This window comes from Nocardiopsis coralliicola (genome assembly GCF_054779695.1).
The window spans coordinates 112,309-167,412 of record NZ_BAAGXT010000008.1 but is presented as its reverse complement, the minus strand read 5'-3'; the positions used below and the strand labels follow the sequence as shown (position 1 = coordinate 167,412).

Here is a 55,104-nt window from a genome sequence, read left to right as displayed (position 1 = left end):
TGCCCGGCCACGTGCGCGAGCGCGTCCTGCGGCTCTGCGCGCAGTTCGTCGCGGGCGAGGAGGCGGTCACCGAGGACATCCAGCCGTTCATCCGCGCGATGGCCGCCGAGGGCCGGCTGGGCGACGAGATGTACCTGACCCAGTTCGCCTTCGAGGAGGCCAAGCACGTCCAGGTGTTCCGGATCTGGCTGGACGCCCTGGGCATCGACAGCGACCTGCACGAATACGTCGACCAGAACGAGGGCTACCGCAGGCTCTTCTACACGGAGCTGCCGGACTCGCTCAACTCCCTCTACGACGACCCGAGCCCGCGCAACCAGGTGCGCGCCTCGGTCACCTACAACCACGTCATCGAGGGCGCCCTCGCCCTCACCGGCTACTACTCCTGGAACCACCTGTGCACCGTGCGCGACATCTTCCCCGGCATGCGGGAGATCATCCGCCGCATCGGCGACGACGAGCGCCGCCACATGGCGTGGGGCACGTTCACCTGCCGGCGGCACGTCGCCGCGGACGACGCCAACTGGGGCGTGGTGACCCAGCGGCTGGAGGAGCTCATGCCGCACCTGCAGGCCACCGTCACTCTGGCCGACCAGGAGGTCCCGGAGAGCGAACAGCAGTACGAGATGGCGCCGGGGACCCTGGTCGACTACGCCTCCGACCGGGCCATGCGCCGGCTCGGGGCGATCGAGACGGCGCGCGGCGTTCCGCTGTCCAAGATCGACGTCGACGCCTCGCCCGAGGAGCTGGAGGAGCGGTTCGGCGCCGAGGACCGCGCGGCGATGTCCCGCTCGAGCGGCTGACGCGGCGCCCTCGCTCGGCGGAGTGCCCCGGCAGGATGCCGGCGGCCGCGCCGCCACCGGAGGCCCGGTGGCGGCGCGGCCGCGCCAGCTGGGCTGCTACTCCCCCGCGCCCGCGAGCGAGCCCGTGACCGGGCCGTTGGGGTCGTAGATGACGCAGGCGATCTCCCGCTCGTAGCCGTCAAACGCCTCCTGGGTGGGCGTGTAGAAGCTGTAGTCGTACTTGGAGTTCATGTACGGAGCGGCGACGAACGTTTCGAACTCCTGGTAGCAGAAGTCGTCGGCCTCGGTCTCCATCTCACCGTCGCCGGGGTAGCTCTCGTACTCCGAGATGGTGGTCGCGTACACCTCGGAGTCGTGCGGCTCAGCGCAGTCCACCTTGGGCACGGACTGCACCTCGCCCTCGACGGTCTGGTCGTTGAGGCAGTCCCCCAGGGCGATGTCGAAGGCGTCGACATCCTCCTCGGTGCCGCCGGGGCCGGTCTCGGCCGGCTCCGAGGGCACCTCCTCCTCGGAGGGGACCTCCGGGCTGGGGGCGTCCTGTCCCTGCTGGGCGATGGCGCTGATGAGGGTGCCGCACCCGCTCAGCATGGTGAGGCTCGCGGCGATCATCGCGGCTGCCAGGGCCTTGCCTGCGGCGCGCGGCAGGGCAGCGGACGAGAAGGGGAGGGACATCCGGGGTACTCCGTATTCCTGTGTATGCGGGCCCCGCGGAGCGGGCGCAGGGCACCGCGGGGGTGGTACAGCGCCGTCAACGCGCGGTCGGCCGCCGGGGACACGGGGCGGCGGGCCGGGGCGCGGACGGGCGCTACTTGCCTTCGGCGATCACCAGGTCGACGGTGATCCCAGAGGCCAGGACGAGGGTGCGCAGCGGTTCCGGCAGGTTCGGGTAGCGCCGCCACAGCACGTAGCTGTCAGCGGAGGAGAACAGCTCTCCGAGGTCGGGCACTGACCGGTCCACCTTCGCCACTTCGTGGCCGCCGGCGTCCTCGAGGCGGAACTGGAAGCCCCAGAAGTCGCCGGCGATGGTGCCGACCGGCTGCTTCCACGCGTCCAGCAGCCGGAAGCCGGCCTTGAACAGCCGGAAGTCCTGGTCGATGTAGCCGACCGGGCGGCCGTCCGGCAGCGCGATGGTGGTGGACGCCGTGAACAGCGACCACTGCTTGTCGATGACCAGGCGGGGACGCCGCCAGGCGTCCTCGACCACCAGCCGGCGGGCGAACCCGCTGGTGTTCTTGGCCATGATGCGCAGCGCCTGCATGCCGCCGCTCAGCCCGATCTCGCGGACATGGGCGACGTGCCGGCCCCGGCCGTTGAAGCAGTGGTATTCGGACTCATCGATGAAGAATCGCTTGGGCTGCTTCACGATGATCGGGACCGTGTCGAAAAGGTCCGATTCGCCGGCCTGCATCCCTGTTCCCCTCCACCGAAACCGCGCCCGTACTCAGCGCCCTCACAAGCACTACCGCCACCGGGGCAGCGGCACTCCGACTCATCACAGCCAAAGGCGCAGAACCGCTTGGGCTGCTTCGCGATGGTCGGACCGTGTCGGAACGATCCTCCACGAACGCTTCCGACGCCCCGGCCTGCGCACCGGTTCCTTAAGTCATCCACATCTGCACTGGTTTCTCCTCCTCCGCCGGGCTCGTGCCGCCCGATCGCCGCCGAATCGCACGCAATACCCCTGTGAGCTGGGAAAACACGGACCGGAACGCGAAGGGGCCACCCCACGGCCTGCAGGCCGTGGCCGACTGCGGCCAGCCGCCGCCTGCGAATCGCGGCCGCGGCGGGAACCGGGCAGACGATCCGGCAGGGGCCGCCGGAGGCGGAGCGGAGGGCTGGGGGGGTGCCGGGTGGGCGGCGTTGCCGCGAGCGGTGTCCTGGGGCACCCGCCGCACGGCCGGCGAAGGGGTCGGGGCGGGTCCTCCCTGTCGAGAAGAGGAGAACGCAGCGGGGGGCGTGCCAGGGACGCGCAGCAGGGCAGCTGCCCCCCGGGACGCCCTAGGAGCCTTCGGGCACCAGGCGGTCGACGATCAGGGCGATCATCTCCTCGGTCGGCGGCTCGTCCGCGAGCACGCCGGGCAGGGTGAGGCGCTCCATCACCAGCCAGTTGATGGCCAGGTACAGCAGCACCACCTCGGTACGGCCGCCGGGCATGGCCGACGCCTCCTGGCCCGCCATGTTCATGGCGAGGTCCTCGCGGGTGCGCTCGGTGAGCGCGGCACGCAGCGCGGGCCGGCGGGTGGCTTCCAGCCGGAGCTCCAGCAGGGCGAGGTAGCCGGTGGAGTCCGCGGCCATGCGGCCGGCCGTCCAGCTCATCAGCCGCGCAAGGTCGGCCTTTGTCGAGGCGCCCTCGACCCGGGCGTCGATGGCCCCCTCGTCCGGTGTGAGCCGCACGTAGATGTGCCGGCCGGCCTGGGTGAGCAGGTCGTCCCGGTCGGCGAAGTAGTTGGACGCGGTGCCGGCCGGAACACCGGCATCGGCGTCGACCGCGCGGAAGGTGAGCCCGCGCGCGCCCTGCGCGGCGAGGACCGACAGTGCTGCGTCGAGCAGCGCCCGGCGCCGCTCGGGATTTCTGACCACGGTTTCTCTCCTCTGCTCACGCACTCCGATCTGCGGCGGAGCGCCTCCGGGGCGGGCACTGCGGCCCCCTTACTCAACCACTACACTTGCACCACTACGCCCGAAGTACTATAAACAAAGTACTTCAACCGGAGCGGTTGAGGGAACACCTCGAGGCGGTCGGCACCGGGCGCCTCCGGAGAGAGCCGAGGCCCCCATGCGTGAACTGACCTACTTCGTCGCCGTGACGCTCGACGGCCGCGTCTGCGCACCCGACGGCGACTTCTCCGCCTTCCCGAACGGCGCGGGCGACGACGAAGGCACCGCGTTCCACTTCGAGGAGTACCCGGAGCTGGTGCCCGCGGCGATCCGCACCCACCTGGGGCTGGACCTCGGCCCCAACCGGCACTTCGACACCCTGGTCCAGGGGCGCGGCTCCTACGAGGTGGCGCTCGACGAGGGGGTCACCCGCCCCTACGCCCATATGCGGGAAGTGGTCCTGTCCAGCACGCTCGGCCCGGACACCGAGCCCGAGGTCGAGTTCGTCGCCTCCGACCCGCTGCAGCGCATCCGGGAACTGAAGGCGGAGGACAGCCCGCTGGGCATCTGCCTGGTCGGCGGGCCCAAGGCTGCGGCGGAGCTGCTGCCGGAGATCGACAACTTCCTGGTCAAGCGGTATCCGGTGATCTTCGGAGCGGGTCTCCCGCTCTTCGACGGATCGCCCTACGCCCCCGCGGCGGTCGAGCGGGTCTGGACGCGCACCTTGGACACCGGCGCCGACTACTCGCTCTACCGCCGAGCCTGAGCGAGCCTGTCCCGGGCGGGTCCCCGCCGGGGCCGGAAGGCGGCCCCCGGACAGCACGAAGGGCGGCCCCCCGGTTGGGGAGCCGCCCTCACTGTCGCGGGACGTGCCGCGGACCCGGTGGACCGGGAGGCGGACTAGAAGTCCATGCCGCCCATGCCGCCGGTCGGGTCGGCAGCCGGGGCCGCCTTCTCCGGCTTGTCCGCGATGACCGCCTCGGTGGTCAGGAACAGGCCGGCGATGGAGGCCGCGTTCTGCAGCGCGGAGCGGGTGACCTTGGTCGGGTCGATGACGCCGTCCTTGAACAGGTCGGTGTACTCGCCGGTGGCGGCGTTGAGGCCGATGCCGGCCTCCAGGTTCTTCACCTTCTCCGCCACGACGCCGCCCTCGAGGCCGGCGTTGACCGCGATCTGCTTGAGCGGCTCCTCGATGGCGCGGCGCACGATGTCCGAACCGATGGCCTCGTCGCCGGCGAGCTCCAGCTTCTCGAAGGCCGGGACGCCCGCCTGCAGCAGCGCGACGCCACCGCCGGGCAGGATGCCCTCCTCGACGGCCGCCTTCGCGTTGCGGACGGCGTCCTCGATGCGGTGCTTGCGCTCCTTGAGCTCCACCTCGGTGGCGGCACCGGCCTTGATGACCGCGACGCCGCCGGCCAGGCGCGCCAGGCGCTCCTGCAGCTTCTCGCGGTCGTAGTCGGAGTCGGTGCGCTCGATCTCGTTGCGGATCTCGGTGACGCGGCCCTGGATGGCGGTCGCGTCCCCGGAGCCGTCGACGATGGTGGTCTCGTCCTTGGTGACCACGATCTTGCGGGCGCGGCCGAGCATGTCGAGCTCGGTGTTCTCCAGCTTGAGGCCCACCTCTTCGGTGATGACCTGGCCGCCGGTGAGCACCGCGATGTCGCTCAGCTGCGCCTTGCGGCGGTCGCCGAAGCCCGGGGCCTTGACGGCGACGGACTTGAAGTTGCCGCGGATCTTGTTGACGACCAGGGTCTGCAGTGCGCCCTGCTCGACGTCCTCGGCGATGACCATCAGCGGACGGCCGGCCTGCAGGACCTTCTCCACAACGGGGAGGAACTCGTTGTTGTTGGAGATCTTCTGGTTCGCGATGAGGATGTAGGGGTCCTCGAGGACCGCCTCCATGCGCTCCAGGTCGGTCGCGAAGTAGGGCGAGATGTAGCCCTTGTCGAAGCGCATGCCCTCGGCGAGCTCCAGCTCGAGCCCGAAGGTCTGCCCCTCCTCGACCGTGATGACGCCTTCCTTGCCGACCTTGTCCATCGCCTCGGCGATGGCCTCGCCGATCTGCGAGTCGCCGGCGGAGATGGAGGCGGTGGAGGCGATCTGCTCCTTGGTCTCGATCTCCTTGGAGAGGTTGGCCAGCTCCTCGCTGATGCGGGAGACGGCGGCCTCGATGCCGCGCTTCAGACCGACCGGGTTGGCGCCGGCGGCCACGTTGCGCAGGCCCTCGCGGACCAGCGCCTGGGCCAGGACGGTCGCGGTGGTGGTGCCGTCACCCGCGACGTCGTCGGTCTTCTTCGCGACCTCCTTGACGAGCTCGGCGCCGATCTTCTCGTACGGCTCCTCGAGCTCGATCTCCTTGGCGATCGAGACACCGTCGTTGGTGATCGTGGGGGCGCCCCACTTCTTCTCCAGCACGACGTTGCGGCCCTTCGGGCCGAGCGTCACCTTGACGGCGTCAGCAAGAGTGTTCATGCCGCGCTCGAGGCCGCGCCGGGCCTCTTCGTCGAACGCGATGAGTTTGGCTGCCATAGACTTCGTGTCCTCCCGGGACGGGCTGATACGCGAAGGAACGAGCCGACGCCCGCGACGGACGGCCGAGTCCGTCCGGCGGTCCGGATGCCGGCGGGCGCGGCCTCATCGCCTCGATCCTGGGATTAGCACTCACACTCTCGGAGTGCTAACGATCCCCTTTTTAGCACTCCCCCCCGGCGAGTGCAAACGTCTCGCGTGCACCCGGCGGACCGCTGCATCGCCGCCCGCGCCCAGGTCAGCAGCGCCTGAGGCGGCGCCGTCACCGGCTTGTCCACAGGCAGCGGCCGGCTGTTCCGGCGCACGCACCCGGCACAGCCGCACCGACCCGCTCCCCCGCACGGCAAAAGCCGCCGCGTCCGGCCGGAACCGGACGCGGCGGCCTGCGGTGCCGCGGAACGGGGCGGAGGCTCAGCAGCCGCCGGCCACCGCGGGGATGATCGACACCTCGGTGCCGGCCTTGACCGGGGTGGCGAGGCCCTCGGCGAAGCGGACGTCCTCGTCGCCGACGTAGACGTTGACGAAGCGGCGCAGCGTGCCGCCGTCGTCCAGGATCCGGGCGCGGATACCCGGGTAGTTGGCGTCCAGGTCGGCCAGCACCTCCTGGAGCGTGCCGCCCTCGGCGCTGACCTGCGAGGCGTCCTTGGTGTAGGTGCGGAGGATGGTGGGGACTCGAACGGTGACGCTCATGCTCGTCTCTCCTGTATCTGCTGCTGGTACGGCACGCACCGGAGGCGTGCGGGTGCTGGAGTAGGCCGCGGCCGGGTCCCCGGCCGCGGCAGGAGGGGTGCGGGCGGGCTGCTTCCCGGAGCGGCTCAGAGCAGGCCGGCGCCCTTGAACGCGTCGAGCGAGGGCGCGATGGTGGCGGTCACCCCGGCCTGCACGGCGTTCAGCGTCTTGAGCCCGTCACCGGTGTTGAGGACGACGGTCTCCGCCTCGGGGTCGAGCGCGCCCTCGGCGAGCAGCTTGCGCAGCACGCCGGTGGTCACGCCGCCGGCGGTCTCGGCGAAGATGCCCTCGGTGCGGGCGAGCAGGCCGATCGCGTCGACCACGGCGTCGTCGCCCACGTGCGCCACCGCCCCGCCGGTGCGCCGGCAGACGTCGAGTACGTAGGGGCCGTCGGCCGGGTTGCCGATGGCGAGGGACTTGGCGATGGTGTCCGGCTTCACCGGCTGCACCACGTCCTGGCCCTGCTCGTACGCCTGCGCCACCGGCGAGCAGCCGGTGGCCTGGGCGCCGAAGACCTTGTAGGGGCGGTCCTCGACCAGGCCGGCCGCGATCAGCTCGCGGAAGCCCTTGTCGATCTTGGTGAGCTGGGACCCGGAGGCGATCGGGATGACGATCTGCTCGGGCAGCCGCCAGCCGAGCTGCTCGGCGATCTCGTAGGCCAGCGTCTTGGAGCCCTCGGCGTAGTAGGGCCGCAGGTTGACGTTGACGAAGCCCCAGTCCTCGCCGGCGGGGTCGCCGATGAGCTCCGAGCAGAACCGGTTGACGTCGTCGTAGGTGCCGTCGATGGCGACCAGCCGGCCGCCGTAGACCGCGGCCATCACGACCTTGCCCTCTTCCAGGCCGGCCGGGATGAACACGCACGACTCGAAGCCGGCCCGCGCGGCGGCGGCGCCGACCGCGCCGGCCAGGTTGCCGGTGGAGGAGCAGGACAGCGTGCGGAAGCCGAAGGTGCGGGCCGCCTCGACGGCGATCGCGACCACGCGGTCCTTGAAGGAGTGGGTGGGGTTGCCCGAGTCGTCCTTGACGTGCAGGGACCGCAGGCCGAGCTCGGCGGCGAGGCGGTCGGCGCGGACCAGCGGGGTGAGGCCGGGCTTCATGTTGGGCAGCGCGTCCACGTCGTCCGGGACGGGCAGCAGGCCGGCGTAGCGCCAGATGTTGAGCGGGCCCGCCTCGATGCTCTCGCGGGTGACGCCGGCCAGGTCGTAGGCCACCTCGAGGGGGCCGAAACAGAACTCGCAGGCGAACTTGGGGGCGAGGTCGTAGCGCTCGCCGCATTCGCGGCAGGACAGGGCGGTGGCGGGGCCGAACGGCCGGGCGGAGGTGCCGGCGCCGGACAGGCCGGTGCGGGTGCTTTCTGCGGCGGTGGTCGCCATGAGCGAGGCGTCTCCCCTCATCTTCCCTGGCGACCGATCTGGCCCCAGGCCGGAGTTGGCACCTGTCGCTGACGCCCCGCAGTTGCGCGGACATGACGCCAGTGATGGTTGCCGGGGCTTCGCAGGGCCGGTCCCTCCACCCCTCTGGATGAGCAATATGCAGTTGTGGTCGTGCGCCCTGGCGGGCCGTGGCGGCTGCGCTGCCGCGGATGTCCGGGGCGGAGCGGGAGGCGCTCGGCAGCCCCGGGCAGTCCGTTTTGTCCACGGAACCGCTCGGAAGGGCGATCGCTACTGTAACGGACGGCACCGCCGCCGGGCCAGACCGGGTGGCGCGCATTACAGTCGGCCGCCACCCGCGGGACGTTTGCGGCCCCCTGTCCCCGGCGAGACCTTTTATCACCCCCCGCACGGGGCATCCCTGTGCACAGAGCGACCCCGAGAGGCGGACGAACAGGTGGACGTGGAGCAGGTGGACAAAGCGCAGATCCTCGTCGCTTCCAACCGGGGGCCCGTCTCCTTCTCGGTCGGCGCCGGGGGCGCGCTCGAACACCGGCGCGGCGGCGGCGGGCTCGTGTCGGGCCTCAGCTCGGTCGCCGGGGACACCGGAACGCTGTGGGTCTGCGCCGCGCTGTCCGACGCCGACCGCAAGGCCGCGGCCTCCGTGCCGAACGGGCGCATCGACCGCGCCGCCGACCTGGGCGGCATGCAGGTCGCGATGCTCGACATCCCGCCGGAGGTGTTCGAGAACGCCTATACCGGCATCGCCAACTCGACCCTGTGGTTCGTGCAGCACCTGCTGTACGACATCCCCAGCGCGCCGTCCTTCGACGCGGCGTTCACCGCGCGCTGGGACGACTACCGCGCCTACAACGCCGCGTTCGCCGAGGCGGTGCTCACCGGAGCCGCGGAGAGCGCACGGGTCGCCGTGCAGGACTACCACCTGGCGCTGCTCCCGCGGATGCTCCGCGGCCGCCGCCCCGACCTGCGCATCGCGCACTTCTCGCACACGCCGTGGGCCCCGCCGGAGTACTTCCGGCTGCTGCCGGACGCGGTCCGCCGTGAACTGCTGGAGGGCATGCTCGGCGCCGACCACCTGGGCTTCCTCAGCCCGCGCTGGGCCGACGCCTTCCTGCGCTGCTGCGCGGAGTTCCTGCGCACCGAGGTCGACTTCACCCGGCGCACCGTCGAGTACGGCGGGCGCATGATCGGGGTGGCCGTGCACGCACTGGGCGCCGACGCGGAAGGGCTCCGCGAGCGGGCCGCGGCCGGCGACGTCGCCGAGCGCAGGGCGGCGCTGCAGGAGCGGGTCGGGGACCGCCGCCTCATCGTGCGGGTCGACCGGGCCGAGCTGTCCAAGAACATCGTCCGCGGCCTGGAGGCCTACCGGGAGCTGCTGCGCACCCGGCCGGAGTGGCGGGGGCGCGTGGTCCACCTGGCGTCGGCCTACCCGAGCCGCACCGACGTGCCCGCCTACACGGCCTACACCGAGGAGGTGCGCCGGGTCGCGGCCGAGATCGACGAGGAGTTCGCCACGCCGGACTGGTCGCCGCTGGTCCTGGAGGTGGAGGACGACTTCGCGCGGTCGCTCGCCGCCTACCGGATCGCCGACGTGCTGCTGGTCAACCCGGTGCGGGACGGCATGAACCTGGTCGCCAAGGAGGGGCCGGTGCTGTCCGAGGACGGCTGCGCGCTGGTGCTGTCCACCGAGGCGGGCGCGGCCGACGAGCTCGGCGGGGACGCCCTTCTGGTCAACCCGTTCGACGTGTCCGGCACCGCCGAGGCCCTGCACCGGGCGCTCACCATGCCGGCCGAGGAGCGCGCCGCCCGCTGCGCCCGGCTGGTGGAGGCCGCTACCGCCGTGACGCCCCAGCGCTGGTTCACCGAGCAGCTGCGCGCGCTGCGCTGACCCCGGATCCGGGGACCGCAGCGGCGCAGGGACGCACCGGGGACGCCGACGGGAGCGCCGCTTGCGAGCGGCGCCCCCGCTTCCACCGGGCCGGCGGTGCTCTGCCGCGCCGCCGGCCGTGTCAGCTCCGCGGCGCAGCCTCGGCAGCGGCCCCGCCGCCGGCGCCGTCCGCCCCGTCCCCGCCCGGCTCCGCCTTCCCGGGCACGAGCTTGAGCCCGACCACGGCGGCGATGATGCCGCTCATGAAGACGATCTTGCCCGCGGAGACCGACTCCGCGCCGGTCGCCATCGCGTAGACGACGGTGAGCACGGCGCCGATGCCGACCCAGACCGCGTAGGCGGTCCCGATCGGGATGTGCTTCGCCGCCTTGCCCAGGCCCGCCATGCTCACCGCGAGCGCGGCGAAGAAGACGGCGGCGGGCAGCGGCGCGCTGAGCCCGTCGGACATGCCGAGCGCGGTGGCCCAGACGGCTTCGAACACGGCGCTGATGACCAGGATGACCCACGGCATGTCAGCTCACCGCCTTCAGGCCGGCGATGGAGCCGACCAGCAGGACGAGCAGCAGCCCCTTGCTCCAGGTCGCGCGGTCCTGCCCGGTGGCGAAGCCCCACAACACGGTGAGCGTCGCGCCGATGCCGACCCAGACCGCGTAGGCGGTTCCGGTCGGCAGTGAGGCCATGGCCCAGGCGAGGCCGGCCATGCTCAGCGTGAGCGTGACCGCGAACAGGGCGGCGGGCCGCCAGCGGGTGAAGCCGTGCGATGCCGACAGGGCTCCTGCCCAGACGGCCTCCAGCACACCGGATACGACCAAGACGAACCACGCCATCGACGGCACCCTCTCCCGGCCGTCTTGTCGTGGTGCGGGTACGGCTCCCTCGTCCGCGGGCCTTCGTCCGGCCCCCACACCGAGAATGCCGGTGCGCGGCGGGATATTCCAGTGCACAGGGGGTCTGGTGGCCAAAACCACCCTGCGGTGCGGCCCCGGCCGGGCCGTCCCAACGCCGGTCCGCGCGGATCGGCCGCACCGCGGACCGGAGGCACCCGCTCCGCAACCGGGCACCCGGCAGCAGGCGCTCCAGAGCCGTCCGGCCGCAGCCGGCTGCCCGGGCGCGGGGGCGGAGGCAGCCCGGCCCACTCCGCCGGCCCGCCGGGAACCCGCCGCTCCCTGTCCGGCCCGTGCGGATGAGCTCCGCGGCCTGGCGGGACGGGCGCCCGCGCCCAGCGGTTCAGCCCGCCGGAGGGGGCGGGCGGCGCCGAAGGGCCGCCGCGGCCCCGCCTGCGGTCCCGCCCTCCGGCCCGGGCGGACCGGCGCTACCCTGGCGCGCCGTGCGCTCCGCCTCCGGGATCGCCGGCGGCGTCCCCGGTGCCGGCTGCCCGGTCGAGGATCTCCTCGACCACGGCGGATTTGGCGTCGGCGTAGGCCTGCACCGCCGGCCAGGAGCGCTCGGACAGGGACCGCTTCGCCTGCTCGTAGCGGTCCCGGTCGGCCGGGTGGGTGCGCAGGTGGTCGCGGAAGAGGCGCATCCGGTCCGGCTCCGGACCTTCGGCGAACACGTGCAGGTTCACCTGCGGAGCGGCAGCGGTGAACAGCCGGTGCTGGTGCCAGTCGGGCTCGGCGAGGTGGAAGCGGTAGCCGGCCGCCTCCAGCGCCGGGCGGTACGCGGGCTCGTCGGCGGGATCGGCGACGATGAGCAGCACGTCGAGGCAGTCCTTCGCGGACAGCCCGGGAACCGACGTCGATCCGACGTGCTCCACGGCGCGGGCGGCCGCTCCCAGGGCGGCGCGGATGCGCCGCTCCTGCACGCGGTAGAGCTCCGGCCAGGCCGCGTCCGGCGCGGACAGCCTGATGCGGCCGGCCGCAGCGTCGAAGTAGTCCGGTCCTGCGGGGTCATCGGCTTGCATTGATGCGCTCCTCTCCGGGGCGCCGCTGGAGACCGGGAACGGCCGCGGTCCGCGCTGCCCGGCCGGCCTGCGCGGCGCCGCCGCAGGCGCCGCAGGCGCCGTGGCGCAGGCTACTTCCGCCGACGGCCGGCGCCCTTGCGGCGGCGGCCGATGGCGCGGTCGGGCTCGGGCGCGGCCCCGCCCTGGCCCGGTCCGGAGGGGGCGGCGTCCTCCGGCGCGTCGCCGGACTCCTTGAGGCGGCGCTCTTCGCGCACGTCGTAGGGGTCGCGCAGCGCGCGGCGCAGCACGAGCACGCCGGCGGCGATCAGGCCGACCGCGAGGATCGCGCCACCCGTCCACAGCACCCAGCCGGGCACCGGGAGGCCGTCGTCCTCCTGCACGAGCTCCTCGTCGTAGAGCGGCGTGTCCTCGGCGGCCGAGTCGCCCACGCCGACCGAGCCCGGCGCGCTGAGCACGCCGTCCTCGGCTCCGTCGACCAGCGCCGCGGCGGCCTGGGCCGGCAGCAGCTGCGGGTGCTCGGCGCGCACCAGCGCGCCCACCCCGCCGGCCAGCGCGGCGGCCGGCCCGTCGCCGTCGACCTGCTCGTAGCCGCCGCCGGGGGCAATGGCCTCGATACCGGTGCCCGGAGCGAGCAGGTCGGCGGCGCCCGCTCCGGCACCCGAGCCGCCCTGCGGTCCGCTGGCGGCGACGGCCACCACACCGTCGGTGCCGCCGGCGGCCTCCGCGACCGGGTCGGAGGCGGGGAGCATGACCAGGGCGCCGGTCCGCACCGCGTGGCCGACCGCGTCGGCCACGCCGGACAGCTCCTGGCCGGCGCCCGCGCCCTCGTCGACGACGACGACCTGGGCGCCCTCGTCGGCGGCGTAGCGGATGCCGCGCTCCAGGGCGTCGGGCTCGCTGGCGCGGCCGCCCTCGGGGGCGACGCGCACGGACAGCACCGCGGCGTCCGGCGCCGCACCGAGCACTCCGCCCACGTGCTCCTGCCCGTGCCCGGACGCGGCGGCGATGCCGGCCAGCGCGGTGGAGGAACCGTCGGCGCCGTCCCCGGAGGCGCCGGAGAAGTCGGTACCGGCCTGCGCGTCACCGCGCAGGTCGGGATGCTCGGGGTCGACACCGGTGCCGACGACGGCGACCGTGGTGCCGGCTCCGCGGCCGGGCCCGGTGCCGGGTTCGTCGCTGCCGCCGGCATCCCAGGCGTCAGCGGCGCCGATCGCCTCCAGGGCCCACTGGTCGCGCTGCAGACCGCCCCCGCCGCCGTCCGCGGCGGCCGACGCGGCAGCGGGCGCCGGCACCGCGAACTGCACCGCCGCGGCAGCGGCCAGCAGCGCGGCTGCGGCGCTCCCGGTACGCATGGATGATTCCCCCCGTGGATCGCGCGCCGGCATCGTCGCGGGCGCGGGGCAATTCTGCCAGCTTTGCTGATATGGACGTGCGCGCCACCTGACCCTACGGTGCGCGCCACCCCGGTCTTACCCCGGCGCGCGTTCCCGGCCGCGTGCCGGGTGCGGTGCGATGCGACTCGCTACGATGATTCGCGCCGATCCCGACTGGAGACGTGCGATGCCAGAATCCGACCCATCCGAGCCGAACGAACCCGACCCCGCTCTGGCGCTGGCCGAACGCGAGCGCCGCATCCTTGCCTTCGAGAGCCAGTGGTGGAAGCTGGAGGGCTCCAAAGAGCAGGCCATCCGCGACGAGTTCGGCTTTTCGCCGACCCGCTACTACCAGCTGCTGAACGGTCTGGTCGACCGCCCCGAAGCCCAGGCGTTCGACCCCCTGACGGTGAAGCGCGTCCGCCGGCTCCGCGCTGACCGGCGCCGCCAGCGCACAGCGCGAGACCTGGGCATCCGGCTCTGATCCGGCCGTGACGCCCCGCCGGGCGCATGCCCCGGCAGCGGCGCCCCATCCCGGCGCCCGCACTCACCGGGTCCGCACGAGGACCCTCCGGCACAGCACAGGAGCGCTTCCGCTATGCCCTTGCCCCGCCCGACCACCGACGCGGGCCGCACCGCCCTCTCCGCGATCCTTGCGGCGCCCGGCAGCGCGCTGGTCGCCGCCGACTACGACGGCACGCTGGCGCCGATCGTGGCCGACCCGGCGCAGGCCGCGCCCTTTCCGGGCGCGGTGGAGGCGCTGGCCGCGGTGGCGCGGCGCGTCGGTACGGCCGCCGTGCTGACCGGGCGGCCGGCGGCCACCGCCGTCGCGCTGGGCGGACTGGACGCCGTGCCCGGCCTGATCGTTCTCGGCCACTACGGACTAGAGCGCTGGGAGGGCGGCCGGGTGGCCGCGCCGCCGCCGCACCCCGGGCTCGACCTGGTGCGCAAGCGGCTGCCCGAACTGCTGGCTGCGGCAGCCGGGCGGACAGCGGAGGTGCGGGGCACCGCGGTGGAGGACAAGGGCCGCGCAGTCGCCGTGCACACGCGCCGCGCGGCGGGCCCGCAGGCCGCGCTGGACGCCCTGGCGGAGCCGCTCGCCGCGCTGGCCGCCGCGGCCGGCCTCGCCGTTGAACCGGGCCGATTCGTCGTGGAGTTGCGCCCGTCCGGAATGGACAAGGGCGCGGCCCTCGCGGCGCTGGTGCGGGAGCGCGGCGCCCGGTCGCTGCTGTATGCCGGCGACGACCTGGGCGACCTCGCCGCGTTCAGCGCCGTTGCGCGGCTGCGCGATGCGGCCGGCAGCAGTGGAGCTGCCGCCGGCGGCGCCGGCGGCGCGCCCGTTCCCGGGCTGGCCGTGTGCAGCGGATCGTCCGAGGTGGCGGAACTGGCGGCGCGGGCCGACCTCGTCGTGGACGGCCCGGCCGGGATGACTGCCCTGCTGAGCAGCCTCGCCGAGGCGGTCGGCCCGGCGCCTCCGCGCCGTTGAGCCCGCCTCCGCGCCGCCCCGCCGCCGGGGCGGCGGAGCAGCAGCGGGTTAGAGGTTCACGACAGAGAAGACGGCGCCGACCACGGCGCCGACGGCGATGAACAGGGCTGCGCCCAGGATCTGGGAGCGCGCCTCGATGATCTCGGCGCGGTGGGGACGGCGCGGGTCGTAGGCGACGGTCACCCGCTGCCCTTCGCGCATGAGGTTGGTCGAGACGTAGATGCGCTGCCGCGCTGTCACGCGCTGCCCCTCGGTGGTGCGGAACGTGAAGCGGGCACTGGCCAGCGTCGTGGCACCGTTGCCCGGCCGCACGTTGCGCCCACCCACCACCCCCGGCACCCGGATCCCCGTCCGCCGCACCCGGAGGACGTCGTAGAGGAGCGCCGCCCCGAGCGCTGCGAAGAGGACAGGGAACCCGACGAGGAACGCCGTTTCGACCAGGGTTGCCGCCATAGAACCTCCCTGGCAATGATCTAGGCCTGCCCCTTCTGACGCGGCCGGCGCCGCCGCGGTTCGCGGTTCGCGGCGCGCGGCGGGCGCACCGTGTCCAGGCCCCGGCGCGAGCGGCCCGCCGGGGGAAACCGGCCGGGAGCCCGCGTCCGCACCGGCCCCGCCGATGGCGGTGAACGTACCCGCGCCGCCGTCCGGGGACCGCGCCTTCGGCACTCTGGTGCGGTGTCCCCCTGCATCCGGCTCCCGCCGGCCCTTCCCCATCCGGTAGCCGCGTGACGCGAGCACCCTCTGGGACGTACGGGGCGGGTCGGCGGCACGCTCCCACCCGCACCATGCGGCACGAATGGGCCACCGCCCCCGCCGCAAGCAGAATCCACTGGCGCACCGGCGGCCTCACGAGCGCGGACCTACCGCCGCACCCGCGCCGGCGCGACCGCACCGAGGACGGAGGAATGCGATGGAGAACTCCCATGGCGAGCCGGACCGGGACTGGCAGCAGGACCGGGTCGGCGCCGCCCGCGCCGGCCGCCACCCCCTCGCCGTCGGCCGGATGCAGACCGGATGGGCGGTGCTCGGCGACACCCAGCACCTGCCCGGCTACTGCGTCCTGCTCTTCGACGGGCGCGCCGACCAGCTGACCGAACTGCCGCGGCGGGTGCGGGCGGCATTCCTGCTCGACCTGGCCCTGCTCGGCGAGGCGGTTCAGCAGGTCTGCGCCGCGCGCGACGCGGAGTTCTCCCGCATCAACTACGAGGTGCTCGGCAACTCCTGGCCGCACCTGCACGGCCACGTCCACGCCCGCTACCGGTGGGAGCCGGCGGAGTTCCGCGCGGGTCGGTCTGGCGCTACCCCGCAGCAGAGCGCGGTGCCGGCCGCCACCGCGCCGGAGCGCACCACGATCCGCTCCGGGCGGAGCTGACCGCGGCGCTCGCGTCGGTGCAGCGGCAGCCGGACAGCGCCTGAGCTGCTGCACCGGCGCGGCGGAGGCCCCGGGGGTGGTGGGGGGCGGTCTCGTGCCGGGGGCGTACCGCCCCGGACCGGGCGCGGCGCCAGGCGGGGATCCGGCGGCAGCCACCGGTCGGAGCCCGTGCCGTCCGCCGGGGGCCGCAGACTCCTCCCCGCGCACGGGCCGGTGCTCGCGCCGCCGGCCGGGTCGAGGGCGCGGCCGTCCACCCGGCAGTCCGCCGTGCGGGGACCGGTCACCGCCGGCGCCCGACGCGGCTCCTGCCCGCCGGTCAGTCCGAGAAGCAGGCGCGGACGGCGGCCCGGAGGTCGCTGAGCCCGGTGCGGCGGCGGCCGTAGTGGACCGCGTTGGTCAGCAGGCCGACGTAGCGCCCGGACTCGGGCTGCAGGAAGAGGCTGGTGCCGGTGTAGCCGTGGTGGAAGACGACCCCGTCTGCGCCGACCAGCCAGCCCAGCCCGCGGGCCAGGCCGTTCTCCACGTGCACCGACGGCCGCCAGCTCTCCCGCACATAGCCCGGATCGAGCAGGGGTTCGCCGTCGTACTCCGCCGAGCCGAGCAGCGCCCGCGCGAACGCGCCCAGGTCGATGGCGGTGCTGAACACGCCCGCGTGCCCGGCGACACCGCCCAGCAGCGCGGCCGCCTCGTCGTGCACCACGCCCCAGATGGGCGCCGCGCCCGGGATGCGGCGCTCGGTCGGGGCGACGGCGGGCGAGCGCGGCACCGGGCCGTAGCCGGTGGACGCCATGCCCGCGTCGGCCCAGACGTCGGCCACCGCCAGGTCGAGCGGAACGCCGAGCAGCCGCTCCAGCAGCAGGCCGAGCAGGATGAAGCCGCGGTCGATGTAGCGGTAGCCCTCGTCATCGAGCGGCTCCTCCAGCAGCGCGGCGAGGAGGTCCCGGTCGGTGCCGACGTAGGTCTCCAGCCAGGAGACCGGGTTGAGGCGGGAGGTGTGGGTGAGGATGCTGCGCGCGGTGACCTCGCCCCCCGCGTACGGCCCGCCGCCGACGTAGCGGCCGACGGGCACGTCGAGCCCGAGGACGCCGTCCTCGACAGCACGGCCCAGCAGCGGCCAGGCGGCCATCACCTTGGTCAGGCTGGCCACGTCGTAGAGGACGTCCGGCGCGGCGGGCATGTCGGCCTCGTCGGCGACCGCGCCGATGGCCACGAACTCCCACATGCTGCCGGTCCCCACCACCGCCGTGCCACCGGGGAGCCAGCCCGCGTCGATCATCACTTTCAGGACACCGCGGATGTCCGTGGCCGTCTCCGCGACCCAGTCGCCGTCGTGCACGCGCCCTCCCCGTCACCCCACTCCCGGTGAGGCGATACCCCCGTACCGACCTGCGTCACCACCGCACACGGCGCCCCTGCGGCGTTCGGCCGCACGGCGCCGTCCGAAACCCGCGATGGATCGTCGCCCTTGCCCCCTACGCCCCGAACCGCGCCCGTCCCCCGTCGGGCAGCTCGGGCGCCGCCCACTCGGGACAGCACCTGATGATTCTCACAAACCACCCGTACCCCATCAATGACCCCAGACCCCGGCGCGCCGCGCCCAGGTCAGGCCCCTCCCTCGCTCGGCCCGGCGCCCTTCGCCGAGGCCCGGCACCGGGGCGGCCCGCTTCCGGCGTCGCGGCCGTGTGCGGCCACCGGGCTGGCCGACCGGAGACAGCGCCCTAGGCTCCCGGAAATGAGATCCCCCGAACCGCCTGAACCTCCCGAAGCCGCGCCGCCCCCCGAGCCGCCCGGGCACGTCGCCCCCGCACCTTCCAGCACCCCCGCGGCACCGCCGTGGCGCCGCGCACTCGGGCTGGCGGGCGCCGCGGCGCTGGCGGGCGGAGTCGCCTCCTCCGCCGCCGGCGCGGCGCTGATGGGCGACTGGGGAGCGGAGCTCCGCTCGCCGCGCCTGCTCTGGCTGCTCTGGGGCACCGCGCCGCTGCTCCTACTCACCTGGGCATCCCCCCTTCCCCGCTGGAAGCCGTCCGCGGACACGGCGCCGTGGTTCGCGTTCGCCGCAACGGTGCTGGCCGCGTTCGCGGGTGCACAGCTGCCCTGGCGCCTGGACATCCCGGGGCTGCCGCTCTCCGCCTCGGTGACTCTGTACGGCGGAGGTGCCTACCTCGTCGCGGGCGGGGTGGCGGCCTGCGCCCTGGGCGGGGCACTCCTGGCGGTCGCGGGACGGCGCCCCCTGCCGGAGCGGCGCCGGCGGCGGACGGCAGTGCTCCTGCCCGCCGGCGCGGCCAGCGCGATCGCGGCAGTCGCCGCGGGTGCGCTCCTGGCCGACGTGCTCCTCCCGGTGGAGCACACGCCGGGTCCGGCCGCCGCGGGACCGGGCATCCCCGCGTCGGTCTCGAAGGCCGCGTGGGTCTGGGAGGAGACCGCGCAGGGCAGTACGGACATGGCCGCGCGCCCTCGACCCCGCCCGCTCGCCGCGCCGGACGGGCCCGTGGTGCAGGTCCACGGCGGAGCTGTCGGGCTCGATCCCGCCACCGGCGCCGAGCGCTGGAGCTACCGCGACGACCGGGAGAGCCGGGTCCACCCGGTGGCGGGCGGGGCCGGCCTGCGGATCCAGCGCGAGGTCGATGACCGCGGGCAGACCGCCGGCACCGTCCTGTCCACCGCCACCGGTCAGCCGTGGCCTGCCGGGGAGAACGCCGCCGCCGGGGCCGTGGGGGTGGCCACGGACGAGATGCCGCCTTCTGCCGCGGCCCAACTCCCCAGCGATTGCGCCGAGCCGGGCCACTTCGGCGCCGTGCACGCCCAGAACACCGTCGTCTACCAGCTCGAATGCGGGGAGGACGGCGGCGCGCTGGTCGGCATCGATCCGGAGTCGGGCGCCCAGATCTGGCGGCACGACCACGGCTTGGCGCCCCTCGGGGGCCCGTCCGACGAGCAGGTGCACGTCTCCGCGGACGGCGCGGTCGCCCTGGTCGAGGGCGAACCGGAGTCCGGCGACTATGCCGCAACCGCCGTGGACACCGACGACGGCCGCGTCCTCGCTGAGGGTCTCAGCGCCGCCGACGCCGAGATGGCGTCCCGGCAGGGGGCCGCCACCCGGGACTCCTATGTCCGCATGCTGCGGGACTCCCCGGATGACGGATACCGCTTCGAGCGGGTCGCCTGGTCGGGCGAGGTCGAAGCCGCCACCGCCCCGGTCGGCGCGGCCTCCGCACCCCGGATCGCACTCGACGACGGCGTCCTGATCGCCCCTTCCGGGGTGCAGCCCGGCACCGGCACGGCCTCCTTCGCTCCGTTCGGCGGCGGGGCGGTGCAGCGGATCGACTTCGGCGGCGCCGTCCCCCGCGGGGGCTCAGCGGTATCGCTCACTGCCGTCCCCGGCGCCGTCCTGCTCACGGTCGAATCCAGCGACTGGAGCACGCCCTCGTTCGTGGTTGCGCTCCGCTGATCCCGAGGGCGGGCGCTGCTCAGCCGACCGCGGCCAGTGACCGCAGGGCGCGCGTGGCGCCGCCCCAGGCGGCCGGCTGGTCGGGGCCGGTGCCGAGGTTCCGCTCGGCCGTGTCGAGGGCGTCCTCGATCAGGGCGTCGTGCAGCGGCCGGTAGAACAGCGGCCAGGTGACGCGGGCCGGGCCGACCGCGCGCATGACCAGATGGTGGGAGAGCATCGTGACCCCGGCCTCCATCGGGTCGGCGACGAACCAGTGGTGGCCCAGGAAGCCCTCGGGTGCAGAGAAGCGGAACCGGACGCGGCGGCCCGGTTCATAGGCGACGACGGTGTAGCGCACGGGGCCGTGTCCGCCCGCGGCTCCGGCGGCCAGCGGGCCGTCGAGCTCCAGGGCGGGCCACTGCTCACGGGGCCACAGCCGGTCGTCGGCGCTGCCCAGGGTGTCGAGGAGTCGGCCCACGTCAGACGGGTCGGCATCGAGGACGCGGCGGTGGACGACGTTGACCATGACCACTCCTAGAGATTCGTCTCTAATTCGTTATGGGGTCTACTGTCGATGCCATGCCGCGACCGGTCAAGCACTCCCGAGACGCCATTCTCGACGCCGCCGCCGACCTGATCCTGGACGCGGGTGCCGCGTCCGCCTCGGCCTCCGCCGTAGCCGCGGCGGTGGGTGCGCCCAGCGGCTCGGTCTACCACCGCTTTCCGCGCCGCGACGACCTCGTGGCGGCGGCCTGGCTGCGCGCGCAGGACCGCTTTCTCGGCCCCTACCTGGAAGCCCTCGGCGGCTCCGGGCCGCAGGCCGGCCCCGATGCGGCGTGCACGGTGCTGACGTGGTGTGCCGAGCACCGGCGGGACGCGGCGCTGCTGCTCCGCTACGGCATCCGCGACCTGCTGCGCGGCGATGCCGCGGAGGCCGAGCGCAGGGCGGGCGACAACCGCGGCCGCCTCACCGACGCGATCGAGTCCTACGCCGCCCGCTGGGGCCGGCCCCGCGCCGACGTGGTGCTCGCCGTGGCCGACCTGCCCTACGCCACGGTCCGCCGGCTGCTGCGCGCGCAGGCGCCGGCCACCGCGGACGACGTCGCCGCGCTCCGGCGCACCGCCGAAGCCGTCCTCTGGCCGGGAGGCCGCGTCCCCGAGGCCGGCTCCCCGCGCGACCCCCGCCGCGTCCGCGAAACCCGCCCGACGCGCAGGGCGCGCACCTAGGGCGTGCTGGGCGGGCACCTGTCCTGCTGCGCGGCGACCAGGCACGCCCCTCGCAGCGCCCTCCGCAGCAGTCCGGAGAACCCGCCCCGACTCCCTCGCCGGCCGTGCGACCCGTGCAGCTCCCGCCCCGGTCCGGGCAGTGCGGAACGCGCCGGCCCGGTCCGGCCTCCGCCACTCGGTCGGGATCTGCGCACCTGGCCCGGACCGGACCGTGCCGCGGGCGGAGCCGCGCAGGGCGGTGCCCACGACGGCGATCGCCGCACGCGCGGGAGCCGCCGCGCGTTCAGACCAGGCGGAGCTGGCGCGGCGCCGGCGGGACCGGCTCCGGGGCGGGGGCGGCGTTCGACTGGCGGTGGCCGCCGGAGGGTTCGGAGGGGCCGGGAGGACCGGGGATGCCGTGCCGGCGGGCGGCCTGGCGGACCTGGGCGGAGACGAGGCGGCGGTAGTGCTCGGGCGCGTAGGCGCCGCGGCCGTAGAGCTCCCGGTAGAGCGGGACGAGCCGCGGATACTCGCGCTCCAGCCACGCGCGGTACCACTCGCGGGCGCCGGGGCGCAGGTGGAGCACGATCGGCGTAACGGCCGCGGCACCCGCATCGGCGATCGCGGCGACGGTGGCGTCGATCTGCTCGGCGGAGTCGGTGAGGCCGGGCAGGACCGGTGCCATCAGCACCGTGCAGGCCAGGCCGCGGTCGGTGAGGCGGCGGACGACATCGAGCCGGCTCCGGGGCCGGGGCGCGCCCGGTTCGACGGTGCGCCAGACGTCCTCGTCCACCATTCCGATGGAGACGGCGAGCCGGACGTCGGTCACCTGCGCGGCCTCGGCGAGCAGGTCGATGTCGCGCAGGATGAGCCGGCCCTTGGTGAGGATGGAGAACGGGTTCGCGGCCTCGGTGAGCGCCCGGATGATCTGCGGCATCAGCCGGTAGCGGCCCTCGGCGCGCTGGTAGGGGTCGGTGTTGGTGCCCATCGCGATGGGTTCGCCCGCCCAGGCGGGCCGCGCGAGTTCGGCGCGGAGCAGCTCGCCGGCGTTGACCTTCACCATGATCTTGGTGTCGAAGTCCCGCCCCGCGTCCAGGTCGAGATAGGTGTGCGTGCGGCGCGCGAAGCAGTACACGCACGCGTGGCTGCACCCCCGGTAGGGGTTGAGGGTCCAGCGGAACATGGGGTCGTCTCCGCCGACCCGGTTGATGATGGACCGCGCGCGGATCTCGACGGCGACCGGCTCGCCGTCGCTCGCCACCGGCCCCTCGGCCGCCCCGAGCCCGGCCCGCCCGGTTCCCCGGTCCGGCTCCCCGGCCACCTCGGCCCGGCCGAACAGCCCTTCGGTCCCGTGATCGTCTCTCAGCTCTTCCCAGCGCACGGCCGATATTCGAACACACATTCGAACACCTGTCCACTCTCCCGCAACCGCAGGCGATCCCGGCCGCAACCGGACACCCGGCGGCGGCCCGCCGCCAAGGCCGCGCCGGAGGAGTAGCCTCCCGATGTTCCGCGCCGGCAGGAGCCTCCCCCGGGCACCGCGCGGTCCCCAGGAGGCGCCGCCATGCCCGCACGCTCGATCGCCGCCAACGTCGCCCTCTTCGTCGCGGTGACGGCCGCCGCCTCGCTGCTCCTCGGCGCGGCCCAACCGGCGCTCGGCGTCCCCGACGTCGTCATCCAGATCGTGCAGTTCTCCCCGGCGCTCGGCGCCGCGGCCGTGTGGCTGCTCCGCTGGCGCAGCCCGGACCTCCGCCGCTCCGCCCGGTTCTCGCTCCGGCTCTCCCGGGCGGCCGCACTCCGGCTGGCCGGCGTGACCGCCCTGTTCGCCGCCGTGTTCGCGGCCGCGCTCGGCCTGTACACCGGAGTGTTCGGCGGCGCTCTCGAACCGGGCCGGGCCGGCGGCTCCGGGTTCCCGATCGCGCTGATCCTCGCCGCCCAGCTGATCGGCGCGTGCGGCGAGGAGGCCGGATGGCGGTGCTACCTGCAGACCGAACTGCAGCAGCGCTGGGGGCCGGTGGCGACCGGCATCGCGGTCGGCCTGCTCTGGGGCGCCTGGCACATCCACGTCTTCGCCCAGGAGCCGTGGGCCATCACCGGCTTCTTCCTGATGACCGTCTCGGTGTCGGTCATCCTCTCCGTGCTGCTCCTGCACGACAGCACCGGCAACCTCCTCATCGCCGGCGTCCTGCACGCCCTGATCAACCTCGGCCTGCTGTTCTTTCTCCCCGACGCGATCGAGCACGGCACCCAGATCATGTCCCTCGCCCTCCCCTTCGCCGCCGCCGCAACCGCCGTCGCCCTCATCCCGTCGCTGCACGGCACGCCCCGGGAGCCGGCCCCGACGCGTGCCTGACCCTCCGTCCGCTCGGCCGCGGAGGACTGCGCGGATTGGCAGCCGGCACGGGAAGCGGCGGAGCCGCCGCCTCTTCGGATGGGTCTGCGGTGGCAGGCCAGTGTGCACGCGATGCCGGTGCGGGCCGGGCGGTGTCCTCTGGAGGGAAGGCAACAGGGTCAGCCATCATGGTGGACATGCCGCCGACTTCGGCCATGCCACCGCGCAGCACAGTGGAGAACGCCAGTTGGACCGGCGGCCATTACCGGTTGGACATGGATCTTGCGGACGGGCGGGACGCAACGGTGCACCCCGTGCTCTCGGCGCTGTGGGATCGGTGCCGGTGCGGGGGTGCTTCAGGGCGAGCGGCACCGGGGCCGGGGAAGTGCCGTGCACCGCGGAAGCGCTGCGCGGGGCCGGGCGGCTGCTGGGCGCCGTGCGATATCCGCCAGACGGTTCACCAGGGGCGACGGAGATCGCGTGCGGATGCCGGATCGTCCGCGCCGGGTTCGACGCCGCGGACCCGGCCGTGCTGCGGCTGTACGTGCCGATGGCCGAGCTGCGCCGCGCCGAGCCGCGCATCGATGGGTTCCCGTTCGACCCGCAGAGCGGGGCGGCGTCGCTGGAATGGCGGGCCCCGCTCGACACCTGGTTTGCCGACGCGGCAGCGAGGGTGTTCGCGCAGGCTCCGTTTGCAGCCGCCGCGATCGGGTTCGAAGTGGAGCGGACGTCTAGGGACGAGGTCACCCGCGCCCGCGCGGGGGGCGAGCGGCCGCACGCGCTGCTGGTGCCCGAGGGCGGCGGCCTGCGCCGCCATCCCGCCACCCGATGAGGGCAGGGGCCGGGGGCGGTGCCGGCCGCGCGCCGGTCAGCGCTGCGGCTGCTCCATGCCGGCCGGAGCCGGCGGGGGAAGGGGCACGACCGGGCGGGCGGACTGCTCGGGGGCCGGCTCCGGGGACCCCGTCGGATCAGCCGCGGGAGCCGAAGGCGGCACCGGGTTCGCACCGGGCCCGGGCGGCGCGGGCGGTCCGTGCCACTGCACCCGATGCGGATAAGCCGGGTAGACCGGCACAGGCCGCGGGTGGGCGAGGACCACGCAGGTCTTGGCGAGGTCGTCTTTGAGGCCGCGGTAGTGCGGGCGGTCCAGGGCCATCACCGCGAAGTCGGCCAGCCGTCCCAGCAGCGGGACCAGGCCGAGGAGCAGGTGGGCGCCGGCCCGGGCTGCGGCGCGGCCGCGGGACGGAAGACCGCCGGTCTCAGCGTCGACGACGCGCAGGCCCGCGAGCCACTTGCCGGGCGTCCCCGCCCGGTGGGCCGTGTACCACCAGTGGTAGGCGAAGAGCGCCGCCACCGCGGCCGCCAGCACCACGGCGAGCACCGGTCCGAAGAAGGCGTCCTCGCCGACCAGGCCCAGCATGACGAAGGCGCCGAGCGCCATTCCGGCGAAGTACACGGCGACCACGATCACCCCGCCGGCGGCCATGTCCACCAGCAGCGCGAGCCAGCGCAGGACCAGCGGCGCCGGCACCGGCGGTCCGGACGGCAGGAAGGGCACCGCGCCGTCCGGGCCAGCCGCGCGCCCGCCGCCGTCCTGCCCGTGCTCCTTCCCGGCGCCGCCGCCCTTCCGGCGGCGTTCGAACTCCGCCTTCGCCGCCCGGTCGAGCCGCCTGGTCAGCACCGTGTAGGCGGTGACCGCGGCGATCAGGGCCAGTGTCGGAGCACCGAAGAACGCGACCGGCGTCCAGGCCAGTCCGAGCACCGAGGCCGGCGCAAGCAGGACCGCAGCACCCCAGATCCGGCCGCCGGGCCGCTCGACCATGAACCGCCGGACCGCGGCGGGCATGCGCACGATGGACACGAGGTAGGCGCCCAGACCCGCCGTGAACAGCCCGGAGAAGACCGTGCGCGCCGCGAACGCGCTCTCCGGGTTGTCGCGCGCGATGGGGATGAACAGCAGCGAGATCAGCCCGAAGACGACGGACAGCCAGATGAGGCGGCCGGTGAAGCGCCGGCACACCCGGTAGGCGTCGCTGAGCGCCTCCACATTGGACGGGTCGAGCTGCAGGGCGGACCGGAGGTGCCGCAGCGCGGGCACCGTGCGCCGCCGCTCGGCCTCCATCCAGGACAGCTGCCGCAGCGCCCAGCCGTACTCCGGGTTGATGCGCAGCGCCTCGCCCAGGTGCCGCTTCGCCGATTCGCGGTCGCCGAGCAGCCGGAACACCAGGCCGGCCTGGCCCTGCACCCAGGAGTCGTCGGGGGCGAGCTCCACGGCGCGGGCCGCGGCGCCGCGGGCGTCGGCGGCGATCTGCTCCCATCCGGGATAGCGGCGCCCGGCACCGTGGGCCAGCGACAGCGCGAGGAGGACGTGCGGGCGGCCGCGGTCAGCGAGAAGCCGCGCGGCAGCCGCAGCCGGTTCGAGCGCCTCGCCGTGGCGCTCGCCGCGCAGCAGGGCCAGCGCGAGTGTGAAGTGGCCTTCCCCGCCGGTACTGCCGTGGGTGATCGCCGAGCGGGCTGCATCGACGGCGCCGTCCGGGTCGCCGCAGTCGAGCCGGGCGCTGGCAGCCAGCTCCCACAGCTGCGCGCTGCCCGGCGACTCGGCGAGACCGGCCGTGATGATCTGCAGGGCTTCTTCGGGCCGCTTGAGGTCGAGCCGGCTGCGGGCGCGCTGGGCGTACTCGGCGGCGGTCACCGCCCGCCGCCCCACGGGCGCCGCTGGGCGCGCAGGAACGCGGAGAGCTCGTCGTAGGAGTCGTCGTTGGAGAACTGCACGACGTTGCGCGCGGTTTCCATCCACGGCCCGGTGGACGGGCGCACCTCACCCAGGACGGTGCGGAAGTCGTCCATGGTGATGGAGCGCAGCTGGCCCGCGCGGGCGGAGGCGAGCATGGCGCGCTCGGCCGCGCTGTCCACCAGGTGGGTGAGGTCGGCGCCGGAGAAGCCTTCGGTGTGCTTGGAGACCGCCGCGGGGTCGACGCCGCCGTCCGGCCGGTCCTGCATGGCACCGGCGACGAGCGCGGCACGCGCGGCGCGGTCCGGCGGCGGAACGAACAGCATGCGGTCGAGGCGGCCGGGCCGCTTCAGCGCGCTGTCGATGTCCCACGGATGGTTGGTCGCGGCGAGGAAGAAGACTCCGTCGTTGTCGTCCTCCACCGAGTCCAGCTCGGTGAGCAGCTGGGTGATGAGCGGCCGCAGCGAGACCGCGGCGTTGCCGCGGCGCCCGCCGATGGCGTCCAGCTCGTCGATGAAGACGACGGACGGCCGGTACTGGCGCGCCTGCCGGAAGAGCGCCTGAAGGTTGCGCTCGGCGCTGCCGAGGCGGCCCTCGACGATGTCGGCGACCGAGACGGAGAGGAAGCTCGCACCGAGCTCACCGGCGACGGCGCGGGCCAGGAAGGTCTTCCCGCAGCCGGGCGGACCGTAGAGCAGGAGGCCGCCGCGGAGGTTCTTGGCGAACGCGGCGCGCAGCTCCTCGTTGCGCATCGGCATGAGGAAGGCGGCGTTGACGCGCTCCTTCACCTTCTCCATGCCGGCCACGTCGGCGAGGGTGATGGCGGCGCGCTCCGGCGGGAAGTCGCCGGCGCTCAGCGGTTCGGCCGCGCCGGTGTGGAACGGGTCCTGAGGGCCCCCGCCCCGCGGGCCCTCATCGCGGACCAGGGTCCCGACACCGCCTCCGGAAGCACCGTCACCACCGAAGCCGAACCCGGGGCCGGAGGCGGGTTCGGGTGCGAACACGTCCGGCGCAGGCGGCTGCGGTACCGCGGCACCGTCCGCGCCCGGCTGGCCGCCCGGCGGGGCGGGCGGCTGCGGGACCATGCCCTGCGGCGCCGGCTGCTGCGGGCCCTGCTGCTGGGCGGGCGGCGCTGCGGGCGGCGCCTCCGGCTCGGGGCCGCCCAGCGCACGCCCCATCAGCGCCTGCGCGGGCGCCGAAGCGGGGTCTTGCTGCAGCGCCGCCGCGATGTGCGGGATCGCGGCCGCGCTCTGCCCATCGTCCACCAGGAGTTCGGCGAGGTGCAGGCGGAGCACCGGGTCATCCGGCTTCGTCTCGACGATCGCGGCGATGCTGGCGATCAGCTGCTGACGGGACGGGTCCACGTCGGGTCCTCTCGTGGGCCCGGCGCACACGCACAGATCGGGCGCCGGCCGTTCGGTTCGGGGGCGGTCGGTGCAGAAGAGTCGAGCGGGGGGAGTGGGGCCAAGAGGGGAAAGCGATCTTACCGGCCCCGCGCCTCCCCATCCCCCGCACAACCCCGCGCACCGCAACCGGCACCCACGAGCGCCGGACACCTCCGGGCCCCGCCGGCCCCCGGCAGGCCGGAGCGGCACCGTCCAAGGGGCGCCCATCCGGCGCCCGCGGCCCCAGCCCGGGCACGCCCAGCAGCCGCGCCCCGGCGGACAGCCCCGGGGGGCCGCCGCGGTGCACACCCCGCTCTTCCTGATCTGCCCGCCACCGCTGCGCAGGGGCTTGCCAGCCGGCCGGCGGAGTTCCCGTCAGCTCCCCTCCGTCATGGCCCAGGACCGGCGCACGGCGGCCGGAGCGGCACCGTCCGGCCGCACGCACCGGCCCGCGCACGTCCAGCCGCGCCCCGGCGGACAGCCTGGCGCCGCGGCGACGCTGCCGTGCCGCTGCGCACGCTCCGCACTTCGCTCCTGCCCGCCACCGCTGCGCCGGGGCTTCCCGGCCGGCCGCGCAGCGGGAGTACAACCTGCGCCGGGCCGGCCGGCGCCGGGTTCCCGCGGCCCCGGAACCGCCAGGGAGCGGCGGACACGGCGGCCGGAATGCCACCGCCGGCCGCGTCCCGGCGGCCAGCCCGGGGGCCGCCGCGGTGCACACCCCGCTCTTCCTTCCTGCCCGCCCCTGCTCAGCCGGGTCTCCCCCCCCCCCCCGGCCGGCGGCACGTTCCTGCTCGCTCCTCGCCCGCTCCGGAGCGGATGCCGGACAGGAATGCGCCGAGCGCTGCCGGCCCGCCAACCGGGCGGCGGGCGCGGGGAACACAGGGGTGGCGCGGCTTCGGCAGAATGGGGGCGGCGGGCGCGGGCCGCAGCGTTGCCGGAACGGCGGCGGTGCAGCGGCCGTCGAACCAAGAGGAGCACGGCCGCCGCGGAACGCCGAGGCGGCAGGCCCCGAGATTCGAGGTGGATCCCATGCACAGCGGCACTCCGGAGGGGAGCGGGCCACAGGTCCCGCCGCCTCCCGGGCAGTACGGACAGCAGCCCTACGGACAGCAGTACGGGCCGGGGCAGGGCGCCCCGTACGGACAGCAGTACGGGGCGGGGCAGGGCGCCCCGTACGGCGGGCAGTACGGGCAGCAGCCGCACGGCGGGTACGAGGCGCCGTACGGCCAGCAGGGGCAGCACGGCTACTACGCCCAGTACGGCGGCTACCCCCAGCAGTACCTTCCGCCGGGCGTGCAGGTCGCCCCGCAGGACAAGCGGCTGTGGGCCGGCCTGATCGACGCCGTGGTGATGTTCCTGCTCGTCATGGTGGCCGCCGCCCTCACGATGGGCACGGCGATCGCCGGCGGCGTCGCGGCCGAGGAGTCCGGCAACCCGAGCCCGATGGCGTTCATCCTGATCCCCATCGGGATCATCCTCTTCTACATCGCGCTGCCGACGGTGCCGCTGCTGTACCGCTGGATCTGCCACGTCCGCACCGGCCGCACCCTGGGCAAGAAGCTGCTGGGCATCCGGGTCCTGGACGTCTCCGGGTCGGGTGACCCGTCCGCGCTGCGCAAGGGGCCGGTCTTCCTCCGCGAGTTCGTCTACATCGTCCTCGGCTGGATCTCGTGCCTGTGGATCCTGTGGGACGAGCGCGTACAGGCACTGCACGACAAGGCCGCAACCACCATCGTGGTGGTCGACCAGCGCTGACCGCACGCCCCTCCCTGCCCCCTGCCCCGACCGGGAGACCGCCGACCGATGAGCACTCCGCTCCCCCGCAGCCCCCTGAGAGCCGCGGCCGCGCCGCCGGCCCGAACGCCCCGTCCGGTGCGCCCGGTTTCGCGCCGGCCCTCTACGGCCAGCACGGCCAGTACGGCCATGGGCAGCCCGTCCCGGGGCAGGGCGGGCAGGGCCAGCCGTACGGCACGGCGCACGCCGCTGCGGGGTACCCGCCCGCGCCGCCCGGCCCCGGGGGCCCATATGGGCCGTACGGGCCGTATGGGCCATACGCCCCCGGGCGGAGTGCGGAGCCGTCGACCTACGGCAACCGCGCCGGCTCCTACATCATCGACCGGATAGTGATCACGTTCGGCGGCTATGCGGTGCTGTTCATCCTCGTGTTGGGCGGCTTCGGGCTGGCGGCGCTGGTCGACCCGCAGGGGTTCGATTCCGGAGACTCTCCGGTCATGATGATCGCCGCGATCCTGGGGTTCACCGGGTGGGCACTGTTCGGGTTCACCTACCGGGTCTGGATGCACGCCGCCAAGGGCAAGACGCTGGGCAAGATGGCCGTGCGCGTCCGCCTGGTGAACGCGGCGGACGGTTCCGCGCCCGGGTGGGGCACCTGCTTCGTTCGCGAATTCGTGCACGCCGTCCTGGCCTGGACGCTCATCGGCTTCTTCCTCGACCTGCTCTGGCCCCTCTGGGACGACCGCCGCCAGACTCTGCACGACAAGGCCGCGAAGACCCTCGTCGTCCCCGGCTGACCGGTCCGCAGCCCGCCACCGGGCTCGGTGCTCGCCGGCCCGGGCCGGGTGCCGCCGCGGCCGGGACAGGGGCACTCCGGTGCTGTTCGGCGCCGCACCGCCGCCGGACCGAGCCGCCGCAGCCTGGGCGGCGATGGCGCAGCGGCGCCGGGAGGGCGCCGCTGCTGAGCGTGCTCTCCGGCCTGCAGCCGGCACGCGCGGCCCGATCGTGGCCGCGGCACCGCCCTCCGCGCCAGCGCAGCGCGCCGATGGCGCCGCCCGGACGCCCGTCCGCGCCGCACCTTCCGCGGCCCGCCGTCATCCCCGGCGAAGCCCGCGGTGTGCCCGGCCCCGCCCCGCGGCGTCAGCGCCCGCGGTCGAGGCGCTCCTGGGCCGGGCTGAGAGGACCGGCGCCGTTGCCGGAGAACCGGGCGAAGAAGCCGGGATCGAAGCCGGAGGCGGCGTCGATACGGGCCACCGCCTCGGCCGACAGGGAAGTGTCGGCGGCGCCCAGTGCTTCGTCGAGCTGGGTGAGCGAGCTCGCGCCGATCAGCGGGTGCACGGCGGGCGACTTCGCCTGCTGCCAGGCCAGGGCTGCCTGCGCGGGCGTCGCGCCGGCCTCCTCGGCCGCCTCGGCGACGGCGGACGCGACCGCACGTTCCACCGGGTCGTCGGTGGGCCGTCCGGCCAGCACGCCGCGGGCCAGTCCGCGCCATGCCGCCACCGACAGCCCCAGGTCCTCCGCCATCGGCAGCACGTCGCGCTCGATGTCCCGCACCAGCGGGTTGTAGGGCACCTGCAGGCCGGCAAAGGGCGTCCAGCCGCGCCACTCGGCCAGCGTGTTGGCCCGCGCCGCCACCCACGCCGGCGCGTCGGAGAGCCCGGCGTAGAGGATCTTCCCGGCGCTCACCGCGTCGTCCAGCGCGCGCAGCGTCTCCTCCAGCGGCGTGTGCCGGTCCCAGGTGTGCACCCAGTAGATGTCGACGTGGTCAGTGCGCAGCCGCCTCAGGCTCTGCTCCAGGGTCAGGCGCAGGTTCTTGCGCTGGTTGCCGCTGGCGTTGGGGTCGGCTCCGTCGCGGCTCAGCGTGTACTTGCTGGCCACGACGAAGGAGTCCCGGCGCCCCTGCAGGACCTTGCCGAGGATCTCCTCGCTGTCGCTGTAGGCCGACGCGGTATCGATGGTGTTGCCGCCCCGCTCGGCGTACCGGTCCACCATGGCCCGCGCCTCCACCGGCCCGGCCCCGCCGCCCGGATCGGTGGTGAAGGCCATCGCCCCCAGGAACAGCTCCGACACTCGCAGCCCCGTCGGGCCGAACAGCCGATACCGCATTACCCCTCCTGTCCGCGCCCGCGCGGACGCCGCCCCGATCCTCCCGCCTTGCGGCGGCCGCCCACCACCCCCGGTCCGACGGCGGAAGGGGCCGGCCACCGGCGGAGCAGCGCAGCCCGGTCACCGCGGCCCGTCGGCCTCCATCGCGGCGATGTAGTCGCCGCACGCCCCCGCCGCCGCGTCGACGGTGCCGGAGCGCTCCTGCTCGTAGGCGCCGCCGGTGGCGGTGCAGACGACGAAGAGGTTCTCCGCGACCGCCCCCACGTAGGCCATGGAGGCGTCCGGCACGACCGTGTCGGCCATGTGTACCGCGCGCGCCTGATCGCCGAGCTCGACCGGATACTCCTCGGTGCTGGACGTGTCGGGGAGCTGGGGATCGACGGCATCGCCCATCAGGTCGCCGGTCTCGGCGGTCTCCGGATCGATCAGCCAGGCCATGAGATAGACCGGTTCCGACCCGTGCTCGCAGGCCGCGGATGCGGTCACCTCCGGGCCCAGGGGAAAGTTGTCCCGCCCGCCGGCGCCCGCCTCCGGCTGCGGCCCCTCGAAACCGGCGGCAGCACAGCCGAGGAGGCCAGTGTAGCCGTAGGCCGTCAGGCGCGGAACGGCCAGACTGAGCGCGACCGTTGCCGCGAGCACCGCGGCGACGGCGCCGCCCACGATCAGGAACAGCCTCCGGTTGGCGGCCGGCGGCGGATGCGGCGCCCCGGCGGGCGCCGGGCGCCCCTGGTCGGGGGTCTGGGGTGTCACGCGGTCCTCCTGGAATGGTGTTCTGCTGCTCTACTGCTGCCCGGCGGCTCCGCACGCCGCCGGCCCGGCAGGCGGCGCTGCGCGGCAGGAGGCGCCGGTCCGGGTTATCGCGGCCCGTCGGCCTCCATCGCGGCGATGTAGTCGCCGCACGGCTCCGCCGCGAAGTCGACGGTGTCGGTGGGCTCGGAGGACTCCGCCTCGCGGGTGGCTTCGCAGAAGACGAGGAGGTTCTCTGCGACGGCGCCCACGTAGGCCATCGAGAACTCGGTGAAGACCGTGTCGAAGCGGTGCGCGGTCAGCGACTCCTCCCCGAGGCCGACGTCGTGCTCCTCGGTGAGCGCATCGGAGCCGGGCAGCTGCGGCTCGATACCGTCCGCCATCAGGTCGACCTCCTCGGCCGCCTCCGGGTCGATCACCAATGCGATGAAGCTGCGCGCCTCCGGGCCGGGGTCGGCGCAGACGACCGAGGCGCTCACCGCCGGAGCCAGGTCCGTGCCGCGCATGCGGCGCGGGTTGTCCGAGGGCGCGGAGCCCTCGAAGCCGACTGCGTCGCAGGCGAGCAGGCCGGTGTAGCCGTGCGGCACCAGCCGGGGAACCGCGAGGCTGAGCGCGACCGTGGCCGCGAGCACCGCCGCGACCGCGCTGCCCACGATCAGAAACAGCTTCCGGTTATCGGCCGGCGGAGCCCCGGGCGGGACCGCACCCCGGCCCTGACCACTCCCGTACGGCATGTGACCTGGCAATGCACCCTCCAGAGCTGATGGCGATCGGACGAGGACGTGCCGGGTAGACCACTGCTCAGCTGCGCGCCGCCCTGGCACACGCTCCTCCGCAGCTGCCGGATCCGGGCCGGCGCCCGGCAGGCGGCTTGCGCCCGCCGGCTGCCCCCGCGGGGGGGTCAGGCCACGGGGACCTCGCCCATGGCCTCGCTGTAGGCGGCGCAGAGGGCGATGGCCGCGCTCCGGCTCTCGCTGCCCGTCCCCTGGTTGGAGTGGCAGACGGCGATCAGGTTGCCCTCGCTGAAGCCGGCCCGGCCCAGGGCGTTCGGCTCCGGCTGCCGCGTGGTGTAGGCGAACGACTCGTCGCCGAGGCCGATGCCGTGCTCCACGTCGTGGTCGCCGTGGAACAGCAGCAGGCTGTCGGCCAGCACTTCCAGGGAGGTCTCCGCCGGGTCGACGGTGAACGCCAGGACGCCCTCGGAACCCGCGCCTTCGCAGAACACCGCGTCGGCAGCCGCGCTGGAGAAGGCTTCGAAGGGGGCATGGTACTTCGGATCCGGGCCGTCGAGGCCCGTCATACCGATGGCACCGCATCCGGCCACCCCGGCATAGTGCGGGCCCGCGGCCGCTCCGGAGGCGGCGACGGCCACCCCGGCGGCAGCCGCTGCCGCGATGGCGCCGGCGGCGATGAAGAGCGGTGCGCGCTTCCGGCGGACGGCCGGAGGCGGCGCGGCATCCTGCGGCATTGCTGGGGCTCCTCGGTGGGGGATCCGGCGCCGCCCCGGGGGCCGGGGGCGCAGGAGCGGAGACGGAAGCTGCGGACAAGAGGCGGGCGCGGCCCGTCCTGCCGCGCCCGCACCTCTGCCCCGATTGTGCCCTTGCGTCGCGGCTGTCCCTTTTGATCGGCCGGATCTCTGCGCGCCAGGCCAAGAGACGTGCGCGAGGGGGGATCTCCGGCGTCAGGAACGGGGTGCGCCGGCGTCCATGGCGTCGAGGTATTCGGAGCAGAGCTCGGTGGCGCGCTCAATGCCCTCGTCCGGTTCTGCGCCGTCTGCCGATGCGAAGCAGACCAGGGCGGCGTTGCCCGAGACCGCTCCCACCAGGGCCAGGCCCGTACCGCCCTTCGGCTCGGTGTAGTAGGCCACCGTGTGCTCGCCGAGCGCGATGCCGTGCACCTCTTCAGCGAGCTTCACGGAGCTGATCAGGCGGTCCAGCAGATCCTCCATCGCGCCGTCGCCGTCGGCGTAGCCCTCCTCCGCGAGCACGGCGGAGACGTTGCGGGTCTCCCCCTCGGCCTGGGCGACACGGTCACTGCAGTCCACCCGGAGCCGGGAGTCCGGCGCCCACGGATGGTGCTCCAACAGGGGGCCGGGATCGATCGGCTCGCCCCCGCTGAGCCCTACGTCGCTGCACGGCAGCAGGTCCGTGTACCGCGGCGACTGCAGCGTCAGCACCAGGACGAGCGCGAGCGTCACCGCGCCGACTGCCGCGACGGCGCCGCCGACGATCAGGAACAGCCTCGTGGTGCGCGCCCTCGCGGCGGGCCCGCCCGCTGCCGGCGGCGGAGCTGCGCCGACGCCGGCCGGCTGCGGCGGGTCGGGGGGATGTTCAGGCACGGCGACTCTCACTCATCGCGACCCGGCGCGGGCGCTGCCGGTGCATCGGGATCTGGGGGACGGGATCCGGCAGCGGTGTCAGGCCCGCGGAGCGTCGGCTTCCATGGAGTCGAGGTAGGAGGAGCAGGCGGACTCGGCCCGGCTGAGCAGCTCGGCGGACTCGCCTTCGCCCTGTGCCGAACACGTCAGGAAGAGGTTCCCGGTGACCACGCCGAGGTCGACGACGCCGGCCTCGTCCTCGGCTGCGGCGCGGGTGATCTCGCCCAGCGAGGTGTCGTGCTCCAATCCGGCGTCGGCGGGGCCGACGCGTTCGTCGACCAGCTCTTCGAGCACCGCGGTGTCGGCCTCGGGATCGTGCAGCCACGCGCTGACGATGACGGCGCCGTCGCTGTCCAGCTGCGCGCATTCGGCGGAGGAGTCCATGTCCGCGACCTGCTCGGTCCCGCTGCCGCTGTACGGACTGGGGGAACTGCCGACCAGGTCGGCGGAATCGCATTCGACCAGGGCGGCGTAGAAGGGGGCCGGCTTCAGGACGAGCAGCAGGGCCCCGGTGATGAGGGCGACGGCCGCGACGGAGGAGCCGACGACCAGGAGCAGCTTCCGATTGCCGCGCCGCTGCGGCTTTCCCGCCGCGCCTTCGGCTTCAGGGGTCGGGGGGAGGTCAGACACGTGCCGCTCCGTCATGCCGGGGAATGTATGCCACCGATTGTCCCGCAACGGGCGAGTGCCCCTGCCGCGGGGCGCTCCTTCAGGCCTACCCCGGCACGGCCGCCCCGTCCTGTGTCCGCCGGAGCTCACCCGCATCCTGCGCGAGCGCGAGCACCTCGCCGAATACGGCGCCGGCGCCGGCGGCCTCGTCTTCACCGGCGTCAAGGGAGGCCGGTTGCCGACCATCACCTACCGCCGTGCGTGGCGCCACGCACGCCGGCAAGCCCTGACCGAGCAGGAGCAGCGGTCGCCGCTGGCCGCAAACCCCTACGCACTGCGCCACACCTGCCTGTCCACCTGGCTCAACGCCGGGACCAGCGAAACCCTCGTTGCCGCATGGGCCGGGCACAGCGTGGGCGTCTTGAAGCGCATCTACGCCAAGTGCCTGGTCGGCGAGGACGAACGTGCAATGCGCAAGATCTCTGCCGCGCTCGCTGAGGGTGGGGAGTGAGCGAAAACGTGGACGGGTTTTGGACGTGGATACCCACCGCCAGCCCCCAACCGCCACCGTGAACCACCGACGCACGACGAAGCCCCGCCGCCTGAATCGCCAGGTGGCGGGGCTTTTTGCGTGGCTACTGCATGGAGCCGGCGAGGGGAATCGAACCCCTGACCTATCGCTTACAAGGCGATTGCTCTGCCGATTGAGCTACGCCGGCGGGCGGGCGCCGCGGGGGCGCCCAGTGGCATGGTACCGGTCTGCGGCGGCGGGGCGCGCTACGCGGCGGGGGAGCGGCGGCGGGCCACCTCGTACAGGGCGACACCGGCGGCGACGGACGCGTTCAGCGACTCGGCGCCCGAGATCGGGATGGAGACGACGGTGTCGCACGCCTCCCGAACCAGGCGGGAGAGGCCCTTGCCCTCGGAGCCGACGACCAGCACCAGCGGCTCGGCGACCAGCGGCAGCTGGTCCAGCCGGGTGTCGCCGTTCCCGTCGAGGCCGGCCACGAACAGGCCGGCCTTCTTGTAGCCCTCCAGGGCGCGGGTGAGGTTGACCGCCTGGGCCACCGGGATCCGGGCGAGGGTGCCGGCCGACGTCTTCCAGGACGCCATCGTCACACCGGCGGCGCGCCGCTCCGGCAGCAGCAGGCCGTGCGCACCGAAAGCCGAGGCGGAGCGCGCGATCGCGCCCAGGTTGTGCGGGTCGGTGACGCTGTCCAGCGCAACGATCAGCGGCGGGGCGTCCTGCCGCTGGGCGGCGTCCAGCAGGTCTTCGGCCTCCCAGTAGTGGAAGGGGCGCACCTTCATCGCGATGCCCTGGTGCGCGGCGCCCGGCAGGCCGTTGCTGTCGCAGCGGCGGTCCAGTTCCGCGCGGGACACCTCGCTGATCTCCACGCCCGCGTCGCCGGCGAGCTTGGCGGCCTCGGTGATGCGCTGGTCGGCATCGAGGCTGTTGGCGAGGAACAGGCGGGTGGCCGGCATGCCGGCGCGCAGCGCCTCCAGCACGGGGTTGCGGCCGACCAGCAGGTCGCCCTTGCCGCGCGGCGACTGCCCGCCGCCCTCTGCGGCGCGCGACGCGGCCGGACCGCGGCTGCCCTCACCGGCGGCGTTCCGCTTCTTGCCGCGGTACCAGTGCCGCTCCTCGGCGGGGAGCGTGCCCTTCTTGCCCTCCAGCGAGCGCCGGTTCTTCCCGCCGCTGCCCTTGGTCGGGCCCTTCTTGTTCTTCTTCGCCGTCATGGCGGTCCTCCCCCGTCGGTTCCCCGCCCGGGGTTTCGGCTGCCGGGAACGAGATGTCCGGATGCGATGATAGGCGGTTCGCGGCGGTGCTCAGCCTGCGCCGACGCAGTACCGGAGCGCCGACGGCGCCCCGCCGGTGCGCCGCGGAGTCCGCTCCGCAGCGCCCTGCGCCGCGGGCGGGCGGAGCAGACCGGCAGCCGCCACCGTCAGTCGCGCCGCAGCTCCCAGCGCGGGCCCTGCGGGGTGTCCTCGACGATGACGCCGGCCTCGGTGAGCGAGTCGCGGATGCGGTCGGCGGCGGTGTAGTCCTTCCGGGTGCGCGCCTCCTGCCGCTCCTCCAGAGCGACGGCGACGAGCGCGCCGACGACGTCGCGCAGGCCGGCGCCGGCGCCGCTGCCATCGGCCCACTGCGGCGCCATCGGGTCGAGCCCGAGTACCGCGAGCATGGCCCGCAGCTCCCCGGCGATCTCCGCCGCCTTCTCCTTGCCGCCCTCGCTGAGCGCGGTGTTGCCGTCCCGCACGTGGCCGTGCACGATCGCCAGGCCCTGCGCGACGCCGAGGTCGTCGTCGAGCGCGGCGGCGAACGCGGCCGGCACCTGCGCAGCCGGCACCACCGACCCGGTGACCTCGGCGGCGCGGGTGAGGAAGCCCTCGATGCGCCGGTAGGCCGAGGCGGCCTCCTGCAGCGCCTCCTCGGAGTAGTCCAGCGAGGAGCGGTAGTGCGCCTGGCCGAGGTAGTAGCGCAGCTCCACCGGGCGCACCCGGAGCACCATCTCGGTGATGAGCAGCGAGTTGCCCAGCGACTTGCTCATCTTCTCGCCGCCGAGGGTGAGCATGCCGTTGTGCATCCAGAAGCGGGCGAAGCCGTCTCCGGCGGCGCGCGACTGCGCCAGCTCGTTCTCGTGGTGCGGGAAGATCAGGTCGAGCCCGCCGCCGTGGATGTCGAACTGCGGGCCGAGGTACTTGGTGGCCATGGCCGAGCACTCCAGGTGCCAGCCGGGGCGGCCGCGGCCCCACGGCGTGGCCCAGCTGGGCTCGCCGGGCTTGGCGCCCTTCCACAGCGCGAAGTCCCGGGGGTCGCGCTTGTCGCGGTCGGTCTCGGTGTCGCCGGAGCGCCACATCTGGTCGATGCGCTGGCCGGAGAGCTCGCCATAGGCCGGGTGGGAGAGGACGTCGAAGTAGACGTCGCCCGAGCCGTCGCCCGCGGCGTAGGCATGGCCGCGGTCGATGAGCCGCTGCATCAGCTCGATCATCTCCGGCACGTGGCCGGTGGCGCGGGGCTCGACCGACGGCGGCAGGCAGCCCAGGATGTCGTAGGCGGACTGGAAGGCCCGCTGGTTCCGCTCGCTGACGGCCCACCACTGCACGCCTTCGGTGGCGGCGACGTTGATGATCTTGTCGTCGATGTCGGTGACGTTGCGGCAGAAGGTGACATCCAGCCCGCGGTAGGTGAGCCAGCGGCGCAGGATGTCGAAGTTGACACCGGACCGGATGTGGCCGATGTGCGGCGGCGCCTGCACCGTGGCGCCGCACAGGTACAGCGAGGCACACCCCTCGATGAGCGGGGTGAATTCACTGACCTGCCGGGACCGGGTGTCGTAGAAGCGCAGACTCACGCGTCCAGGGTAGCCGTTTCGCGCTCTGCGGGTGCCGTTGTCCACAAGGTTGGCCGGGGCCGGATCCGCCGGTGGCCAGGGCGCCCCGGGCTCCTCCGGGCCGCGCCCGGAACACCGCCCGGCCACCGCCCGACTGGCCTGCGGCGGGGCTGCCGCACCGCTGGGAGCTGCACGGGAATCGGATGGCCGGAACCGGCTCCACCCGGGCATCCCTTTGCCCCCGGTGCCACCCCTCCTGCGCCGGATCCTCGTGTTCGCGGCCTTTGCTGGGCTACGCTTCCGGCACGATGGCCGAGAATCCCTCCTCCACTCAGCGCACTGCCCGGAGCGCGCCCCGCGACGCGGAGCGCCCCATCCGCACACCGAGCGCAGGGGCGATCCTGCTGACCGCGGTCGGCGCCGTGTTCGTCGTCGGCTGCGCCGCCGTGCTCTCCTACAACGGCATCTACCAGATCGCCGTGCAGGGCAACGTCTCCGAGGGCCTCGCCCACCTCTATCCCGGCATCTTCATCTTCTTGCTGCTCATGGCGTTCTGGGCGAGCTTCGTGCTGCGCGCGGCGCGGCCGGCCCACCGCCGCCAGGTCGACCTGGTCATCCTCGGCCTGATCGCGGTCGCGGCAGGGGCCAGCGCGCTGTGGGCGAGCGGCGCGCGGATCGTCGAGGGCATCGCCGTGGTTGCGGCCGCGGTCCTGCCGTGGCTGGCGGCGCTCGTCGCCTTCCTGCTGTTCATGCGGGTGTGGCGGCACGTCAACGGCGAGCTCGACGCGCCCCGCCGCCGGCCGCGCCCGGCCGGCCGCCGCAGCACCAGCGATATGCCGCGCACCCCGCCGGCCGGCACCGCCCGCCCGGTCGAGGCCGAGACCGAGCCGGTCATGCGCACCGCGGTCCTGCCGGAGGACGAGTACCCCGCTCCCGAGCCGCCGGCTCCGCTGTGGCGCGCCGACCGGGACGCCGACGCAGCCGGCGGCGCCGACCGCACCCGCGAGGACGAGGGCACCGAGAGCGCCGAGAGCGCCGCCCGCAGCGGAAGCGCGGACGACGACGGCGGCGACCCCGCCGGAACGGTCCGCGTGTTCCGCCCGCGCCGCGCCGCCGCTCCGGCCGACGACGCCGAGCTGCCCGATGCCGAGGCCCTCCCCGACATCGATGGCGGCCCCGAAGCGGAGACCGCGCCCCTCGGTGCGGTTCCGGACCAGGACTCCGCCCCCGGCACCGATGCGGCGGCGGCCGCCGCCGCGGGCGAGGAGAGCGCACCGGACTCCCCCGAGGGCACCCCCTCCGCCGGCGCCGCCGAAGAGGAGCACGCCGCAGCTTCCGCGCCCGCAGCCGAGCCCCCGGCGGAGGCGTCCTCGGTCCCGCTGGACGAGCTGTTCCGCGACACCTCCGAGTCCGCCGGTGCGGACGCCCCCGACGGTGGCGCTGCGGAGGACGGCGCCGAGGACGGGGCCGACCGCCCAGAGCTGCCGCGCCGCGACCCCGATGCGGGCGGCAACGCCATCAAGGCGGCCGCGGCCACGCTGTCCGCCGCGGTGCCGGTCCGCACCCCGGCCGGCTTCCCCGGCACCTCCGGCGATCCGGCCGGCGAGGACGACGGTTTCGTCGAGATCACCGGTGACGACGATCCCAGCCGCGACGAGGGCGTCGCGTGCTCCGGTGTCGCCACGCCGCCGCTCCCGCCGCACCCCTCCAGCAGCGGACAGGACGACACGTCGGCCGGCCCGCTGCCAGGCGGGAGCGCCGGATCCCCCGGCGGAACGCCCGGCGCCGACGGCGGCGCTCCGCTCGCCGCGTCCAGTGCAGCCGGCGCCGGCGAGGACCTCGGTGCCGCGCAGGACGGTGGCGGCGGCGACGTCGGCGCAGCGGACGGCGCTGCACTGGCGCCCGCGGAGCCGGAGGTCCCCGCACCGGCGGACACGCCCGCTGAGAGCGGGGAGCCTGCTGACGCCGGGAACACTCCCGTTCCGGCTCCGGAGCTGGAGTCGGAACCCGAGCCGGAGCCTGAGGCGGAGCCCGAGCCCGCGACGGAGCCGACCATCCGGACGCCGCGCCCGTCCATCCCCAAGCGCCCGATGGTCCTCAAGCCGCGCCGCGGCCCCGTCCCCGGCCTGCAGGCCCCCGAGGCCCCGCCGGCCAGCCGCGTGCGCAGCGGGCCGCTTCCGCCCGACGCCCCCGAGGGCTGAGGCGCGGCGGCAGGCCGGCTACTGCCGCACCTCCGCCCACCACCCCGCGGTGGTGAACCCGGTCAGCCGCCCGGCCTGTCCGGCGGTGCCCTCGGCGCGCAGCCATGCGGCGGCGTCGGCCAGTGCCGTGACGTCGTCCTCCCCCACCGCGCCCGGCAGTCCGCCCGTCTGCGCCCGCGCCACCAGCGATGCCGTGCACTCCTGCATTCGCGCGCAAACCGCTCCGAGCTCCGTTGCTTCAGCGGTGCCCCGGGGCTCCTCCTCGGCGCCGCGATGCCGAGCATCCACATCTCCCCGAACGAGGTGGCCGCACAGGCCCGCGCCCGGGGCGCCGGGAGCACTTCGCCGCCGGCCTGCGGGAACTGGTGGCCGATCTCGCGGCGGGGGCCGCCGCGGATGTGACCGGCGACGTCCGGGCGCTGCTCGGGCGGTCCGCAGCGCCGCTGGAGGAGTTCGTGCGCCGCGAGCGGGCCGCGTTCCCGGTGTGACGCGGCCGGGCCGGCGGCTCTCGGACGGCTCTGGGCCCGGCCCCGAGCAGCGGGCGCTATTCCGCGGGTTCCGCGGGCACGCACAGGGCCGTGGCGACTGCGGCGATGCCTTCGCCGCGGCCGGTGAGGCCGAGGCCGTCCGTGGTGGTGGCGGAGACACTGACCGGGGCGCCGGCCGCCGCGGAGAGGGCCTGCTCGGCCTCGGCGCGGCGCGGCGCGAACTTCGGGCGGTTGCCGATGATCTGGACCGCGATGTTGCCGATCGCGAATCCGGCGGCGCGTACGCGGGCCGCGGACTCGGCCAGCAAGGCGATACCGGACGCACCTTTCCACCGTGGTTCGGAAGTCCCGAAATGGGCCCCAAGATCGCCCAAGCCACAGGCGGAGAACAGAGCGTCACATGCCGCGTGTGCGGCGACGTCGCCGTCGGAATGGCCCTCGGTCCCGGTCTCGCCCGGCCATTCCAGCCCGGCGAGATGGAGGGTGCGGCCAGAAGAAAGCGGGTGGACGTCGGTACCGACGCCCACCCGTGGCATTGTCTGCATCAATGGAAAATGCTTTTCGTCCTCATGAATACTGCGCTGTGACGAATGCGGCGAAGAAGATGCTCAGGAGGTGAGAACCTCGTCGAGAAGTGCCTCCGCCTTGTCCTCGTTGGTCTTCTCCGCAAGCGCGAGTTCGCTCACCAGAATCTGCCGCGCCTTGGCGAGCATGCGCTTCTCTCCGGCCGAGAGCCCGCGCTCCCGGTCGCGCCGCCAGAGGTCGCGGACGACCTCGGCCACCTTGTTCACATCGCCCGAGGCGAGCTTCTCGACGTTCGCCTTGTACCGCCGCGACCAGTTCGTTGGCTCCTCGGTGTGCGGGGCGCGCAGCACCTCGAAGACACGCTCCAGCCCGTCCTGCCCCACCACGTCGCGAACGCCGACTTCTTCAGCGTTCGCGGCGGGCACGCGTACCGTGAGATCGCCCTTGTCCACACGAAGGACGAGGTACATCTTTTCCTCGCCCTTAATGGTGCGATTCTCAATCGCCTCGATACGAGCAGCCCCATGATGGGGGTAGACAACGGTGTCGCCGACCTTGAAAGTCATGTGGCAAGTACCCCTTCCGCTACCCCAAGGGTACCACGAATCCGTGACTTAACGTACCTATTCTGTTTACGTCCGTGCAGGTCAACGCCGGATTCTGGGTCTTGACAAAGGCGTGTCCCGGTGGTCGCGCACGACCCCGCAACCCCGCCCAGACGGCGTTCCACCCGGTCGTACGCGGGGAACTCCGGCATGCGCCGGTGACGCCCTGCAAGGGGAATCGGCCCCGGCCCCGCCGACCAGCCTCCACCGCGCCGATCGGGCGAGACTTCGCCCTACACCGGCTATAACGCCGCGACCAAGCCGATTGACGCCCCGTTCGAGTGTGATGAACATCACATTTTCGGCGGATCGCATTTCGGGAACTGTATACAGCCCCGCGACGCGCCTTTTCCGCTGCGTTTTACCCCCGGGCGCCCCCGCCCGGCCGGCGCCGGGACCCGCGCCGAAACGCGACCCGGACACACGACCGCCCCGCCGCGGTGCGGCGGGGCGGTCTATCCGGTCAGGCCAGCTGGCGGCGTCAGCTGCGCCGGGTCACGCCTCGGGCTCGTAGTCCTTCGGCTTCTCGCCGGTCACCATGTAGACGAGGTTGTCGGCGACGTGCACCGCGTGGTCGCCGAACCGCTCGTAGAAGCGGCCGGCCAGGGTGACGTCCATCGTGGCTTCAACGCCGTGGCCCCACTCGGGCGCCAGGATCCGGCGCAGCAGCTTGCGCCGCAGCTTGTCCATCCGGTCGTCGTCGGCGTCGAGTTCGAGTGCGGTGTCGGCGTCCCGGTTGGCCACGACCTCGCCCGCCTTGATGACGAGCAGCTCCGCCTGGTGGCCCATCTCCAGGACGATCGAGCGCAGCTCGGCGGGGATCGCGGAGTCCGGGTGGCGGCGGCGGGCGATCTTGGCGATGTGCACCGCGTGGTCGCCCATCCGCTCCAGGTCGCCGGCCATGTGCAGCGAGGTGATGATGGCGCGCAGGTCGGCCGCGACCGGCTGCTGCCGCGCCATCAGGTCGAACGCGCTCACCTCGATCTCTTCGTCCAGGCGGTTGATCTCCTCGTCGCCGGAGATGACCTCTTGGGCGGCCGAGAGGTCGGCGTCCAGCAGGGCGGTGGTTGCCCGTGCAATGGCGTGCCGGGCCAGCCGCGTCATTTCGACCAGCCGGCCGCTGAGGGCGTCGAGCTCCTCGTGGTAGGTGTCGCGCATGGTCTCAATCGTCCCAGCTGCTGGTTGAAGGCTTGTCCACGGAATGGTGAACTCTCGCGGAACCTCGGTTGTAACACATGGTCACGGGGGTACCGCCCGGTTCTGTCCGCTTACGATCGAAGCGTGCAAGGCGAAATCCTGACCGCTGCCATCGCCCTCGCGGCGCTGGTCGGCGGCCTCTGCGCCGGGCTCGCCATCCAGCGGGCCCGCAGCAGGCGATCCCCCGTCCATCCTCCACCCCAGACCAGCGAGCTCCCCCCGGGCACCGCCGAGGTGCTCACTGCGCTGCCCTCCTCCGCCGTCGTCCTCGACCCCGCCGACCGCGTCCTGCGGGCGAGCTCCGCCGCGCGCGCCTACGGGCTGGTGCGCGGCGAGGAGCTTGTCATCGGCGACCTGCTGGCGCTCGCCCGGCAGGTGCGCCGGGACGGCGTGATCCGGGAGACCGAGATCGAAGTCGAGATGCGCCGCTTCGGCCCGGACGCCACCACCTTCGCGGTGCGGGTCGCCCCGCTCGGCGGGACCGGCCTGGTGCTGGTGCTGGCCGAGGACCAGAGCGAGCGGCTGCGCGTGGACGCCGTCCGGCGCGACTTCGTCGCCAACATCAGCCACGAACTGAAGACGCCGGTCGGAGCGCTCTCGCTGCTGGCCGAGACGATCACCGACGCGAGCGACGACCCGGAGGCCGTGCGCAAGTTCTCCGAGCGGATGCAGCAGGAGGCCGCCCGCCTCACCAACGTCATCCAGGACCTCATCACCCTCTCCCGCATCCAGGGCGCCGAGCCGATGGCGGAACCGGGCGAGGTGGACATCGACGACGTGGTCGAGGAGGCCCTGGAGACCGTGCGCACCGCCGCGGGCGCCAAGCAGATCGAACTGGCCCGCGGGGCTGCGTCCGGGCTGGCCGTGCTGGGCGATGAGGGCCTGCTGGTGACGGCGCTGCGCAACCTCGTGGCGAACGCGGTGGCCTACAGCCCCCAGCAGACCCGGATCTCGGTGACCGCGGAGATGACCGAGCAGTCCGTCGAGCTGAGCGTGGCCGACCAGGGGATCGGGATCCCGCCGCAGGACTTGGAGCGCATCTTCGAGCGCTTCTACCGGGTGGACGCGGCGCGCAGCCGCGCCACCGGCGGGACCGGGCTGGGCCTGGCCATCGTGAAGCACATCATGACGCACCACCGCGGTGAAGTGACCGTGTGGAGCAAGGAGGGGTCGGGGTCGACGTTCACTCTGCGGCTGCCCCGCCCTGAGACCCCGGACCGGGGTGCGCCGGCCGATGCGGGTGCATCGGCCGGGGATGCAGCCGAACCGATCGGGAGGCCGGAGAAGTGACGCGCGTACTCGTCGTTGAGGACGAGGAATCCTACAGCGATGCCCTGTCGTACATGCTCCGCAAGGAGGGGTTCGAGGTCAGCGTCGCCCCAACCGGCACGGTGGCCCTGGAGCAGTTCGACCAGAGCGGCGCCGACCTGGTCCTGCTCGACCTGATGCTGCCGGGCCTGTCCGGCACCGAGGTGTGCCGGACGCTGCGGCAGCGCTCGAACGTGCCGGTCATCATGCTCACCGCCAAGGACAGCGAGATCGACAAGGTCGTCGGCCTGGAGCTGGGCGCCGACGACTACGTGACCAAGCCGTTCTCCTCGCGCGAGCTGGTGGCGCGGATCCGCGCGGTGCTGCGCCGGCAGGGCGAGGAGGAGGCGGTCGCACCGGCCGCGCTGGAGGCCGGCCCGGTGCGGATGGACGTGGAGCGGCACGTGGTGACGGTGCGCGGCGAGCAGGTGCAGCTGCCGCTCAAGGAGTTCGAGCTCCTGGAGGTGCTGCTGCGCAACGCCGGCCGGGTGCTGACCCGGATGCAGCTCATCGACCGGGTGTGGGGCGCCGACTACGTGGGCGACACCAAGACGCTCGACGTCCACGTGAAGCGGCTCCGCGCCAAGATCGAGAGCGACCCGGCCGTGCCGCGCTTCATCGTCACCGTGCGCGGCCTGGGCTACAAGTTCGAGCCCGGCGCAGAGTAAGCCGGAGCAGGCGCAGGCCCCCGTCGCGCCGCAGGCCGGTGCGCGGGCGGCACTGCGCGGCTCCGGGCGTCCGGCCCGGGCGCCGGCTCAGATCTCCAGCAGGACTGTGAACGGGCCGTCGTTGGTCAGCCCGACCGCCATCTGCGCGCCGAACTCGCCGGTGGCGACCTCCGCGCCGAGGGTGCGCAGTTCCGCCACCACCCGGTCGACGAGCGGCTCGGCGACATGCCCGGGCGCCGCGGCCTGCCAGGTGGGCCGGCGGCCCTTGCGCGCGTCGCCGTAGAGGGTGAACTGGCTGACGACGAGCAGCGGCGCGCCCGCGTCGGCGCAGGACCGCTCGCCCTCGAGGATGCGCAGCCGCCACATCTTCTCGGCGAGCTTGCGCGCCTCGGCCTCGGTGTCGGTATGGGTGGCACCGACGAGCGCGAGCAGCCCTTCGCCCTCGATCGCCCCCACGGTCCGCCCGTCCACGGTGACCGAGGCCCCGTTGACCCGCTGCAGTACCGCGCGCATGGGCCTGCTCCCCTCTCTGTCGTGCTTCTGCGGTCGCCCCCTGCCGGTTCCGCGCGGGGCGGGGCCGGTGTCAGTCCAGCGCACCGAACTGGCGCGAGCCGGCGATGACACCGGACAGCGTCAGTGTGAACGCGGTGATGGACTCGGCGAAGTCGGCGACGTCCCAGTCGCTCGGCCCGGTGTACCAGCCCAGCGGGCTGGCCTGCTCCGCCCCTTCCGCCTGCTCCTCGCCGGCGCCCGCGGCGGCGAGCACCGCGGCCCACCGGTCGACGTTGTCGAAGATGACGGCGTAGGGCAGGTAGCGGGAGAAGAGCTCCACCCGCCGCTGCTCCGGCACGTGCTCGGCCTCCGCGCTCATCAGGAACGCGCGGAACCCGAGCGTGTGGGCGAGGACCTGGCTGCCCCTGGTGGTGCGGGAGGGCATGTACTGGGCGCCCACGGTGAGCGCGGCACCGGCGATGACGACCGCCAGGCCGGTGAACGCCGCCTGGGTGAACGCGGCCAGCAGGACCGTGACCGCGACGCCGCCCACGGTCAGCGCGATGCCGGCGGTGGCCCAGCGGTTGCGCTCGACGTTGGGGCGGTTGGCGAACCACTTCAGCCGCACCATGTCCCGGTACAGCTCGTCGCGGACGCCGCTGAGCCGCCGGCCGAACCCGAACCGGTGCAGGTGCGACAGCCGCACCCGGACCCGCCGCTCGAACAGCGCCTCGATGAGCTGGCTCTCGTAGGGCAGCAGTTCCTCGTCGGCGGGCGGGACCCGCTTGGACAGCACCCAGTCCACGGCCGCGTTCTCGTGCGGCAGCTCCTCGATGGTGAAGTGGCCGCGCACCGCGAGGTCCACCACGCTGGCCGCGATGTCGACCACGTCGGCCTGGCCGTCCATCAGGGTGCCGATCTGGCCCGGATGCACGCCGTCCGGCGGGCGGAACCTCAGTCCGGCGTCGGGGCCGGACTCCAGCGGCGCGTTGGTCGCGGCGCCGGACTCCTCGCGCAGCGCGCGCTCCTCCTGCCCGCGCAGCCGGATGAGGGCGGCCAGGCCGCCGAGCAGGCCGAGCAGCAGCACGCCGAAGACCGACCCGGTGACCGGGGTGACCGCGAACGCCGAGCTGAGCGACCAGGGCCGCTCCAGCACGGGCTCCGCCTTCGCGGTGCCCTCGGGGTAGGCGGCGACGACGGAGAACCGCTCGCCGGGCACCATGTCCACCTGGAGGAAGCGCGCGGTCAGCGCCTCGTGGCCGCCCATGTCGGAGGAGGTGCAGTAGATGGAGCTGCGCGGGTCGCCGGCCGAGCAGCTCAGCGCGCGCGGCGGCTGCGGCGCGTCGATCTGCACCGAGGTCTGCTCGACCGGCTCGCTGTAGCCGGCGACCGGCGTCCACTCCAGCTCGACGCCGCCCTCGATCTCCTCCAGCGCGCCGGTGACCCGGTAGTCGAGGACGGCGGTTGCGACGTCGCCGCGGTCGAGCACGATGTCGAGGACGCCGTCGTGCTCGTCGGTCTCCACGCCGACCTCGCCGGCGTCGGAGCCGGCGGTGACGCCGGAGACCTCGAAGAGCCGGTCGTAGGTCGCGTCGAAGCCTTCGCGGACGGCGAGCGAGCGGGTGAACTCGGGGGCGGCCTCCTCGCCGAAGGAGAGGGTCTCGCGGACGTTGAGGACGCCGTTCTCGTCCACGGTGACCGCGATGTGGTTGACCGTGCCGGAGGATCCGGACGGCGGGACCGAGTGCGGCGCCGGCGGCGCGCTGCCGTCTCCGCCGTCGCGCGGCGCCGCGGCAGCCGGGGCGATCGCGGCCGCGGTGCCGGCGGCCAGCGCCAGTACCAGGGCCGCAGCCCGCTTCACCGTTCCCGCTGCGCCCACCGCTGCCGTCCCCGTCGCTCGCCGCCGCTCGATGTCGGGGGCGAGCTTATCGGCTCGCCGGGTCTCCCTCCCCGGCCGCGGCAGCGGGCCGTGCGCACGGGCCCCGGCCGCCCGGTGCTGCTCCGGTGCGGCGCAAGCTCCGCATACCCGCCATAATCGTCGGGGTGCAGCGATAGCGGCCCTGCCCAGGGCCGCGGAGGAGGTGGATCCCCCGCATGGTCGACTCGGTAAGCCGGTTCCGGACGGCGGGGCGGGCGCTTCCCCCGCAGCTGGCGCCGCTCCGCCTGCGGCACCGCCGATCGCGGCTGTCCACCGGTGTGGTGCTGGTCATGGTCACCGGTCTGTGCTCGGTGGGGCTCGCGGGGTTCCTGAGCGTGTCCGCGCTGTTCGACGGCGGCCCGGAGACGCGCCTGCAGCCCGGTGCGGAGCTGCAGGAGAACGCGGCGGCGCCGTCCGGCGAGGGGGTGCTGGAGGCGAACCCGCTGTACTCGACCGGCGAGCTGAAGGAAGTGACCTGCCCGGCGCCGGAGCTGGAGCCCGGGGACGCGGAGTCGATGGAGGCGTTCCTCCACGAGATGAGCGACTGCCTGGACACGGCCTGGCGCGAGCACTTCACCGGCAGCGGGATGGCCTTCGAGCCGCCGAACCGGGTCTTCTGGTACGCCTCCGGGCAGAGCCCGTGCGGAAACTTCCCGGCCGACGGTTCCGCGGCCTTCTACTGCCAGGCCAACAAGGGCCTCTACCTGGGCGTCGAGCACATCGTGGAGAGCTCGGGCGAGACCGAGCACCCCGAGGCGTACACGTTCCTGCTGAGCCACGAGTACGCACACCATGTGCAGGGCGAGGCCGGTATCCTCGGCTACTTCCACGCCGCCTCCGGCGCCACCGGGGACCCCGAGCGCCAGGGCATGCTGAGCCGCCGCAGCGAGCTGCAGGCCAACTGCTTGGGCGGCGTCTTCCTCGGCTCGGTCGCCGGGACCTTCCCGCTCGGCGCCGAAGAGGAGGGGAATATCCTCGAAGACGCCGAGCGCCGGGGCGACTACGACCCCGAGGAGCGGACCCACGGATCGCCGGAGAACGGCGGCATGTGGACCGCGCACGGCCTGGACCGGGGCGACCCGGCGGCCTGCAACACCTGGAGCGCGGGCGAGGACGTGGTCGGCTGAGAAGCGGGGGAACGTGGAACCGGGCTACCAGCCGGCATACCGGCCTCCCTCTTGGGCGCCGCCGCCGGAGCGGCCGAGGCGCCGGGGCCGCGGCGCGCTGTACGCCGCCCTCGCCGCGGCCGTCGTCGCCCTCGCGGTGCTCGCCTGGTCGGTGACGGGCGCGACCGGGACCGAGCCGCAGCGCCCCGACGCCGACGCGGCGGGCGCGCCCGACCGGCTGCCCGGCCGGCCCAGCGGCGAGGAGGCGCTGCTCGACAACCCGCTGTACGAGTCCGGGCGGCTGTCGCCGCTGCCCTGCCCGGTGCCCGAGCTCGACGTGGCCGACCCGGCCTCGGTGGAGGGCTTCCTGGACACCGTCGCCGACTGCCTCGACTACGCGTGGGAGACCCAGTTCGCCAAGGCCGGGCTGCCCTACCGGCCGCCCGACCGGGTGTTCTGGGAGGAGGCCGGGTCGAGCCCGTGCCGGGAGTACCCCTCGGCGGCGGGCGCGTTCTACTGCCGGACCAGCCTGGGCATCTACATCGGCACCAGCGACGTGGTGGAGAAGTGGAAGAACGAGCCGAACGGCGTGGTCTACGCGTCGCTGCTCGCCCACGAGTACGCCCACCACGTGCAGGGCGAGGCGGGGCTGCTGGAGTACTACCACGAGCAGCGCGGCCAGGAGTCCGGCGAAGCGGCGAAGAACACCTGGACGCGCCGCTCCGAACTGCAGGCGAACTGCTTCGCCGGAGTCTTCCTCGGCTCGGTGCAGGTGACCTACCCGCTGGACGACGGCGATGTCGCGCTGATGCTGGACGACGCCGAGGCCACCGCGGACCGCGCCGACGGCCCGCCGTCCGACCGCACCCACGGGTCAGCGGAGAACAGCCGCACCTGGATCGAGCACGGCTTCCAGCAGCAGTCCCCCGGCGCCTGCAACACCTGGACGGCCAGCAGCGGCCTGGTCTCCTGATCGCCCTCCCCGCCATCTCCCCGCGAGGGGCCGCGCCCGGCCCCTCCAGCGCCGGCCGGCCGGCGGCAGCGGGCTGCGGATCGTCTCCAGGGCACTGCGCACAGTAAGGCGCCGTGCGAGAATCCGCAGCATGGTGGACGAGCGCCCCCCGCATCCCTCCGCATCCCCCCGCCCCACCGCCGATCCCGCTGCCGGCGGCAGCGCTGGTACCGGCAGCGGCGCCGGCGGCACTCCGGACTGCAGCGGTGCGGGCGCCGGCGGGGCCGCGGCGCCCGGGGCCGGTGAAGCGGCCGGACAGCCCGCCGCTCCAGCAGGCGGCGCCGCGGGAACCGGTGCGCCCGAGGCCTCACCGCGGCGGCCCGGACCGCTGGCCGCCGCTCCCGGCGGCGCGGCACTGCCGGTGCGGGAGCTGCGCATCCACGGGGTCAGCGGCGGCCAGGCCGAGGAGCTGCTCGACGTCGAGCCTGCGGTGCGCGTCGGCGGCGACGGGCTGTCCGGGTTCTTCCGGTGGCGCCGGCGCTCCGACACCGAGGTGGTGCCGGGCGTGCACCGGGAGATCTTCGCCTGGGGCAACCTCACTTCCGGCCGCGCCTCGCGCGCCCTCTGGCTGCTGCTGCTCCCGTTCATGCTGGTCAACATCGCCTACTGGATGCGCCCCGGGGTGCCGGGCGACCTGGCCGGCGCGGGGCCGCTGCACCGCAGCGCCGACCGGGTGTACGGCTCGGCAGTGCGGCTGCTCGCGGTGAGCCTCACAGCGCTGCTGGCGCTGGCCGCCGCCGGCATCGGGATGGACCTGGTGGCCTGGCAGTGCGCCGGATACGGGATGCGCTGCGCCGAGCTGCGCCCGCTGCTGGGCATGGTCGCCGCGCCGGGGGGCTGGCTGGCCGACCCGGGGCCGGCACTGCTCGTCGGGGCGCTGCTGCCGGTGGCGGTGCTGGCGCTGCTCTGGCGGCTGTCCCGGCGCACCTCCGCGGTCTACGATGCCCGGGCCCGCGGCGCCGACCCGTCGCCGTCGGCGGAGGCGCCGCTCAGCGACCCCGACTTCTGGCGGAACAGCACGGTCCTGGGCCGGCTGCGGTCCGCGCACATCGCCGTGGCCGTCGCCGCCGTAGCCCTGCTCATGGCGGTTCCGCCGCTCCTCTACGACGCGGCCGACGCCGCCGGGAACGTGCCCGCGGGCGGCGTGCTGACCGGCGACATCCTCACCCGCATCCCGCCGTCCGGCACCCCGCTCAGCGCCGGCGACCTCACCCCCGCCGCCGTCGCCGGGCTGGTGCTCGCGGCCGCATCGGCCGCGGTGCTGGTACTCGGCGCAGTGCTGGTGCTGGTGCCGGCGACCGCCGACCGGTGGAACCGGAGCGCCGACGCGGCCTGCACGCAGCTGCGCAACGCCGCCCTCGCGCTCTTCGCGGCCACCTCCCTCTACCTGCTGGTTCCGCGGGAGGACTGGGAGCAGGCGGGCCGGCTCCCCGGTTACGCGGTGGCGCTCAACGGCCTGTTCGCGCTGCAGTGCGTGCTGGTCCTGGTGATGGCGGCCGCTGCGGCCGTCCTGTACCTGCGCAGCGGCGCCCGCGGCTCGTGCGCGCTGCGCGGCCAGGCCGGACCGGCGGCCACCGCCCTCGGCCTGCTCCTCGGCGGCGTGTTCACCGCGGCGGTCGTCTACCAGGTGGCCGGGCTGCTCGGCGGCTGCTACTACCCGGGGGCGGAGGACAACGGCTGCATCGTGCTGCACGTGCCGGGCGCCTTCTCCTGGCTCCAGCTCGCGTTCACGATGGAGGCCGCGATCGCCCTGTGCGCGGCCGCCGCGCTCGCACTGTCCGTGCACCGCCGCACCCGCCGGGCGCTGCCCTCGGTCGCCCGCGCCTACGGGCGTCCGCAGCACGCCCGGCGCACCCGCGACATCGCGCGGGCGCGCGCCCTTGGGGCGATGACCGAGACGCTGCCGGCCTGCCTGGCCGCCCTGATGCTGCCGGCCGCGGCGCTGGCGCTGCTCGTCGGCGCCGCGCTGTGGACCGGCCGGCTGACCGCGGACCCGGTGGGCTCGGCGGGCCTGCCGGACGGTCCGGCGGCGTTCACCAGCGGCGCGGCGCAGGCCGTGCAGGACGCGGTGACGTTCGGCGTGAACGCCGGCTCCTGGCTGGGCGGCCTGCTGCTGGCGGCACTGGTGTGGGTGGGCGCCTCGGCCTACCGGAACCGGCCGATGCGCCAGGGCCTCGGCGTGCTGTGGGACATCGGGACGTTCTGGCCGCGGGCCGCGCACCCGCTCGCTCCGCCGTCCTACGCCGAGCGGGCGGTCCCGCAGCTGGTGGCGCGCACCGCGGCCGTGGCGGACTCCGGCGCCGGCGTGGTGCTGTCCGGACACTCGCAGGGCTCGGTGCTGGCAGCGGCCGCGGTCTGGCAGCTGCCGGGGCGGTGCAGGCCGCGGGTGGCCCTGGTGACGCACGGCTCGCCGCTGTCCCGGCTCTACTCCCGCTACTTCCCGGCCCATTTCGGGCCGGTGGCACTGGCCGACATCGAGCGGCGGGTGGCCTCCTGGCGGAACCTGTGGCGGTCCACCGACGCGATCGGCGGCCCGGTCTACCAGGCATCGCTCACCGGCGCTGCGGCCCCGGGCACGGGCACGGGCGGCACGGTCCAGGCGGCTGCGCCGGCCACCGCTCCCGCAGCCGTATCCGGCGCGACCGCGGCCGGGCTGCGCCTGGTGCCGCCGGAGGAGCCGCTCCCCGACCCGCGCCGCTACGGGCCGGCCGCCGGCGAGGCGCTGGAGCCGGAGGTCCTCGGCCACTCGTTCTACGTCCAGGACCCCGCCTACGCCGACGCGGTCCGGCACGCGGTGGACGCGGTGCTGCCGGGCACCGGTCCGGCCGGAACGGCGGAGGAGGGCGGCCCGCCGGCCGGCTACCAGGGGCCGTAGGGGCCGTCGTTGCGCCCGGCGCTGCGGACCGCGGGGCGCACGTCGAGGATGAAGATCAGGGCGGCGATGAGGGCCAGGAAGGTCAGCATGCCGCTGCCGCTGAACGCCGCCATCATGGACAGCAGGGCGGCGACGCCGAGAATGGCCAGCCAGAGCGGCTTGGTCTGCTTGTCCATGGCCGGGAACGCCTGGGCGGGGGTGCGCAGCGCCTCGATGAGGGCGAACAGCGACACCGCGAAGATCGCGATGTAGATCGCGTGCATGAGCAGTCCGAATCCCGCGTCGACCATCATTGCCGCTGCCACACTCCCGCTGCGTATCGCACTCGTCCCCAGGGACCTCGTCTCCGGCACAACGCGCGAACGGCGCCGGAGGTGCCCGGACGCGGCACCGACGAGGGCGGACTCACACGGCCTCCTACCCGGCCGGCGCGGCCGGGGAACGGGCCGGCGGCTACATGGGCAGGTGCCACAGGGTGGTGGTGGCCGACATCAGCAGGGCCGCGGCGGCGAGCACTCCGGCGCTCTGGCCGCGGGTGAGGGCCCGGCCGGGGCGGAGCAGCCGGTTGACCCGGGCCACCACATCGGCGTGCTCGGCGGTGGCTGCGAGGGTGCCGGCGGGCGCTTCGATCCGGCTGGCGCCGACCCGCATCAGCGCGGTCGCGAGCTCCTTCGGCGAGCGCTCGCGGCGGGCCTGGTCGTCCGCGCACATCTCGATGAGCAGGGAGACCGTCCGGTAGTAGGACTCCATGATGCGCACCCGCGGGAAGGCGCGCTTCAGCGAGGAAAACGGGAGCAGTACCAGGTCGTGGCGCTGGCGCAGGTGCGCGTGCTCGTGGGCGATGACGGCGGCCAGCTCGCGCTCGTCGAGCACCTGCAGGGCGCCCGCGCTGACCACGACCTCCGAGCGCAGCACTCCGGGCAGGCAGTAGGCCGCGGCGGTGGGGTGGTCCAGGATGCGCGCCCCGGGCACGCCGGGGTCGTCCCGCCCGACCAGCTGGAGCAGGTCGTGGTGGCGGCGCCGGGTGCGGACCACGTGCGCGAAGGACACCATCAGGCAGCAGAAGAGCAGCAGGGTGAGGCCCACCGCGACGAGGATCGCGGTGATCTGGACCGGGCCGAACGGGCTCTCCGCGGCGCCGGTGAGCCGCAGGCCGTTGGCCGCGGCATCGCTCCACAGGGCGGAGATGCCGTGCAGCACGCCCACGCCGTACGCCTGGAGGCCGAAGGCGAGGAGTGCGCCGATGGTGGAGACGCCCCAGGCGAGGCCGAGCGCCTGCCAGGCGATCACGGCCACGTAGGGGCCGCGGGAGGGCCAATCGGCCCGACGGAGCCGTGCCGCGGCTGCAAAGCAGCCGACCGCGATCGCAGCAAGCAGAGCGGCACTGACCATAGGGCTACGTCCTTGGCTCGTCGACATCTCCGAGTGCGCGCCGCAGTGCCTCGGCCTCGTCCTCGTTCATCGAGCGGACGAAGGCCGCGAGTGCGGCGTCGCGGTCACCGGTCTGACCGAGCGCGTCGAACATCAACTCGGAGACGTAGTTCTCCCGGCTGGCCGCCGGACGGTACTTCCACGCTCGACCCTCGCGAGCACGGTCGACGACGCCCTTCTTCGCCAGGCGGTCGAGAACCGTCATGACGGTCGTGTGTGCGAGATCGCGTTCAGCGAGGGCGCGTCCCACTTCGCGGACCGTCATTGGCTCGCTTCGCTGCCACAGTACCTCCATAACCGCGCGTTCAAGGTCGCCGAGCCGATTCATGGTGGTGAGTCTACGCCCGGTAGTACTACCCCTCGTGGCACCCCCGGCGCAGTGCCCGGTCCCCCTGCAGCGCAGGGCCTCCCGTGCGCGCCCGCGCGCCGCGCCCGGCGCCTCCGGCGCGGCTTCCGACCAGGCCGCGCCGGGCACCGGGGCGGTGGCCCCGCCGCTCCGGCGGCGGCCGCCGGAGCCCGGTGCCCGCGGGGCCGGTGCGGCCCCGGCGCCGGGCGGGGCAGCCGGGGTAGGGGTAGAACCGCAGGGGCGGCGGAACGGAAACCGGGCACGGCGCCGCCGTACCGGAACGCGTTGCAGGGAGGGCCGGAAGCCATGGAGATCACCCTGGTCCGGGGCGACATCACCGAGCAGGACGTGGACGCGGTGGTCAACGCCGCCAATTCGGCCCTGCTCGGCGGTGGCGGCGTCGACGGCGCCATCCACCGTGCAGGCGGCCCGGAGATCCTGGCCGAGTGCCGCGCGCTGCGGGCCGGGCGGCTGCGGGACGGACTGCCGACCGGCGAGGCCGCCGCCACCACGGCGGGCCGGCTGCCGGCCCGGTGGGTGGTGCACACCGTGGGCCCGGTGTACAGCGCCCGCGAGGACCGCTCCGCGCAGCTGGCCGCGGCCTACCGGAACTCGCTGCGGACCGCAGCGGAACTGGGCGCGCGCACGGTCGCCTTCCCGGCGGTGTCGGCGGGCGTCTACGGCTGGCCGATGGACTCGGCGGCCGAGATCGCCGTCGGGGCCGTGCGCGCGTATGCGGCCGAGCAGGAGCGGGGCGGGGGCCCGGAGGGCGCATCCGGTGCCCGCGACGCGCCGGAGCCGGACCCGCATTCCGGCGCGCCCGGTTCGCTCACCGAGGTCCGCTTCGTCCTCTTTGGCGCCGATGCGTACGCTGCGT

At 74.4% G+C, this 55,104-nt stretch carries 54 protein-coding genes, 1 tRNA gene and 1 riboswitch (2 of these 56 cut by a window edge); of the genes, 21 read left to right on the top strand and 34 right to left on the bottom strand.

What is annotated here, in order from left to right:
- Positions 1 to 803, top strand: partial view of a R2-like ligand-binding oxidase gene (locus ACYVGT_RS08980; protein ID WP_460855992.1) — the 3' portion only. Its footprint begins 172 nt before the window's first position; the window shows 803 of its 975 coding nt (coding positions 173-975); the start codon falls outside the window, past its left edge; it ends in the stop codon at positions 801 to 803.
- Between the two features lie 96 nt (positions 804 to 899).
- On the opposite strand, the gene ACYVGT_RS08975 is transcribed toward ACYVGT_RS08980, so the two are convergent.
- The 3 genes from ACYVGT_RS08975 to ACYVGT_RS08965 form a co-directional block, all read right to left on the bottom strand.
- Positions 900 to 1,475, bottom strand: coding sequence for a septum formation family protein (locus ACYVGT_RS08975; RefSeq protein WP_460855991.1), 576 nt, complete (start codon positions 1,473 to 1,475; stop codon positions 900 to 902).
- Positions 1,476 to 1,608: 133 nt separating this feature from the next.
- The gene (locus ACYVGT_RS08970) at positions 1,609 to 2,211 is read right to left on the bottom strand and encodes a phospholipid scramblase-related protein (RefSeq protein ID WP_460855990.1); all 603 of its coding nucleotides are present in this window, start codon (positions 2,209 to 2,211) and stop codon (positions 1,609 to 1,611) included.
- Between the two features lie 590 nt (positions 2,212 to 2,801).
- Positions 2,802 to 3,383: a TetR/AcrR family transcriptional regulator gene (locus ACYVGT_RS08965; RefSeq protein ID WP_460855989.1), complete on the bottom strand. Its 582-nt coding sequence runs from the start codon at positions 3,381 to 3,383 to the stop codon at positions 2,802 to 2,804.
- A gap of 196 nt (positions 3,384 to 3,579) precedes the next feature.
- On the opposite strand from ACYVGT_RS08965, the gene ACYVGT_RS08960 reads away from it, so the two are divergent.
- Positions 3,580 to 4,167, top strand: coding sequence for a dihydrofolate reductase family protein (locus ACYVGT_RS08960; RefSeq protein WP_460855988.1), 588 nt, complete (start codon positions 3,580 to 3,582; stop codon positions 4,165 to 4,167).
- A gap of 134 nt (positions 4,168 to 4,301) precedes the next feature.
- Here the strand turns inward: ACYVGT_RS08960 and groL are convergent, their stop codons facing one another.
- From groL to thrC, 3 genes are all read right to left on the bottom strand, one after another.
- Positions 4,302 to 5,930, bottom strand: a complete 1,629-nt coding sequence (gene groL / locus ACYVGT_RS08955; protein ID WP_460855987.1) for a chaperonin GroEL — start codon at positions 5,928 to 5,930, stop codon at positions 4,302 to 4,304.
- 411 nt (positions 5,931 to 6,341) lie between these two features.
- Positions 6,342 to 6,620: a ubiquitin-like small modifier protein 1 gene (locus ACYVGT_RS08950; protein WP_460855986.1), complete on the bottom strand. Its 279-nt coding sequence runs from the start codon at positions 6,618 to 6,620 to the stop codon at positions 6,342 to 6,344.
- A 125-nt stretch (positions 6,621 to 6,745) separates the two neighbouring features.
- Positions 6,746 to 8,032, bottom strand: coding sequence for a threonine synthase (gene thrC, locus ACYVGT_RS08945; RefSeq protein WP_460856010.1), 1,287 nt, complete (start codon positions 8,030 to 8,032; stop codon positions 6,746 to 6,748).
- Between the two features lie 14 nt (positions 8,033 to 8,046).
- Positions 8,047 to 8,187, bottom strand: a riboswitch (SAM riboswitch).
- 314 nt (positions 8,188 to 8,501) lie between these two features.
- Here thrC and ACYVGT_RS08940 point away from each other — a divergent pair.
- On the top strand, positions 8,502 to 9,938 hold the full coding sequence (locus ACYVGT_RS08940) for an alpha,alpha-trehalose-phosphate synthase (UDP-forming) (RefSeq protein ID WP_460856009.1): 1,437 nt from the start codon (positions 8,502 to 8,504) through the stop codon (positions 9,936 to 9,938).
- 121 nt (positions 9,939 to 10,059) lie between these two features.
- Here the strand turns inward: ACYVGT_RS08940 and ACYVGT_RS08935 are convergent, their stop codons facing one another.
- From ACYVGT_RS08935 to ACYVGT_RS08920, 4 genes are all read right to left on the bottom strand, one after another.
- Positions 10,060 to 10,449 (bottom strand): DMT family transporter, encoded by a 390-nt coding sequence (locus ACYVGT_RS08935; RefSeq protein WP_460855985.1) that lies wholly within the window; start codon positions 10,447 to 10,449, stop codon positions 10,060 to 10,062.
- 1 nt (position 10,450) lies between these two features.
- Complete coding sequence (locus tag ACYVGT_RS08930) at positions 10,451 to 10,765, bottom strand: DMT family transporter (RefSeq protein WP_460855984.1); 315 nt, start codon at positions 10,763 to 10,765, stop codon at positions 10,451 to 10,453.
- 485 nt (positions 10,766 to 11,250) lie between these two features.
- Positions 11,251 to 11,841, bottom strand: a complete 591-nt coding sequence (locus tag ACYVGT_RS08925; RefSeq protein ID WP_460855983.1) for a GrpB family protein — start codon at positions 11,839 to 11,841, stop codon at positions 11,251 to 11,253.
- A gap of 110 nt (positions 11,842 to 11,951) precedes the next feature.
- A complete protein-coding gene (locus ACYVGT_RS08920; protein ID WP_460855982.1) occupies positions 11,952 to 13,193 on the bottom strand; it encodes a S8 family serine peptidase in 1,242 nt (413 codons plus the stop codon).
- Between the two features lie 208 nt (positions 13,194 to 13,401).
- Between ACYVGT_RS08920 and ACYVGT_RS08915 the strand changes: the two genes are divergently transcribed.
- Both ACYVGT_RS08915 and otsB read left to right on the top strand, forming a co-directional pair.
- Entirely contained in the window at positions 13,402 to 13,698 is a 297-nt protein-coding gene (locus ACYVGT_RS08915) for a DUF3263 domain-containing protein (protein ID WP_460855981.1), read from the top strand.
- 114 nt (positions 13,699 to 13,812) lie between these two features.
- On the top strand, positions 13,813 to 14,700 hold the full coding sequence (gene otsB / locus ACYVGT_RS08910) for a trehalose-phosphatase (RefSeq protein ID WP_460855980.1): 888 nt from the start codon (positions 13,813 to 13,815) through the stop codon (positions 14,698 to 14,700).
- Positions 14,701 to 14,748: 48 nt separating this feature from the next.
- Here the strand turns inward: otsB and ACYVGT_RS08905 are convergent, their stop codons facing one another.
- On the bottom strand, positions 14,749 to 15,153 hold the full coding sequence (locus ACYVGT_RS08905) for a DUF3592 domain-containing protein (protein WP_460855979.1): 405 nt from the start codon (positions 15,151 to 15,153) through the stop codon (positions 14,749 to 14,751).
- A gap of 457 nt (positions 15,154 to 15,610) precedes the next feature.
- Here ACYVGT_RS08905 and ACYVGT_RS08900 point away from each other — a divergent pair, with 457 nt between their 5' ends.
- Positions 15,611 to 16,072: an HIT domain-containing protein gene (locus tag ACYVGT_RS08900; protein WP_460855978.1), complete on the top strand. Its 462-nt coding sequence runs from the start codon at positions 15,611 to 15,613 to the stop codon at positions 16,070 to 16,072.
- A 316-nt stretch (positions 16,073 to 16,388) separates the two neighbouring features.
- Here the strand turns inward: ACYVGT_RS08900 and ACYVGT_RS08895 are convergent, their stop codons facing one another.
- Entirely contained in the window at positions 16,389 to 17,408 is a 1,020-nt protein-coding gene (locus tag ACYVGT_RS08895) for a serine hydrolase domain-containing protein (protein WP_460855977.1), read from the bottom strand.
- A gap of 396 nt (positions 17,409 to 17,804) precedes the next feature.
- Between ACYVGT_RS08895 and ACYVGT_RS08890 the strand changes: the two genes are divergently transcribed.
- Entirely contained in the window at positions 17,805 to 19,520 is a 1,716-nt protein-coding gene (locus ACYVGT_RS08890; protein ID WP_460855976.1) for an outer membrane protein assembly factor BamB family protein, read from the top strand.
- A 19-nt stretch (positions 19,521 to 19,539) separates the two neighbouring features.
- Here the strand turns inward: ACYVGT_RS08890 and ACYVGT_RS08885 are convergent, their stop codons facing one another.
- On the bottom strand, positions 19,540 to 20,025 hold the full coding sequence (locus ACYVGT_RS08885; protein ID WP_460855975.1) for an SRPBCC family protein: 486 nt from the start codon (positions 20,023 to 20,025) through the stop codon (positions 19,540 to 19,542).
- A gap of 53 nt (positions 20,026 to 20,078) precedes the next feature.
- Between ACYVGT_RS08885 and ACYVGT_RS08880 the strand changes: the two genes are divergently transcribed.
- Positions 20,079 to 20,726, top strand: a complete 648-nt coding sequence (locus ACYVGT_RS08880) for a TetR family transcriptional regulator (RefSeq protein ID WP_460855974.1) — start codon at positions 20,079 to 20,081, stop codon at positions 20,724 to 20,726.
- 283 nt (positions 20,727 to 21,009) lie between these two features.
- Here ACYVGT_RS08880 and ACYVGT_RS08875 read toward each other — a convergent pair whose 3' ends face one another.
- Complete coding sequence (locus tag ACYVGT_RS08875) at positions 21,010 to 22,086, bottom strand: Rv2578c family radical SAM protein (RefSeq protein WP_460855973.1); 1,077 nt, start codon at positions 22,084 to 22,086, stop codon at positions 21,010 to 21,012.
- A gap of 183 nt (positions 22,087 to 22,269) precedes the next feature.
- On the opposite strand from ACYVGT_RS08875, the gene ACYVGT_RS08870 reads away from it, so the two are divergent.
- Both ACYVGT_RS08870 and ACYVGT_RS08865 read left to right on the top strand, forming a co-directional pair.
- Positions 22,270 to 23,058 carry a CPBP family intramembrane glutamic endopeptidase gene (locus ACYVGT_RS08870; protein ID WP_460855972.1) on the top strand — a complete coding sequence of 263 codons (789 nt, stop codon included), beginning with the start codon at positions 22,270 to 22,272 and terminating at the stop codon, positions 23,056 to 23,058.
- A 415-nt stretch (positions 23,059 to 23,473) separates the two neighbouring features.
- Positions 23,474 to 23,869: a hypothetical protein gene (locus tag ACYVGT_RS08865; protein WP_460855971.1), complete on the top strand. Its 396-nt coding sequence runs from the start codon at positions 23,474 to 23,476 to the stop codon at positions 23,867 to 23,869.
- A gap of 36 nt (positions 23,870 to 23,905) precedes the next feature.
- Here the strand turns inward: ACYVGT_RS08865 and ACYVGT_RS08860 are convergent, their stop codons facing one another.
- The gene (locus ACYVGT_RS08860; RefSeq protein ID WP_460855970.1) at positions 23,906 to 25,726 is read right to left on the bottom strand and encodes an RDD family protein; all 1,821 of its coding nucleotides are present in this window, start codon (positions 25,724 to 25,726) and stop codon (positions 23,906 to 23,908) included.
- Positions 25,723 to 27,129 carry an ATP-binding protein gene (locus ACYVGT_RS08855; protein WP_460855969.1) on the bottom strand — a complete coding sequence of 469 codons (1,407 nt, stop codon included), beginning with the start codon at positions 27,127 to 27,129 and terminating at the stop codon, positions 25,723 to 25,725. Before ACYVGT_RS08855 ends, ACYVGT_RS08860 begins: the two co-directional genes overlap by 4 nt.
- A gap of 1,050 nt (positions 27,130 to 28,179) precedes the next feature.
- On the opposite strand from ACYVGT_RS08855, the gene ACYVGT_RS08850 reads away from it, so the two are divergent.
- Together ACYVGT_RS08850 and ACYVGT_RS08845 are read left to right on the top strand one after the other, a co-directional pair.
- Positions 28,180 to 28,905 carry an RDD family protein gene (locus ACYVGT_RS08850; protein WP_460855968.1) on the top strand — a complete coding sequence of 242 codons (726 nt, stop codon included), beginning with the start codon at positions 28,180 to 28,182 and terminating at the stop codon, positions 28,903 to 28,905.
- A complete protein-coding gene (locus tag ACYVGT_RS08845) occupies positions 28,821 to 29,681 on the top strand; it encodes an RDD family protein (protein WP_460855967.1) in 861 nt (286 codons plus the stop codon). Before ACYVGT_RS08850 ends, ACYVGT_RS08845 begins: the two co-directional genes overlap by 85 nt.
- 343 nt (positions 29,682 to 30,024) lie before the next feature.
- Here ACYVGT_RS08845 and ACYVGT_RS08840 read toward each other — a convergent pair whose 3' ends face one another.
- From ACYVGT_RS08840 to ACYVGT_RS08815, 6 genes are all read right to left on the bottom strand, one after another.
- A complete protein-coding gene (locus ACYVGT_RS08840) occupies positions 30,025 to 30,990 on the bottom strand; it encodes an aldo/keto reductase (protein WP_460855966.1) in 966 nt (321 codons plus the stop codon).
- 120 nt (positions 30,991 to 31,110) lie between these two features.
- A complete protein-coding gene (locus ACYVGT_RS08835; RefSeq protein WP_460855965.1) occupies positions 31,111 to 31,740 on the bottom strand; it encodes a hypothetical protein in 630 nt (209 codons plus the stop codon).
- Between the two features lie 104 nt (positions 31,741 to 31,844).
- On the bottom strand, positions 31,845 to 32,390 hold the full coding sequence (locus ACYVGT_RS08830; protein ID WP_460855964.1) for a hypothetical protein: 546 nt from the start codon (positions 32,388 to 32,390) through the stop codon (positions 31,845 to 31,847).
- A gap of 248 nt (positions 32,391 to 32,638) precedes the next feature.
- Positions 32,639 to 33,205 (bottom strand): hypothetical protein, encoded by a 567-nt coding sequence (locus ACYVGT_RS08825; RefSeq protein ID WP_460855963.1) that lies wholly within the window; start codon positions 33,203 to 33,205, stop codon positions 32,639 to 32,641.
- A 213-nt stretch (positions 33,206 to 33,418) separates the two neighbouring features.
- Complete coding sequence (locus tag ACYVGT_RS08820) at positions 33,419 to 34,075, bottom strand: hypothetical protein (RefSeq protein WP_460855962.1); 657 nt, start codon at positions 34,073 to 34,075, stop codon at positions 33,419 to 33,421.
- Positions 34,076 to 34,153: 78 nt separating this feature from the next.
- A complete protein-coding gene (locus ACYVGT_RS08815) occupies positions 34,154 to 34,744 on the bottom strand; it encodes a hypothetical protein (protein ID WP_460855961.1) in 591 nt (196 codons plus the stop codon).
- A gap of 55 nt (positions 34,745 to 34,799) precedes the next feature.
- Here ACYVGT_RS08815 and ACYVGT_RS08810 point away from each other — a divergent pair, with 55 nt between their 5' ends.
- Positions 34,800 to 35,234 (top strand): hypothetical protein, encoded by a 435-nt coding sequence (locus ACYVGT_RS08810; RefSeq protein WP_460855960.1) that lies wholly within the window; start codon positions 34,800 to 34,802, stop codon positions 35,232 to 35,234.
- Positions 35,235 to 35,366: 132 nt separating this feature from the next.
- On the opposite strand, the gene ACYVGT_RS08805 is transcribed toward ACYVGT_RS08810, so the two are convergent.
- From ACYVGT_RS08805 to cysS, 3 genes are all read right to left on the bottom strand, one after another.
- Positions 35,367 to 35,442: transfer RNA gene (locus ACYVGT_RS08805), tRNA-Thr, on the bottom strand.
- A gap of 58 nt (positions 35,443 to 35,500) precedes the next feature.
- Entirely contained in the window at positions 35,501 to 36,460 is a 960-nt protein-coding gene (rlmB, locus tag ACYVGT_RS08800; RefSeq protein WP_460855959.1) for a 23S rRNA (guanosine(2251)-2'-O)-methyltransferase RlmB, read from the bottom strand.
- 206 nt (positions 36,461 to 36,666) lie between these two features.
- Complete coding sequence (cysS, locus tag ACYVGT_RS08795) at positions 36,667 to 38,076, bottom strand: cysteine--tRNA ligase (protein WP_460855958.1); 1,410 nt, start codon at positions 38,074 to 38,076, stop codon at positions 36,667 to 36,669.
- A 287-nt stretch (positions 38,077 to 38,363) separates the two neighbouring features.
- On the opposite strand from cysS, the gene ACYVGT_RS08790 reads away from it, so the two are divergent.
- Positions 38,364 to 40,256, top strand: a complete 1,893-nt coding sequence (locus tag ACYVGT_RS08790; RefSeq protein ID WP_460855957.1) for a glycosyltransferase family protein — start codon at positions 38,364 to 38,366, stop codon at positions 40,254 to 40,256.
- A gap of 18 nt (positions 40,257 to 40,274) precedes the next feature.
- Here ACYVGT_RS08790 and ACYVGT_RS08785 read toward each other — a convergent pair whose 3' ends face one another.
- On the bottom strand, positions 40,275 to 40,463 hold the full coding sequence (locus ACYVGT_RS08785) for a hypothetical protein (RefSeq protein ID WP_460855956.1): 189 nt from the start codon (positions 40,461 to 40,463) through the stop codon (positions 40,275 to 40,277).
- Between the two features lie 158 nt (positions 40,464 to 40,621).
- Here ACYVGT_RS08785 and ACYVGT_RS08780 point away from each other — a divergent pair, with 158 nt between their 5' ends.
- Positions 40,622 to 40,744, top strand: coding sequence for a hypothetical protein (locus tag ACYVGT_RS08780; RefSeq protein ID WP_460855955.1), 123 nt, complete (start codon positions 40,622 to 40,624; stop codon positions 40,742 to 40,744).
- 56 nt (positions 40,745 to 40,800) lie between these two features.
- Here the strand turns inward: ACYVGT_RS08780 and ispF are convergent, their stop codons facing one another.
- From ispF to phoU, 3 genes are all read right to left on the bottom strand, one after another.
- The gene (ispF, locus tag ACYVGT_RS08775) at positions 40,801 to 41,280 is read right to left on the bottom strand and encodes a 2-C-methyl-D-erythritol 2,4-cyclodiphosphate synthase (protein WP_460856008.1); all 480 of its coding nucleotides are present in this window, start codon (positions 41,278 to 41,280) and stop codon (positions 40,801 to 40,803) included.
- A 72-nt stretch (positions 41,281 to 41,352) separates the two neighbouring features.
- Positions 41,353 to 41,835: a CarD family transcriptional regulator gene (locus ACYVGT_RS08770; protein ID WP_460855954.1), complete on the bottom strand. Its 483-nt coding sequence runs from the start codon at positions 41,833 to 41,835 to the stop codon at positions 41,353 to 41,355.
- 534 nt (positions 41,836 to 42,369) lie between these two features.
- Positions 42,370 to 43,032, bottom strand: a complete 663-nt coding sequence (gene phoU / locus ACYVGT_RS08765; protein ID WP_460855953.1) for a phosphate signaling complex protein PhoU — start codon at positions 43,030 to 43,032, stop codon at positions 42,370 to 42,372.
- Between the two features lie 138 nt (positions 43,033 to 43,170).
- On the opposite strand from phoU, the gene ACYVGT_RS08760 reads away from it, so the two are divergent.
- On the top strand, positions 43,171 to 44,361 hold the full coding sequence (locus ACYVGT_RS08760) for a sensor histidine kinase (protein WP_460856007.1): 1,191 nt from the start codon (positions 43,171 to 43,173) through the stop codon (positions 44,359 to 44,361).
- A complete protein-coding gene (locus ACYVGT_RS08755) occupies positions 44,358 to 45,047 on the top strand; it encodes a response regulator (protein ID WP_460855952.1) in 690 nt (229 codons plus the stop codon). Before ACYVGT_RS08760 ends, ACYVGT_RS08755 begins: the two co-directional genes overlap by 4 nt.
- A gap of 87 nt (positions 45,048 to 45,134) precedes the next feature.
- On the opposite strand, the gene dtd is transcribed toward ACYVGT_RS08755, so the two are convergent.
- Together dtd and ACYVGT_RS08745 are read right to left on the bottom strand one after the other, a co-directional pair.
- Positions 45,135 to 45,560, bottom strand: a complete 426-nt coding sequence (gene dtd, locus ACYVGT_RS08750) for a D-aminoacyl-tRNA deacylase (RefSeq protein WP_460855951.1) — start codon at positions 45,558 to 45,560, stop codon at positions 45,135 to 45,137.
- A 70-nt stretch (positions 45,561 to 45,630) separates the two neighbouring features.
- Positions 45,631 to 47,418, bottom strand: a complete 1,788-nt coding sequence (locus tag ACYVGT_RS08745) for a DUF2207 domain-containing protein (RefSeq protein WP_460855950.1) — start codon at positions 47,416 to 47,418, stop codon at positions 45,631 to 45,633.
- A 215-nt stretch (positions 47,419 to 47,633) separates the two neighbouring features.
- Here ACYVGT_RS08745 and ACYVGT_RS08740 point away from each other — a divergent pair, with 215 nt between their 5' ends.
- From ACYVGT_RS08740 to ACYVGT_RS08730, 3 genes are all read left to right on the top strand, one after another.
- Positions 47,634 to 48,584 (top strand): neutral zinc metallopeptidase, encoded by a 951-nt coding sequence (locus ACYVGT_RS08740; RefSeq protein ID WP_460855949.1) that lies wholly within the window; start codon positions 47,634 to 47,636, stop codon positions 48,582 to 48,584.
- 13 nt (positions 48,585 to 48,597) lie between these two features.
- The gene (locus tag ACYVGT_RS08735) at positions 48,598 to 49,536 is read left to right on the top strand and encodes a neutral zinc metallopeptidase (RefSeq protein WP_460855948.1); all 939 of its coding nucleotides are present in this window, start codon (positions 48,598 to 48,600) and stop codon (positions 49,534 to 49,536) included.
- A 130-nt stretch (positions 49,537 to 49,666) separates the two neighbouring features.
- A complete protein-coding gene (locus ACYVGT_RS08730; RefSeq protein ID WP_460855947.1) occupies positions 49,667 to 52,450 on the top strand; it encodes a hypothetical protein in 2,784 nt (927 codons plus the stop codon).
- Here the strand turns inward: ACYVGT_RS08730 and ACYVGT_RS08725 are convergent.
- The 3 genes from ACYVGT_RS08725 to ACYVGT_RS08715 all read right to left on the bottom strand — a co-directional run bounded on the left by ACYVGT_RS08725 (position 52,435) and on the right by ACYVGT_RS08715 (position 54,209).
- Complete coding sequence (locus tag ACYVGT_RS08725) at positions 52,435 to 52,740, bottom strand: DUF2516 family protein (protein ID WP_460856006.1); 306 nt, start codon at positions 52,738 to 52,740, stop codon at positions 52,435 to 52,437. The two genes, ACYVGT_RS08730 and ACYVGT_RS08725, sit on opposite strands and share 16 nt — an antisense overlap.
- Before the next feature lie 163 nt (positions 52,741 to 52,903).
- The gene (locus ACYVGT_RS08720) at positions 52,904 to 53,842 is read right to left on the bottom strand and encodes a M56 family metallopeptidase (protein WP_460855946.1); all 939 of its coding nucleotides are present in this window, start codon (positions 53,840 to 53,842) and stop codon (positions 52,904 to 52,906) included.
- Positions 53,843 to 53,846: 4 nt separating this feature from the next.
- Entirely contained in the window at positions 53,847 to 54,209 is a 363-nt protein-coding gene (locus ACYVGT_RS08715; protein WP_460855945.1) for a BlaI/MecI/CopY family transcriptional regulator, read from the bottom strand.
- Between the two features lie 324 nt (positions 54,210 to 54,533).
- Here ACYVGT_RS08715 and ACYVGT_RS08710 point away from each other — a divergent pair, with 324 nt between their 5' ends.
- Positions 54,534 to 55,104: the 5' portion of an O-acetyl-ADP-ribose deacetylase gene (locus ACYVGT_RS08710; RefSeq protein WP_460855944.1), read on the top strand. 29 nt of this gene lie beyond the right edge of the window; 571 of the gene's 600 nt are visible here — the first part of the coding sequence; it begins with the start codon at positions 54,534 to 54,536; its stop codon lies off the right edge, out of view.

Coding starts and splice junctions, on each gene's coding strand:
- ACYVGT_RS08975 (WP_460855991.1), bottom strand. CDS start 1,475: ATGTCCCTCCCCTTCTCGTCCGCTGCCCTGCCGCGCGCCGCAGGCAAG.
- ACYVGT_RS08970 (WP_460855990.1), bottom strand. CDS start 2,211: ATGCAGGCCGGCGAATCGGACCTTTTCGACACGGTCCCGATCATCGTG.
- ACYVGT_RS08960 (WP_460855988.1), top strand. CDS start 3,580: ATGCGTGAACTGACCTACTTCGTCGCCGTGACGCTCGACGGCCGCGTC.
- groL (WP_460855987.1), bottom strand. CDS start 5,930: ATGGCAGCCAAACTCATCGCGTTCGACGAAGAGGCCCGGCGCGGCCTC.
- ACYVGT_RS08950 (WP_460855986.1), bottom strand. CDS start 6,620: ATGAGCGTCACCGTTCGAGTCCCCACCATCCTCCGCACCTACACCAAG.
- thrC (WP_460856010.1), bottom strand. CDS start 8,032: ATGGCGACCACCGCCGCAGAAAGCACCCGCACCGGCCTGTCCGGCGCC.
- ACYVGT_RS08935 (WP_460855985.1), bottom strand. CDS start 10,449: ATGCCGTGGGTCATCCTGGTCATCAGCGCCGTGTTCGAAGCCGTCTGG.
- ACYVGT_RS08930 (WP_460855984.1), bottom strand. CDS start 10,765: ATGGCGTGGTTCGTCTTGGTCGTATCCGGTGTGCTGGAGGCCGTCTGG.
- ACYVGT_RS08925 (WP_460855983.1), bottom strand. CDS start 11,841: ATGCAAGCCGATGACCCCGCAGGACCGGACTACTTCGACGCTGCGGCC.
- ACYVGT_RS08920 (WP_460855982.1), bottom strand. CDS start 13,193: ATGCGTACCGGGAGCGCCGCAGCCGCGCTGCTGGCCGCTGCCGCGGCG.
- ACYVGT_RS08915 (WP_460855981.1), top strand. CDS start 13,402: ATGCCAGAATCCGACCCATCCGAGCCGAACGAACCCGACCCCGCTCTG.
- otsB (WP_460855980.1), top strand. CDS start 13,813: ATGCCCTTGCCCCGCCCGACCACCGACGCGGGCCGCACCGCCCTCTCC.
- ACYVGT_RS08905 (WP_460855979.1), bottom strand. CDS start 15,153: ATGGCGGCAACCCTGGTCGAAACGGCGTTCCTCGTCGGGTTCCCTGTC.
- ACYVGT_RS08900 (WP_460855978.1), top strand. CDS start 15,611: ATGGAGAACTCCCATGGCGAGCCGGACCGGGACTGGCAGCAGGACCGG.
- ACYVGT_RS08890 (WP_460855976.1), top strand. CDS start 17,805: ATGAGATCCCCCGAACCGCCTGAACCTCCCGAAGCCGCGCCGCCCCCC.
- ACYVGT_RS08885 (WP_460855975.1), bottom strand. CDS start 20,025: ATGGTCAACGTCGTCCACCGCCGCGTCCTCGATGCCGACCCGTCTGAC.
- ACYVGT_RS08880 (WP_460855974.1), top strand. CDS start 20,079: ATGCCGCGACCGGTCAAGCACTCCCGAGACGCCATTCTCGACGCCGCC.
- ACYVGT_RS08870 (WP_460855972.1), top strand. CDS start 22,270: ATGCCCGCACGCTCGATCGCCGCCAACGTCGCCCTCTTCGTCGCGGTG.
- ACYVGT_RS08850 (WP_460855968.1), top strand. CDS start 28,180: ATGCACAGCGGCACTCCGGAGGGGAGCGGGCCACAGGTCCCGCCGCCT.
- ACYVGT_RS08840 (WP_460855966.1), bottom strand. CDS start 30,990: ATGCGGTATCGGCTGTTCGGCCCGACGGGGCTGCGAGTGTCGGAGCTG.
- ACYVGT_RS08825 (WP_460855963.1), bottom strand. CDS start 33,205: ATGCCGCAGGATGCCGCGCCGCCTCCGGCCGTCCGCCGGAAGCGCGCA.
- rlmB (WP_460855959.1), bottom strand. CDS start 36,460: ATGACGGCGAAGAAGAACAAGAAGGGCCCGACCAAGGGCAGCGGCGGG.
- ACYVGT_RS08790 (WP_460855957.1), top strand. CDS start 38,364: ATGGCCGAGAATCCCTCCTCCACTCAGCGCACTGCCCGGAGCGCGCCC.
- ACYVGT_RS08785 (WP_460855956.1), bottom strand. CDS start 40,463: ATGCAGGAGTGCACGGCATCGCTGGTGGCGCGGGCGCAGACGGGCGGA.
- ispF (WP_460856008.1), bottom strand. CDS start 41,280: ATGCCACGGGTGGGCGTCGGTACCGACGTCCACCCGCTTTCTTCTGGC.
- ACYVGT_RS08770 (WP_460855954.1), bottom strand. CDS start 41,835: ATGACTTTCAAGGTCGGCGACACCGTTGTCTACCCCCATCATGGGGCT.
- phoU (WP_460855953.1), bottom strand. CDS start 43,032: ATGCGCGACACCTACCACGAGGAGCTCGACGCCCTCAGCGGCCGGCTG.
- dtd (WP_460855951.1), bottom strand. CDS start 45,560: ATGCGCGCGGTACTGCAGCGGGTCAACGGGGCCTCGGTCACCGTGGAC.
- ACYVGT_RS08740 (WP_460855949.1), top strand. CDS start 47,634: ATGGTCGACTCGGTAAGCCGGTTCCGGACGGCGGGGCGGGCGCTTCCC.
- ACYVGT_RS08730 (WP_460855947.1), top strand. CDS start 49,667: ATGGTGGACGAGCGCCCCCCGCATCCCTCCGCATCCCCCCGCCCCACC.
- ACYVGT_RS08725 (WP_460856006.1), bottom strand. CDS start 52,740: ATGGTCGACGCGGGATTCGGACTGCTCATGCACGCGATCTACATCGCG.
- ACYVGT_RS08720 (WP_460855946.1), bottom strand. CDS start 53,842: ATGGTCAGTGCCGCTCTGCTTGCTGCGATCGCGGTCGGCTGCTTTGCA.
- ACYVGT_RS08715 (WP_460855945.1), bottom strand. CDS start 54,209: ATGAATCGGCTCGGCGACCTTGAACGCGCGGTTATGGAGGTACTGTGG.